Origin of the sequence: Snodgrassella gandavensis (genome assembly GCF_914768025.1) — a bacterium.
In the GTDB taxonomy this organism is placed as follows: Bacteria; Pseudomonadota; Gammaproteobacteria; order Burkholderiales; family Neisseriaceae; genus Snodgrassella; species Snodgrassella gandavensis.
The window spans coordinates 229,930-287,600 of sequence record NZ_CAJZCE010000002.1; the positions used below are offsets into that span (position 1 = coordinate 229,930).

The following is a 57,671-nucleotide window of genomic DNA, read 5'->3' on the forward strand; positions in this document are numbered from 1 at the left end:
CCAAGTTCTCATGCATTAGTAGGCAGTAAATTAGATATATTTATTTTGGTCATGACCACTTTAGTGATTATTAGCTGGAATGCGGGTATTAAAGTGCTTGGCACAATCAATGGTGTTTTATTTGTTAATCTGGTGCCAGTTATTTCGTATATTATCGGCCTTTTACAAGGGCATAATGTTTCGTATATTGAAGTTTTTGGTATGGTTATTACGCTGATGGCATTAATAATGAATAATCTCTATATGCGTAAAAATGAAGCAGAAACATAATTGTTGAAATGAAAAATCATTTACAGAGTATGCATTTAGCTAGTCTAGAATTATTTCTGGTAGCAGCTGAGAATGAAAATTTTTCGGCTGCTGCTGAGTATTTGAATATCACGCCTGCTGCTGTTAGCCGCTCAATCAAAAGACTTGAAGAAAGGATTGGTATTGAATTATTCAGCCGAAATACACGTAAAATCAAATTAACGCCTGAGGGGAAAATTTATTATAAAAAATGTTCGGAAATATTAGAATCATTAATAAGTACAGAACGTGAAATCAAACTGCACAAAGAGTCTGTTGCAGGCAGACTGAAAATCAGTGTCCCAGAAAGTTTTTTTAATTATAAAATTGCGCCATGTTTAAATAATTTTTGCAAACAATATCCCCAACTTAAACTAGATTTTCATGTAACCAATCGCAATATTGATTTTGTGGCTGAAACTTATGACCTATCGGTGAGGTTGATTCAGCCTGAGACCAAACTTGAGTCTTTTTTAATTAAAAAGACATTATATAATGCTGTATCTGGTCTGTTTGCTAGTCCAGAATATTTGGCCAGCAACAGCAGAATACAATGTCCATCAGATATTAAGAATCATCAGTGTATTAATTTCAGCATCAGCGAAAATAATAAAAAATTCTCATGGTACTGTGTAGATAATCATTCAGAAAGAAATTTTCATTATTCGAACCAGATACAGGTGTTTGACAATATTCTTGCGACTAAGTTTCTAGCATTGAATAATTGTGGAATTGTACATTTGTTTAAATTTGCAGTGCATGATGAGCTACAGAATAATAAATTGGTTGAAATTTTACCTGAATATTCTATTAATCATTTATGGCAATTTTGCTTTCTTTACCCTGAATCACATAGAAAGTCAGCAAAACTAAGGGTTTTTACCGATTACTTCATTCAAAATATCAAATGATTGAGCAAAATTCGAGGTATATTTATGCCGATATATTTGGTATTAGAGTAATCAGGCAGCTTAAATTTTTAATAAATGCTTTATGTAACGGAATTACCAAGCCGTAGCCCAAAATATAAATATATATTATTAGTTATTCAGGCTAATTCTGATTTAAAAGATGAAATATGCAAAATTGCAGATAAACTTCTTTTTGAAATCATATCAATGTAAAGATTTTTGTCTTTAGTAATGTTCAGAACTTATCGTTAGCACCATAAATCGGTATCATAGTCGCTTACCTGCTGTAATGACAGACTGAGTGGCTTATGACAAAATTAAAATTTACCAAAATGCATGGTTTAGGTAATGATTTCATGGTTATTGATAGTATCAACCAGAAATTTGACCCGACTACAGCACCCATTGCCGCATGGGCACAACGGCATACAGGTGTAGGATTTGACCAGCTTCTCTTGATTGAAGCCCCGCAGACAGCAAAAGCTGATTTTCGTTATCGCATCTTTAATGCCGATGGTTCAGAAGTGGAACAGTGTGGTAACGGTGCACGCTGTTTTGCCCGCTTTGTCTATGATAAAGGCTTAACCAACAAGCAACAGATTGTGGTAGAAACGGCAGGTGGGGTGATTGTGCCGCATTTAAATGATAATGGTACAGTAACAGTAGATATGGGCGTGCCATTATTTGCACCCGAACAGATTCCGTTTGCTGCCATTGATGAAGATGATGCCCAGCGTATCAGCCATCGGCTGGTTGTCGGAACTGATGCGGTTGATGTGACCTGTATCAATATGGGTAATCCGCACGCCGTTATGGTGGTGGAAGATATCGACCAGACACCAGTACATCGGCTAGGTGCTGCAATTGAAAACCACAGACAGTTTCCACAGCGGGTTAATGTGGGATTTATGCAAATACTGTCACCACAACAGATTCGCTTGCGTGTCTTTGAGCGCGGTGTCGGCGAAACGCAGGCTTGCGGTACCGGTGCATGTGCAGCCGTAGTAGCCGGAATCAGTCTGGGTTTGCTGGGCGATGATGAACCGGTACAGGTGAATTTACCCGGTGGGCTGCTATCGATTAGCTGGCAGCAACGGCCAGACGCTCATGTCTGGATGACTGGTGCGGTGCAGACTGTATTTGAAGGGGAGATTAATTATTTATGAGTATTGATGAGGCAAAAGTGCGTGCTTTTTTACATGCGCACCCACAGTGGCTGTACGAACATGCTGCCGAGTTTAATTTGCGCCCGATTGAAAGCAAAATATTGTCATTTCAGCAGGGCAAGATGCAAGTGATGCAGCGTAAAACCGAGAAAATGGCTTCGCAACTGATTCAGATGCTGGGTGATGCGGATGCAAATCATACACTGATGGCTAAATTTATGGCATTTGATCAGCGTCTGCTTACCGTAAATACAGTGGCACAGTGGCAGCGTGCAATCAGGGATGGGTTGAAGAATGAATTTGCTTTATCTCACTATGCACTGAAAATCGTTACCCATATACCAAAAAATGTGCGTGTGCCTGTAACTTTACTGGCAGACGACAAGATTAAAGTCATTAGTGAAAAATTAACTGCTCCTGTTTGTGGTGCTTTACCGGTAGCTGCTTTATTAGAGTTATTACCTACGCAGCCACGTCTGGAAAGTTTTTTACAGTTACCACTGCTCTGGAAAGATCAAGTGCTTGCAATATTGGTTATTGGCCATGAAAATGAAGCACATTTTGCTCCCGATATGGCCACCGAATGGGTAACAGCCATGGCTGATAATATGGCTATTGTTCTCGCACGTTTGCTGAAACTGGTACGCTAATGGGTACACTAATAAGTAATGCTGTTGTACTGATATATACAGTGCTGTTTGTCTGGCAATGCTGTAAGTATCAGCTTCATGGCTGGTTGGCGGCATCCGTAACTATCTGGTTGGTTTTGGCTAACATAAGTAGTGAGATTTTGCCGGGTATTGCTGGTCCTTTTAAGCCGATAAATTCGTTTTTGGTGCCAGTATACGTATTGCTAGGGTCATGTTTTGTTATGCATCAAGGCTGCAAGCTCAGGAATAGCCCTTATTTAACTATGCTGTTCTACAGTAGCTGGTTACAGCTTGGATCGTTGGCTATCTGTCTGACTTTAGTTTTGTGCCTGATAAAAAAAGCTGCTCTGATTATCCCTTTTCTAGTTAGTTTGCTTCAGATGTTCGCCTGGCAACCGATTTTCTGGATTGGTAGTCAATGGATATTGATGATGATGCTATTTTTGCGTGGCGCCGACAAAGAAAAACCAATATGGCGATGGCAGACTTTATTGCTTTTCAGTTTGTTTACGCAGCTGGTATATATGACGTTAAGTTTTAGAGGAAAATTGTAATTGAGGTTGCTAACTGGCAACTAAGATAATTTATTCTGTATTGAATAATGGGATAACGAAAAAGCCAGACTAAACAGTCTGGCTTTTTTGATTTTTGTGTGCTTATTTAGAAGCAGCAGCTGCAGAAGCTTCGGCTTCAGCTTCAGAAGCAACAACAGGAGCAGCAACTTCAGAAGCGGCTGCAGCTGGCTCAGAAGCAGGAGCAGCAACTTCAGAAGCAGGAGCAGCAATTTCTGAAGCAGCAGAAGCAGCAGGAGCTGCTTCGTCTTTAGTACAAGCAGCCAAGAACAAAGACATCAGGGCAGCAGCAGCTAACAAAGATTTTTTCATGATTATGTACCTTAATCTGTATCAAAAAGTATTACTTTAATGATGGAAGTCCAGTTTTTGCACACCATATCGTTTCATCAACAAATAGCTATAGTGCGCATAACTTGTGCAAATCGAATTATGCCCCGCCTTGCAAACTAATGCAATCAGCCATGCGTGTATTTTTGTTAAATAAGCCGGTAGGTAAAGTCTGTTGCCTAATTGAAAATGCTGTTTGATGATATATAAGCTTCTATGCACAATTACAGGCCATTAGTATAATTAAAGATATAAGGTATTGATAAAATTTAGTAAAAGTAAATAATATTCAACAATAATTTTACAGTTAAGTGATTACATGTTCAAATTATTAAAATAAACAACAGTTGCTTTTTTACAACATATTTGCCTGTTTGTGGCTTTATTGCCTCATATAAATCTTTCAACTGTTGCTAATGGGGGCTTATTTCATGCATAGAGACGAAGACCCTGATTTTTGCTGACGGTAGCTGTAGAAAAAAGGATTTTTTATAAACGATTTTTTGAATATTCTGCATGTAGTCAGTGATTAACCTCAAATCTGCAATTCAATTATCTTATATATTCAGATTAGTATTATTAATGATATAGTTGTTCAATATATCTATAACCAGTGGCAGCTTTTTTGCTGTTTGTAACTCTACATTCTATATATTGAATTTAACATTTTGATCTGGTATCGAAAACAATTGAAAATTGTTAATCTGTTACTGAATGCATCTGCTGATTAAAACACAAATCTTAAGATAGCAAGCACTTTGCATGATTTAAAATCAAATTTGGTTAATGGTAGAGTATTGCCGGCTATAACCAATTTATCTGTCTCTGGCTAGTTTATCTGCGTCTATTCACATCTGAATTTGTTTACACCATTTATTAATCTGTCTATACAGCTTAGTCAAAGACCGTTTAATTGCTATAGTCACAGTTGAATGCCATTGTTCGTTATAATGACAAGTTTTAAATATCCGGCATGCTTATATCGGGCATGCTAGCTGTTTAGTTATCATTGTTTCAATCCAGAAAGCTTACCATGACAGAAACCGTTGAACGCGAAAGCATGCAGTATGATGTTGTGATTGTTGGTGCTGGCCCGTCAGGTTTATCTGCAGCCATCCGCCTGAAGCAACTGGCAGCCCGACAGCAACGTGACATCAGTGTGTGCATAGTCGATAAAGGTTCTGAAGTTGGCGCACATATTCTGTCTGGTGCAGTTATTGACCCTCGTTCTTTATCTGAGCTAATTGAAAACTGGCAGGAAAAGGGTGCACCATTATCCTGTCCTGTTAAGGAAGACCGGTTGCTGTTTCTAACCCAGAAGAAAGCCTATCGATTGCCTACTCCGCCAAGCTTTAACAATCACGGTAATTATATTATTAGTCTGGGAGTATTCTGTCGCTGGCTGGCGCAGCAGGCAGAAGAACTGGGTGTAGAAATCTATCCGGGTTTTGCTGCTGCGCAAGTGCTGTACCACCCTGATGGTTCCGTACGTGGCATAGCTACGGGAGATATGGGGCTAAACCGTGATAATAAGCCCGGGGATAATTATCAGCAGGGCATGGAGTTATTAGCGCAGCAAACCATCTTTGCGGAGGGCTGTCGCGGTTCGCTTACTAAAACCTTGATTCAGCAGTTTGGATTAAACAGGGATTGTCAGCATCAGACCTACGGAATCGGGATTAAAGAGTTATGGGAAATCGCGCCGGAAAAATCCAGACCAGGCACGGTAATACATTCAATTGGCTGGCCACTGGATCAGCAGACATATGGCGGTTCATTCCTGTATCACTTGAATGATAATAAAGTGGCTGTGGGATTTGTAATTGGTCTGGATTACCAGAATCCTTATTTGTCGCCCTTTGCTGAAATGCAACGCTATAAAACCCATCCAGCCATTCGGGAAGTGCTTGAAGGTGGTAAGTGTGTTGCTTATGGTGCACGCGCATTAAGCGAGGGGGGGCTGCAAAGTCTGCCTAAGCTGACTTTTCCAGGTGGTGTACTGGTTGGCGATACTGCTGGCTTTCTGAATGTACCGCGTATCAAAGGTATCCACGCAGCTATGAAATCAGGAATGTTGGCAGCAGAAGCCGTGATTGACGTATTGAATGCAGAAGGCATCGATGATAGTAGTAATAGTGAAGCGGTAAGGTATACTGAATTATTCCGAAACAGTTGGTTATATACTGAATTGCATAAAGTTCGCAATATGCGGCCAGCGTTCAAATGGGGGTTGTTTGGCGGTCTGGCTTATAGTGCGCTTGAAGAATATCTGTTCAGGGGCAAAACTCCATGGACACTTCGCCATCACTGTGCCGATTATGCATCTTTACGTAAAGCACAGGACTGCCAGCCTATTGATTATCCTAAAGCAGATGGTAAATTAACCTTTGATCGCATGAGCAGCGTTTTTCTGGCTGGAATCAGCCACAATGAAAGCCAGCCGGTACATTTACAACTTCACAACCCGGAGCTGGCCATCAGTGTCAATTATCGTGATTATGCCAGCCCGGAAATCCGTTACTGTCCTGCTGGTGTGTATGAAATTGTTGAAAAAGCGGGAAATCCACATTTGCAAATTAATGCACAGAATTGTGTACACTGCAAAACCTGTGATATTAAAGATCCAGCCCAGAATATTAACTGGGTTTGCCCAGAAGGTGGCAGTGGGCCCAATTATGCGGAAATGTAAATGTTAAAATGAGCTTAAATTAGCAAGCCCCAATAAAACAGGCTGGTAATATTATTATTACCAGCCTGTTTCACATCAGTGTTCACGTTCATGAAAGAATGCGTATGTTGCGTCATGAAATAGTTCTACTTGCGGATTTTCTTCATACTGCAACTGTGCAACTTCGTTATCAAAAGCTGTACGAATGGATTCTGTGGCCGGTTCTGCTATATCTGCTGGCAGTGCTCGTAATAAGCCTTTCAGTGCCGTAGCCAGAACCCGGTTTTGCATAATTAGGGCTTCGTTACTTTCTTCAAGAAACTCAATACGCTGTTCGATTGTACTCATCATTTAATCCTAATTTAATTGGGAAAAATATACATTATTTTAGCATTTTAACCTATAAAAGTTGTTATAATTACTCAGATATGGCGCACTAAAAAATCATGTGTAGCCTGGTTAAAATATATCGGGATGACGAGAGAGGGGGCATGGTGAAAAAACGGTATGAACAACAAAATCAATTTGTTTTTACTCTGAGTGAAGATAATCCACCTAAACAGCAATTTGTGGCCAGTACGGCTACCAGTACAACAACAATGACGACAGACGCGATGCCCGAGTGGGAACGCCGTCTTGAACAACTGCGACAACACAAAAAAAAGCAGGATGGCGAATCTGTTCACCATGAGGGTGAAAAAATCATTAAACCGTCAGTGGCCGCACGCAAAACCAGAAGGCCGGAACACGGCTTCAATTTGCCACCTGCGGTAACGAGTACTGTAGCAGGCCGTAGCGCATATACAGCCCCAAATACCAGAAACAATAACCTGCCTCAGTCTAATAATGAAGTTTTACTTGATCCAGTACAGCGGGAGCGGGTTTATCGTGCCTACCTGAAGCAATGGCAGCAGCAAAGTACTCTGGAAGCCCAACAGCAGGAATCTGCTTTAAATGATACAGCCTTACTTATTCAGGAAGACTGGCTGGCTGCACAGAACTGTTTACAAAGCGCACCCATCGATGAAAATTTACCTTCAAACTGTACTATTCAATTAAAGGGTAATCAGTCTACTGTTTTACAAACAGAAACCAGCCAGAATAATGCTGATAGTGAACTGACTGCCACAACAGAAAACGGCCAGCCGATTATTCATGTACACATGCATGTGATCGAACCACGCGGAACGGCCAACAGGGCAGTAGCCTGTATTTCCGAACAAGCATTATTGCAGCAGTTAAGCGAGAAATTACGCCCCCATCTGGCCGATGTATTGTCAGGTATGGTGCGTGTTGCCGTACAAAAACATACTGCCGGATTGGTAAGTACCTTGCAGCGTGAATTACTGGCAGAAGTCCCTGCGGCGGTAGAAGATGTATTACAGCATAATCTGGCGCAAGTAATGAATAATTTTAAGAAAAAACAACGCTAAAAGCTGATTTTATTTTGCCGGTTATGCACAGTGGACTAAAAATTTTTATCTCCAGTTCTGTTGTGATACAAAGATAATTGCAGTTTCATCAGTTTTGTCACATAACCAAAAGATTAAAAATTAAGGTAGCCAAATATCAGTTTGGATAATATTCATTTTGCTGTACAGGATAGCGGTTTTGAGTAATCGATAATATTGTTGTCGCCCGTCTTATCGCAAACTGGCAAAACTATTTATTTTTAGAACTAAACCTAAATTTGTGTCGTTTTACTATCGCGGCAAAAGTTTAAATGCATTCAGTGAATAATGGAGAACAACTGGCAATTATGCTATACTGCGCGCCATTCTGATTAAAATCAATGCAATGCCAGTATAGCTCAGTTGGTAGAGCAGCGCACTCGTAACGCGAAGGTCGTAGGTTCGATTCCTATTACTGGCACCAGTTTAATGCATTGATTATCCAAATATTTTCTAAATATAAATTTATCTGTTTTCGATAGCAAAATGCCACCGTGTCCAACTGGCCGGATGGTTTTGTCAAGTTCTTGGATATATTTAATAAATTATTGATTGTTATACAGGCCGAAGCAGAACATTTTGCCAGCCTGTTATCATTACTACTTCTATAAATTCAGGAAAAAGAGCTGATTCCAATGCTGACAAAAATTTTGCCAACCCCGTATCAGCTACTCCATTCTGTTACTATGCAGTTTCGTTTAAACGTGCGTAACGTTGTGCCAGTACTGCACATATCATCAATTGCAACTGATGAAAAATCATCAGTGGTAACAGCATAATCCCAACTATACTGGCAGGGAACAGGACATTGGCCATAGGAACACCATTGGCCAGACTTTTCTTAGAACCGCAAAAAACAATAGTAATTTCATCAGCGCGATTGAAGCCTAGCGAGCGTGCAATTAGTGTATTGACACAGATGACCAAAAAAAGTATTAGCAGGCTCAGCATAACAATCATACCGATTGAACCCAAATTAACCTTATGCCATAAACCTTCAACTACTGCATCACTGAAAGCAACATACACCACCAGCAGAATTGAACCACGGTCAGTACGGTTTATCCATACTTTATGTTTATGAATCCAGTTGGCAATTAGTGGCCGTGCCAAATGGCCTACAACAAAAGGCAACATCAGTTGCAACAGAATCGATTCAATTGCGGCTGTCGTATCAACATTGTTGCCGCTGGTAGGCATCATCAGACCAACCAGAACTGGTGACAGAAAAACGCCGAGAATGCTTGAGGCTGAAGCACTGCACACTGCTGCGGCCACATTCCCTCCGGCAACAGAAGTGAAAGCAATTGCAGATTGTACCGTAGCCGGCAGTGCACACAAATATAAAAAACCCAGATAAAGCTCGGGAGAAAGCCAGTGCGGTACCAAAATCCGCAAGCCTAACCCAATTAGTGGAAACAATATAAACGTACTGCAAAACACCACCAGATGCAGCCGCCAGTGCCTGATGCCTTCCGTGATAGCCTGACGGGACAGTTTGGCACCATGCATAAAAAACAGTAGAGCAATGGCAATGGTGGTCAAGTAGCTGAAAAATGTTTTTGCGCTGCCCTGACAGGGTAGAACAGTAGCAGTGCCTACAACAGTTAGCATTGCCAGTAAAAACGGATCAATATAAAATTTTTTGAGCAGATTATGCATGGCAGTAACCGTTATGCATGCTTATTGTCACCAAAGTCATTATTTTAGCGTAAAAGACTTGATGAAAAATAGCAGGTGCGTGAGTTAAAAAGGATTAATCTGGCTAAACGATTCCCATTCAATCAAAACGAATGAGTAGGTAATATCACCAATACGAAATTTTTCAGGTGTATGTACTGTACGGCTATAACTGTAATCAGGCCACTTGCGTGAAGTGCAGGAGATTTATTATTAGGAAATTGGCACTTAATGACCACTGAAAGGTTTAAAAAACCGGACAGGAGTTATCTGTCCGGTGTGTGATTTCAGATGTGATTTCAGAAAAACGAATTGAGCCCAAGAAAAATCAGCACAGAAAGTAGGGCAGCAGATGGCAGGGTAATTATCCAGGCCAGTGCTATCGGTTTCATCAGTTTCCAGTTGGCATTGTGATTAACCAGACCAATACCCAATACAGCACCAACCAGAATGTGTGTACTGGATACCGGTAATCCCATTAGTGTAGCCAGCATCACAATTGCGGCTGAAGACAGCTCTGCGGTGAAACCAGATGCTGGGTGCATTTTGGCCAGATTGGTGCCTACTGTCTGAATCACTTCTTTGCCGATAAACCACAAGCCAACAATCAAGGCAACACCAAAAGTTATCATCACTGGTGCCGGAATCGGGGCGTTAGTATCCATGCCTGTATCACCGGTACGGATAATATCCATAATGGCTGCGAAAGGACCTACTGCGTTGGAAATATCATTAGCACCATGACTGAATGCGAAACCGGCAGCCGTAAATACCTGCATCCAACTGAACATCAGAAAGGTCGACTTGCTCAAATCCTTACGTTTTAATGTCTTGGCGTAAATGAATGTGGCCATCCAGATAAGTGCGCCTATCATGATGATTAAAAGAAAATTGGTAACCACAGACAAGCCAAGATGCAGATTGGTTAATCCTTTGAATAACAGCATGGCGGTGATCATCATGCCACCACAGGCTGAAATTAAAGGTACCCAGCTATGTAGTGCTTTGAAAGCATCAATACTATTTTTACGGCTTTCGATGTCGGCCAGCCCCTTATAATAATCTGACTCCAGTTCTTCTGTGCTGTAATCTGGGTCGCTATAATTTTCGGCATCACGGGCAATTGCTGAAGAAATTTTGATTTTTTCTGTTTCGCTTAAGTGTTCAAACCAGATTTTGTGTTTTTCTTTATAAGCTTTTTTTTCCTGTTTGATTTGTTTCAGAGCAATATTCATGCGGTCGTTATAATCGAGTACATGTTTTTTTATCTGGCTAAAAAGCATAAATGACAGAGCTCCGCCTAAAACCGGAGAAATCACCCATGACAGGCCAATTTCGCCCATCCTATTCCATTGGATTAAGTCTAACGCGCTGCTGTTACCGGTTACCAGATAGCCCAGACACAGCCCGCCTCCAACCAGACCGCCAATCAGGGAATGGGTGGTTGAGACTGGCAGGCCTTTTTTTGTGGCTATTAGCAGCCAGATGGCCGCAGCCAATAATGCAGCCAGCATAACATTAATACATTGTGATGGTGTTAAATGCATGGCACCAAGGTCTATAATACCGTGACGAATGGTTTTGGTAACTTCACCGCCAGCAATTACTGCACCGGATACTTCAAAAACTGCAGCTATACCCAGTGCCTGTGGTATCGTAAGGGTTCCTGCGCCAACGCTGGTACCAAAGGAGTTGGCAACATCATTGCCGCCGATATTGAATGCCATGAAGGCGCCAAACAGGGTAGCAACGATGAATATCAGCGGAGAATGATGATTGGTGTAACCCAGCCCCCAATAGATAAAGTAGGCAATTGTGCCCAGTAACAGCGCTGCAAAAGTGTAATTAACCCGCATAATCAGGGGTGAGCGTACAGAGGATGTGTCTGAGGCCATAATGTATTTATAAAGTGAAAAATTCAGAATAAATATATGCTACCGTTACAGAACGGAGGCAGTGCTGTGTGAAAAACTGTCATTATAAAGATTTTTATTTCAAAAGGAGTAAATTATGTTTTCAAATTCGTTTTTACCTATAGCTTCCCCCCTGAAGTTTTATGCTGTTGTTCCCTCTGCGGATTGGGTAGCTCGAATGGTGGATGCAGGTGCCAATACTGTACAGCTACGCAATAAAACCGCGATTGGTTCTACATTGTACCGTGAAATTGAGCGTAGTGTGGCTTATGCAAAAGATTCGCCTACGCAATTATTTATTAATGATTTCTGGTGGGAGGCTGTAGATTGCGGTGCGTATGGGGTACATCTGGGGCAGGAAGACTTGGAAAGTGCTGATCTGGTTATGATTCAAAGTGCAGGGTTACGATTGGGTGTGAGCACCCATTCTCCTGATGAGTTGACAAAAGCACTGGCTGTAAAGCCAAGTTATGTTGCTTGTGGCGCAATTTTTCCTACTAAAACCAAAACTATGCCCAGCCAACCGCAAGGATTGGACAAGCTCAGACAATACGTTGTTCAGGCTGGTAGTACGCCAACGGTTGCTATTGGTGGGATTGATTTGAGCAATGCTCGCGAAGTATTGGCTACTGGCGTAAGTTCGCTAGCAGTGGTACGAGCGGTTACAGAAGCGGCTGAACCAGAAAAAATAGTTAAAGCATTTCAGGCGTTTTGGCAGAAATAAAGGCAAGTCAGTTTGCCAGTTTCAGCCCTTAAATTAGCACTGTTTACCGCAGCGCAAGCAGCTTTTGGGATATGGATATTTACAAATACATCATTTTGAGCAAAATGGATATAAAACCGCAATAATCGCTATGAAGCAAAATATATCAGCTATACTGGTAGCAGGATTTTCCTGATTTCCTGATAATTTGTTGCTGCCAATTATTATGTCAAAATTATTTCTTTCCGAACCAGATACATCGAAAACTGCTATAGGTGTTTTACTACTCAACCTGGGTACGCCCTCAGCACCCACACCTCAGGCAGTGCGTTCCTATTTACGTGAATTTTTATCTGACCAGCGCGTTGTTGAGTTGCCGCGTTGTTTATGGCAGCTAATTTTGCGCGGGATTGTTCTGCCTATTCGTGGACGTAAAAGTGCCCATGCTTACGGCACTATCTGGCAGGATAGCGGCTCGCCGCTGTTGACCGGTACTCAGTCCCTTACCACAGCGTTAGCCAAAATCATGCCCAAGGGCGTTGTTACCCGTTTTGCCATGACCTATGGGCAGCCTAGTGTGGCTAATGTTTTGCAGGAAATGAAACAGCAGGGGGTGCAACGTTTGCTAATATTACCGTTATATCCGCAATATGCAGGCTCCAGTAGTGGTGCTGCACTTGATCAGGTATGGCGGGTGATGCTTAAGCAGCGTGTGCAAATGGCGGTGCGCAGCATCACCAGCTTTTATGCTAACAGCAATTATATAAAAATACTGGCCAGACATATTCAGGCATACTGGCAGCAATATGGACGGGGGCAGTGTTTATTACTGAGTTACCACGGGATTCCACAGGCGCAGCATCAGGCCGGAGATGAGTATGTTGAGCATTGCACCACTACAACCCGTTTGCTGGTGGCTGAGCTTGGTCTGCAAGAAAGTGAATATCGACTGGCATTTCAGAGCCGTTTTGGTTATGCGCCATGGGTAGGCCCAAGTACACAGGATTTACTTATCCAGTTACCTCAGAGTGGAATAAACAGCCTTGATATAGTTTGCCCGGGCTTTGTTACCGATTGTCTGGAAACACTAGAAGAAATTGATATTCGGGGCAAAGCAGATTTTCTGGCGCATGGCGGAAAGCAATTTCAGTATATTCCATGCATGAATAGTGAACAGGAATGGGTAGAGGTATTGGCACCGCTAATCAGGCAGCATTTACAGGGTTGGCTGTAATTTCATACCGATATCTGTATCAGACAATAAACACGCCATAGTATTGTATCTATGGCGTGTTTAAGTTAGCGGTTTAAGCTGCCTCAGTCTGACTAATAATGCGAGCAATCAAGGCATTGTCTTTACCATGCATCTGTGGAATCTGTACTTCTATACCGTTACCGGCAGCCACTTCCACTGGATAGCCCTTACGTGTCATTGCTTCAAGCTGAATAATCTGATTACCGCTGGGGTGAATAATTTCCAGTTGGTCACCAACACTGAATTTATTTTTTACCTCAATTGTTGCCCAGCCATCAGCATTTATAGCGGTAACCTTGCCAACATACTGGCTTTGTTTTGATAAAGAATGGCCAGACAGGTAATTCTGGTATTCCTGAGTTTGATGACGTTCCAGAAAACCAGTGGTGTAACCACGATTAGCCAAACCTTCAAGTTCAGCCAGTAGCGTATAATCAAAAGGTTTACCAGAAACCGCATCATCAATAGCGCGCCGGTATACCTGTGCAGCACGGGCAACGTAGTATACCGATTTGGTTCGACCTTCCACCTTCAGTGAATCTACACCGATTTCCGCCAGTTTCGCTACTTGTTCCACCGCACGTAAATCTTTGGAATTCATGATATAGGTACCATGCTCATCTTCCATAATGGGCATCATATCACCCGGGCGGTTTGCTTCCTCAATTAAATACACTTTGTTTGCCAGCGGATGCCGTTGCTGCTCATTCAGGCCGAGCAAGGTATTCTCAGCCAGACTTTGTGCCTGTTTAAAATCAAAATCGCGCAATAGCTGCGCATCACCACTGTCACTATCCATCGTATTATGTACCTTATAATCCCAGCGACAGGCATTGGTACATGTACCTTGATTAGGATCGCGGTGGTTAAAATAACCAGAAAGCAGGCAGCGGCCGGAATAGGCAATGCATAAAGCACCGTGAACAAATACTTCCAACTCAATGTCTGGGCATTGCTGACGAATTTCAGCAATTTCGTTGATACTCAGCTCACGTGACAGAATAATCCGCTCAATCCCGATACTTTGCCAGAATTGCACTCCCCAGGCATTGGTAGTATTGGCCTGAACAGACAAATGTATCGGTATTTCCGGCCATTTTTCGCGCACTTTCATAATCAGCCCGGGGTCGGCCATAATCAGCGCATCTGGCTGCATGGCAATAATTGGTTCCATATCCGCCAGATAAGTTTTCAGCTTTGCATTATGTGGCAGAATATTACTGGCCAGAAAGAATTTTTTGCCACGCGCATGTGCTTCAGTAATTCCCTGTTCCAATATTGGCAGATGTGCAAATTCATTATTGCGTGCCCGCAGTGAATAACGTGGGGTACCTGCATAAACAGCGTCTGCGCCGTAGTCAAATGCGGCACGCATCCGCTCAAGTCCGCCAGCGGGCAATAATAGTTCCGGTGCTTTCATGAGTGTGCAAACTTTCCTGATGGTTTTGAATACTTTTAGGCAGCCGGCTATATTAAAGCCGGCTGCCTAAAAATAAAGTATCTGTTATTAAGAGAATTATCCGCTTTTTCCCAAACAGGGTCAATTGTCATGCCGTATCAGGCTATAATTGATGGTACGTATAGTCGATGTGAAAACTGGTCATGTCCAATAACCGCATTAATCATCAACCCGCTTTTTTGCTCGCCTCACGCCCATGGAGTGAAAGCAGCCTGCAAATAGAAATATTTTCCCGAGATTATGGCAGGGTGGTGATGCTGGCACGCAGTGCTCGGCGCAGACAAAGTGAATTACGTGGTGTGCTTGTTCCATTCATGCCCTTGCAGCTATCCTGGTATGGTAATAATGAACTAAAAACTTTACACCGTGCCGAATGGGTAGGAGGATGGCCACAGCCGCAGAATCAGTCCTTATTCAGCGCTTTGTATGTGAATGAGCTGGTGCTGAAACTTACAGCCCGCGAAGACCCTTTCCCACAGATTCATGCAGCAATGCATACCGTATTGCAAAGCATCGCCAGTGGTGAACATCTATCAGCGCTGCGGTATTTTGAATGGTCATTACTGCGCACTTTAGGCGTAGCACCCGATATCAGTCAGGATAATCAGGGACAGGCAATCATTGATTATGAGCGTTACTGGTTACGAGCCGAACATGCGCCGGTGTTATTAATGCAGGCACAGTTATCTGCACAAGAAAACGGGATTGTTGTCCATGGCCACACACTTAATGCCTTAACCTCCCAGACTCTAGCTGCCCAGCCTCAATGGCACCCGGAAGCGATTCGTCTCACTCGCATGCTTCTCGATTTTCGCCTGCCTGAAGGCATAACCAGTCGACGGGTACTGAAACAGTTGCAGCAATATACTGGATAATAATATTTGAGAAAAAAGATAAATACTGTACTAAAAATTGAATGATAATACTTAATTGCAGTATTTTTTATAGTTATAGATAAGGTTAAAATTTTGATATTTATAAAATAAAATTTTCAAAATTAAAATAATGAAAATAAATAATATGACTTCATTATTAGAATAGTCATTTGAATCCCATTTCAATTAAATTTGAATAAATTTTATTTTTTGTCACCTAATAATTTATAGAATAAGTCATTCCTAATAAATTTAGCTTTTAAATACATTACATAATTATTAATAATAAACAAATACATAGTTAAGAGATAATGTTAAAAACTTTTAGTGGCTATAAATATCAAAATGTGAACATAAAAATTTTGGTTAATAAGCCACAGTTATAATAATTATCCTCATAACAATATGAATAAAATTATTTACTTTTAACACGGATAAGTGAAAACAAGTTAAAATGAATGGGTGGCTAAGATACAAGTGTCACTACCTTAATCTGAATTAATTTTTTGCATTAAAAATTGAATTTTCATGAAATTTATTAAACAAAATCTGTTGAAAATTTTCATATTATTGTTTTAAATAGTTAAAATTTTTTAAGGTAATGGTTTTGTCTATTACCAATATTTAAATATTAAAAAGGAGTCATCATGTCAGAAAGCTTCCAAAATGAAGTGCCACCGGCACGTGTCAATATTAAACTGGATTTGCATACTGGGGGTGCGAAAAAACAGGTTGAATTACCCTTGCGCTTATTGGTAGCAGGTGATTTCAGCTTCTCTGAGAGTGACACCCCCTTGGCTGAACGAGAAAAAGTTTCAATCAACAAAAATAATTTTGATGCTGTTCTTGCAGAGATGAATCCAACGGTAAAACTCTCTGTACCTAATGCTCTGGCTGACGATGATTCCGAAATTCCAGTCAATCTGGATTTTAAATCAATGAAAGATTTCCATCCTGAACAGATAGTTCAGCAAGTGCCTGAGCTTAAATCATTACTGGCTATGCGTAACCTGTTAAGAGATTTGAAATCCAATATTCTTGATAATGCAGTTTTACGCAAAGAACTGGAAAAAATTCTGCAAGACAAAAACCTTTCTGATGAGTTGCGTAAAGAGCTGGAAGCAATCTCACCAATCATCTCTAAAGAATAAATACCGTAGAGGAATTTAAGAATGCAAAAAAATATGCAAGATAGTGGTTCCGCTCAGGCAGCAAATGCTGTTCAACATTCTGTTTATGAATCATTGTTTGATAAAATAAATCTGAATACCGTTTCTACAGCACCAACCTTTGATCATTACACCAACAATACGGCTTTATCTGAGTCTGCTACCAATGAACGCATTTCAGTAGCGATAAACGTATTTTTGAAAATGATTCAGGACAGCTCTCAAACCGTAGACAGACTGGACAAATCATTACTGGATTTTCATATCGCTAAACTGGACAAATTAATCAGTAACCAGCTAGACAACATTCTGCATCACCCAGAATTTCAGGCCATTGAAAGTACGTGGCGTGGTTTGAAATTCTTGGTAGATCGCACAGATTTTCGCCAGAATGTAAAGATTGATGTACTGGATGTTTCCAAAGAAGCCTTAATTCGCGATTTTGAAGATTCTCCAGAAGTCATTCAAAGTGGTCTGTACAGCCATACTTATATCAATGAATATGATACTCCGGGCGGACAGCCATTTGCTTCAATCATTTCGGCTTACGAGTTTAACCGTTCAGCTCAGGACATTGAGTTACTCAGAAATATTTCAAAAGTTTCTGCTGCTGCACACATGCCATTCATTGGTTCCGTTGGGCCTGAATTTTTTGGTAAAGAAACAATGGAAGAAGTTGCCTCAATTAAAGATATAGGCAACTACTTTGACCGTGCAGAATACATAAAATGGAACAGCTTCCGTAATACTGATGATGCCCGCTATATAGGTCTTACTTTGCCACGTTTTCTGGCACGCTTGCCTTATGGTAGTGATACCGTACCAGTACGCAGTTTCAATTATAGCGAAGAAGTTAAAGGCCCAGATCACAATCGTTATCTATGGTCTAATGCCACATTTGCATTTGCAGCCAACATGGTAAGAAGCTTCATTAAAAATGGCTGGTGTGTACAAATTCGTGGCCCGCAGGCTGGTGGTTTGATTGAAAATCTGCCCATCCACCTATATGACCTGGGTTCTGGCGCGCAAATGAAAATTCCGACAGAGGTGTTAATTCCTGAAACACGTGAGTTTGAATTTGCCAATCTGGGTTTTGTACCGCTTTCTTTCTATAAAAATCATGATTTTGCTTGCTTCTTCTCAGCAAATTCTACCCAAAAACCAGCGTTGTACGACACCAAGGAAGCTACAGCTAATAGCCGTATCAATTCACGTCTTCCCTATATTTTCTTGCTGTCTCGTTTAGCCCATTATTTGAAATTGATCCAGCGCGAAAACATTGGTATGACCAAAGATAGGCGTGTTCTGGAAGTGGAAATGAATAACTGGATTCAGAATCTGGTTACAGAAATGACAGACCCAAGTGATGAGTTGCAGGCATCACACCCATTACGACAGGCAAAAGTTGCTGTGGAAGACATAGAAGATAACCCAGGTTTCTTCAAAATTAAACTGTTTGTTATTCCGCATTTCCAGATTGAAGGTATGGATATTAACCTTTCTTTAGTATCACAAATGCCAAAAGCTAAAAAATAAACATTAGCTACAAAAGAAAATCTACCGATAGTTTTCTATCGGTAGATAACCAATAGAGGATAACTAAATGTCACGTGCAATTATTTGTAAGGGCGACACCACCACACACGGTGGAATTGTGCTTGAAGGTGATCCAGTTGTCAGTATAGAAGGGCGACCTGTAGCCCGCAAAGGCGATAAAGTTAGCTGCCCGAAATGTACAGGGGTTTATTTAATCGTAGAAGGCGACCAACAATTAACAGTACAGGGGCGCCCGATGGCTTTGGAAAATATGAAAACCAGCTGTGGTGCCCGATTGTTATCCAGACAATCAATAGCTAAATGTGAATAATCCATAGAATTAGAATAGGTTGTAAGTTGAAAATTATCAATCCGATTTGGTACGAAGGTACCTTACTGTTACCACAAATTTTCCAGCAACAGGAATTATTACAACAGGCTAATGCAACTAGTATAATGCAGTGCACACGAATTATGCCTTGGGGCGTAATGCGTATGGATGTAGACAGCAATAGCCTAGCTTTAAAAAAACTAAAATTATCGGATTGCGCTGTTTCGTTTCAGGATGGTACGTGGTTTGATTCCCGGCAAATGCAATTTTTGCCACCAGCTCGTGATTTGGCGCAGATACCAGAAGATATACTTGAAACTACAGTATATCTGTCTTTGCCAGAACTCAATACTGTAGGCAGTAATCTGCTTGAAAACAGCAGTAATGCACCACTACGGTTTTCAAAACAGTTTACCGCTGTTACAGATTTATATGGTAGTCAACAAACGGAAATTGCAGAGAAACGATTAAATTTCAGCCTCAAGTTCTCACATGAAAATCGTCAGAATTTTTTAGCAATACCTATCCTGCGTCTGATTAAAAACCAAAATAATATCTGGCAGCTTGATACACAATACGTGCCACCAGTATTCTTTATCGGTAGCAACACATTTCTGATGGAAATGCTGTCCACACAGATTCAGATTCTGCTTAACAAAAGCCAGCGCCTTGGTTCATTGCGCAAAGAACGCAACCAGCAGTCGGCTGATTTTCTGGTATCTGATATTTCTTTATTCTGGCTGTTGAACATACTTAATCAATCCATACCGGAAATGGTGCTGTTGCAAACGCATAACAACATGGCACCTGAACATTATTATATGTTGCTGGCACGTCTAGTAGGCAGCCTGCTGTCATTTTCAATCGAATCAAGTATTAAAGACATACCCCAGTACGATCCGCTTAACCTGAGTACAACATTCATTCGGCTGAATGAAATGCTGTTGGAGCTTCTGGATACTGTTATCCCTACAGTTCTTGTACTGGTTGATCTGGAAAAAGTAGGCAATACCCGTTGGATTGGGCATTTGCTAGATGCACGACTAAATGAAGAAACCGACTACTACATATCTGTGCGTGCCAATGTTCCATTATATGAGCTACAGGAACGCTTTCCGAAGTTATGTAAAATTGGCGCACCTGATGATGTTGAGCGTATTTTACCGTCAGCCTCCAATGGTATCCCATTGCGAATGATGCAGCGTCTCCCCAGTGCATTACCCATGCGTTCCGAAGCAACCTATTTTGCGCTGGATAAATCACATCCGGGCTTTAAAGCCATGATAGCAGCCAGATCGTGCTGTATTTATTCTCCTAATTCATTTGATGGATTAAATATCGAATTATATGCGGTGCCTAATGAAGAATAACCAGATTCCAGATTACGTACGGGAAAATCTGCGTAATTATATTTTATTTGTAACACGGTTAAACATGGGACATGCCATACAGAATATGGATGAAATGCAGTTGATTGCCGTTCATCTGGTCACAGAGTTTGATCAGAAACTGGGTGAGAATCATTTACCGGATCATGAACGTAAACAAATAAGTTATGCGCTGTACGCTCTGGTTGATGAACTGGCATTGCGGTTTTTAGATAGCAAAAATAAATTAATCTGGGAAAGCAGCCCATTGCAGGTGTCACAATTTGGTGAATACGATGCGGGCATACAATTATTTGAAGATATACAAACTGAATTGCATAAACCAGATCCATCCTATTGGCTGTTAACTATATGGCAACTGATATTTGCACTTGGTTTCAATGGTAAATACTTATTTGAAGACACACATATACGTAATGAACTAATCACCAAAATTGACTCACATCTACCAGAAATAACCATGCCCTCCATGCCTGCCAGCCGCAAATTGCGTCCTGTTACCTTTCGATCTTTTTCCGCAGTCAGCTGGAGCGTGGTGCTATTGGTATTCACCATAGTAGTGTATCTGGTGCTTAACAAATATCTCAGCAATCTGGTTGCCAGTATTGGATAAGGTACCCAATGAGTAAACGCATATATTACACATTACTGCTAGCTTGGATTGCTTGCCTTTCACTTTATTTTATCTGGCAGATCTGGGATATATACTGGGTAGTCAAAACCTGCCTGAGCATTCTGATAATACTGGCCTGCGGGTTTTTGTGGTATCAGAACCAATTTTGGTTTAAAAAGAAAAATATAACGAATCTACATAATATTCCAAAATCACAGCGGGTAGTACTCGTAGCAGGAGATGATTTATCAGACTGGATTGAATCTTCTGAGCGTTGGCGATTACTGCGGGATTCCATGTGGATCAGAGTAGAGGATTGCGCCCAGCTAATAAGTATTTATCAGGCCTTGGATGAACAAAATACAATAGCAAACGGTATCTTACTAATACTTAATCCAGACAAATATCCTCATGTGGCTGCACTGGAGCAGCGAATATCACAATGGCGGCAGGAAATCGAAACCATACAGGCTCTATATAAGCGCCGGATACCATTAACTTTGGGTATCCATACAGACCTGCTCAATAAAAATCTGGATTTCTGGCCGCAAAATATCACTAACCACCTATGCCGGCAGCGTAGTGAAGTACAAGAGTACTTTGAGTGTCTGCAAAAACAACTGGATAATTGTGCAGTTTTAAATCCGCAGCAGCCTGAGTACTTAAACTATACAGTTGTATCCACACTTTATCTGAATCAGCAATGGCTTATTCAATATGTAATTAAGAACTTGTTGCCGGAAAAACCATACCATCATTCGCTGTATCTGGTTGCATGTGTCTGGTTAAACAGCTTTAACAGTAATCAGAATGCAGACTGGCGCAAGTTTGAAATTGAAACAACCGGGCTAGTTACCCCTACCCATACCTATACCGTAACCGGGCTAAAAAATTTTCCGGTTATCGAAAACAATTTTGTACGCCAACGTTATTTAAGCAAAGGAGCAAAATACCTGTGTTATGGAATTAACTGGTTTTTATTTTTCTGCCTGATTAGTACAGGCTACTCATTTATAGAAAATAAAAAATGGTTGCAAGAAGTTATTGTGGCGCACCAGCAATACATAGCAATACCCAAACATCTGGAAAATGAACGGCAGGATAGCATTAAAAGCTTAAAACTCATCCAGCAAACATTACAGGATTACATGACATTTGGCGAACCCCAAAAAATGGGATTTGGTTTATATCACGCTACCCATTTATTACCTGTTATCAGTAAAGATATAAATACCTTCCAACTGGAAAAACAGAAAAAACAGATTATTCGTCTTGATACCACAGCTTTGTTTGATGTAGGCCAGAGCAAACTTAAAGCGGATGCCAAGCTGGTTTTACAGGGCGTGCTAACTTGGGTACAGGCAAACCCGAATAAAAGAGTACTGATAGATGGCCATACTGATAACACCGGAAATACCACTAGCAATAAAACTCTGTCATTTCGCAGAGCCGAAGCAGTACGGGACTGGCTGGTTAATGCATCAACTTTTCCAGAAGACCATTTTACCGTACAGGGATATGGGGATAGTAAACCCATAGCAACCAACGACGACCCGCAAGGGCGCAGTAAAAATCGTCGTGTCGAAATTACCTTGGTCGATATGAATCATACCGACTGAAGTAATGTTTATTAACTCATACAAGGATATTCCTATGGCAATTCCAGCATATTTATGGATCAAAGATGACGGTGGTTCAGATGTCAAAGGTTCAGTAACCGTACAAGATCGTGAAGGCTCAGTAGAAGTATTGGCATTTGACCATGAAGTTTACATTCCTACTGATGGCAATACCGGTAAACTCACTGGTACCCGAGTTCACAAGCCCATTTCTTTTGTAAAAGAATATGATGCTTCTTCACCATATCTGTACAAAGCAGTAACCAATGGCCAGAATCTCAAAACTCTAGAGTTTAAATGGTATCGCATTGACGATGCAGGTCAGGAGAAAGAATATTTCAACACCCTGCTTGAGAATGTGAAAGTAGTAGCTGTGCGTCCGAAAATGTACAACATTAAAGATATTAGCAAAGAGCGCTATAACCATCTTGAAGAAGTGGAGTTGCGTTATGAAAAAATCACCTGGTCCTACAAGGATGGCAACATAGTCCATTCCGACAGTTGGGTAGAAAACCGTTAATTTCAATTAACTCGAGGCGCACCAATATGTGCGCCTTTTTAAGTATCTGCTGGAGCCGCAATGAAAGATTCAATGCAATTACTAAGAAAACTCAATGAAAATTGTGCCAGAGCACTAAACGAAGCCGCCAACTTCTGTCTGAGCCGCGGTCATCAGGAAATATTGCCTGAACATTTTCTTGTCAAACTGCTTGAAACCGATAATAACGACCTGAATCTCTTATTGCGTCAGAATGAAATCAACATTAACCGCCTGTGGGATGACCTGCTCACCGGACTAGACAAATTACCATGGCAGCGTATACCACAAAAACCAGAATTATCGCGTGCATTACTAAAATGGATTGAACAGGCATGGATGCTGGCCTCAATTGAACACGGGCAGGAAGAAGTTCGTTCATTACATCTGCTTGAAGCCATCCAGAAAATTCCCAGCATCTTTACCCTTACCGACCTGTGGCAATTACTGATTTTCAGAGCCGGACAACTGGCTGAAGCCGGACGCTGGCTCGATAAATATTCAGTTGAAGCAAACACCCAAAACGATAGCATCTTTACCCCAGATACAGATATAGCCCGTACAACAGCAGAATCGGCCGAAGCTGATATTGCGCATACAGCACTCAATAGCAGCAAACTACAGGACAAACAATCCCCGGCTGAACTGGAAGCACTGTCGCGTTTCACCATCAATCTAACCCAGAGAGCCAGAGAAGGACATATAGATGCTATTTTCGGGCGCGATGAAGAAATTAGCCAGATAGAAGATATCCTTAGCCGCCGGCGTAAAAATAACCCAATACTAGTAGGCGAGCCCGGAGTTGGCAAAACCGCACTGGTTGAGGGACTGGCACTTAAAATTGCCCATGATGAAGTCGGCAGCCATCTGAAAAACACCCATATACTGGCTCTGGACATGGGGCTATTACAGGCTGGTTCCGGCCTGAAAGGCGAATTTGAACAGCGCCTGAAAACCGTAATCGAAGCCATTCAGCATGCACCAGAACCTACCATCCTGTTTATTGACGAAGCACACACCATTATCGGTGCCGGTAATCAGGCTGGTGGTTCTGATGCAGCCAATCTGCTTAAACCGGCACTTGCCCGTGGCCAGTTGCGTACCATAGCCGCAACCACCTGGTCAGAATACAAACAGTATTTTGAAACCGATGCCGCCCTTGAGCGCCGTTTCCAGCCAGTTAAAGTAGACGAGCCCGACGATGAAAAAGCCTGCCAGATGCTGCGCGGCATTGCCAGATTATATGCCGAACATCATCAGGTGCACATCAAGGATGAGGCCATCAAGGCCGCCGTTACCTTGTCTCGCCGTTACCTGCCAGATCGCCAGCTTCCAGACAAAGCCATTGATTTACTTGATACAGCGGCTGCCAAAGTCAGACTTGGCCTACAAACCTTGCCATTAAACCTGATTAAACAAATCTCCCTGCACAGCGCCCTTAAAGAAGAAATCGAACGCCTGCAACAGGATAGCCAGCTCGGACACAGCATCGATAGCGAACGTATGCAGCAATGCCAGCAACAGCTACAACAACTGGATCAGCAAATAGAAGAGGAAAAACAAAAATTTGTTCAGGAACAGAAAGCCGCGCAGGCTGTGCTGGATGCACGCACCCAAAGTGCAGACAAGAGCAGTTTACATGCACATAACCAGTCTTTTCAGCAAGTGCAGCAAAACATCAGCCTAGACGTAGATCAGCAAGTAATTGCCAGCGTTATCAGCGAATGGACAGGCATTCCTGCCGGCCGCATGCTGGATGATGAAATCGCCCGCCTCATGACCTTGTCTGAACAACTTAACAGCGAAATCATTGGTCAGGAAGACAGCGTTAACAGCATTGTTAACCATATCCGTACCCAGAAAGCTGGCTTGGGCGAAGCCAACAAGCCGCTTGGCGTATTTCTGCTAACCGGTACTTCCGGCGTAGGCAAAACCAGAACAGCCAAAGCCTTAGCCAGATCACTGTTTGGCAGCGAAGACACCATGATTACCATCAACATGTCTGAATATCAGGAAGCACACACTGTCGCTCAGCTTAAAGGCGCCCCTCCGGGCTATGTAGGCTATGGCAAAGGCGGCGTTCTCACCGAAGCCGTACGAAAACGCCCGTACTCAGTAGTATTGCTGGATGAAATTGAAAAAGCGCATCCAGATGTGCTCAATATTTTTTATCAAGTATTTGACCAGGGCATCATGCGTGATGGCGAAGGGCGCATCATCAACTTCAAAAACACTATCCTGCTCATGACTTCCAATCTCGGCAGCGAAGCCCTGCAAAATGCACCTGATGCAGATTTGCCAGCCCGGCTGGAGCTGGTAGACCAGCCCATCCGAGAAGTGCTTGCACCGGCTTTGCTCGGACGCATGAATGTATTGGCTTTCCGCCCATTATCGGCAGCCGACATGCAAATTATTATTCGCCAGCAGCTTAACCGCATTGCCGCCAAAATTGCCGTACAGTTTGCTGTTACCTGCCAGTATAGCAATGCGCTGGTTGCAGCACTGGCACAAACAACAGCTGGTCATGATTTGGGCGTACGCTATTTTGAGCAGATGCTGCAACAGCAAATTGTGCCCGAACTGGCCAAACAACTGCTAATGGAAAAACAACAGGGACAGAATAGTGCCTATATACATCTTGATTTAAACGAACAGGGTGTAGTTATCACCCTAAGTGAAGAACCAATGGCCACAGCAACAGAAGCAACCATAGAAGCAGATAGCGAAAATCAACCAGAATAAACAATTATTCCCAGCAAAAACTATGGGCAGACAGCAATAACTAGTTGTCTGCCCATAATTATACGGCTATTAATACCAAATGCATAAAAATATCCGAAAAACAGGATGATTAGTTCAAAATATCCAAGTATTGATATCTGGTATACCATATAAATCATAAACCAAAAAATTATTATCTCATTTTGAAATACACGAAAAGATTGCCCAGAAATACATAAACAGAAAAATGAGCAAATAACCACCCATAGACAAAAAGATAATAAAAATGTGTTACCAGATATGCAACAGTGTTGATAATATAAATTTACATATAAATCATATATTTAAAACAATGCCTGCGTTAATCTATTTCCAATTAACTTAAAGTAAATTACTGTTATATTAAGCAATTAATCTGTATGTTTATTTCCCTAATATACAGCTTTATGACCGCAATAATAATAAAATTTATCCTTTGACATACGTCAAATTTTAGCCAGTGCACTTTCTCCCTGTGTCGCACTGGCTGTTTTTATGCCTGCATATAGCCTGATAAGACAGCATTACCACCATATAGTTTACATTAATGCTAATCTTAGAATTTCTTACCGATTGAATTATGTAACAAGCAGAAGATTAAAAACATTGTTGCTAATAAATATAATTATCTTTCCCATCACATATTATCATTACTAATATATATAAAATAATAAAATAGTTTCCCTAAAGTAAACATCTATCAGAAAATTCTGCTTAATTCAGCGTAATTTTTCACATTGACTTTAACTATTTCATAGCAGGGGCAGTTAATGTATCAACACCAACTGATTTTATGTCGTTTGCTGGCTGCAATAATAGCCATCTTTTTCAAGATTAACTCCCTTACGCGACTTACAAGGCTTGATACTCCCTCAGATTAATTTAATCAATCGAAAATGCAGGATATAAGCTTTCTACTCTTTATTCGCTGCATAATTGACGTATGGAATGATCACCAGAATATATTGCAAATTGAAATAATATGACCAAACACCACAATAAACTGTACTTAAACAATCAAAATAATAATGGCTTCAGCCATTATCGGTAACAGTGATTCAGGCTTACTGAATAAATAATGAGTTAATGTTATATATTATTGAAATCAAATAATTACCTAATATTCAAATGAAAGGCAGAAGAGATGGATAAAAAATGGATAGGGCTGGTGCTGCTGGCGGCTTGGCAACTGACTGGCTGTGCCAGCCGTTTTGAGCCGTTTGCAGGCATCAGCTCAGGTAAAAACCGTATGTATGCCGCGCCGGTAGAGGCGTATGAATACAATTATGAAAACTTAAGTGGTGGCAGTATTGGCGGCGGCTGTATTCCGAGAACACCGGGAATAGATGACTATGAAGTCGGTAAAAAAAGCTATGGGGGGGGGGAGGGAGCTGTGGAGTGGCAGCTTTGCGGGCAAAATGGACGCCGGGTATGACCATGCATATTTCCTGGAAACTTTTACCCTATCCAGGCTGGCGACCTAGGGTGCTAAATTTGCCAGGATTAAATGTAGATCAAGCAGAAGAGCGAATTATTGATAGTTATAATGAATATTACTCCACCGATATCCCCTTACCTCCGCCGCCGCCATCAGCCGGTGATGATTTTGGCAAGGTGGCCAATATCACCGTGCATTTCTTAGCATGCAACCAGATATTTATCACCTATGGCACCATAGAAGAAGGGCAACAGCGCGAGTACTGGAAACAGTTTGCCGAAAGCCAGAAACTGTGCACGCCACGGCCAAGCATTAAATCAATGGCGGATTACCGTAAAAACAAGGCTAAGCTGGATGCCATTAAGGCGGAGCGGGAAAAAATTCCGCAGATAATCTTGCCACGCTATATCAAGCAGTTAGAAGCCGAAGGTAAGCTGCCAGTAAGCAGCCAAAAATAATAATTAACAGTTATCTAAATATTGACGCATAACAATGTAAATAATTTAATATATTAAGTAAAATGACAGTAGAGAAAGTATTGAAAATATTACTAATCATGAAAAATGATAAGAAAGGCAGAAGAGATGGATAAAAAATGGATAGGGCTGGTGCTGCTGGCGGCTTGGCAACTGACTGGCTGTGCCAGCCGTTTTGAGCCGTTTGCGGGCATCAGCACGGGTAAAAACCGTATGTATGCCGCGCCGGTAGAGGCATATGAGTACAATTATGAAAATATGGATGGCGGTAGTATTGGCGGCGGCTGTATCCCAGGTACCAATGGCGTTGATGACTATGATGTTGGTAAAAAGCGCTATGGGGGGGGGCTACTTGTGGTGCAGCGGCGTTACGGGCGAAATGGACACCGGGTATGACCATGCATATTTCTTGGACAGTATTTCCTTATCCGGGTTGGCGTGCAAAAATTTTAAATTTACCAGGACTAGTTATTGATCGTAAAGAAGCAAATATTATTGATCAATATGATGAATACTACTCTACCGATATTCCCTTACCGCCACCGCCGCCATCGGCCGGTGATGATTTTGGCGAAGTGGCCAATATCACGGTACATTTCCTAGCGTGCAACCAGATATTTATCACCTATGGCACCATAGAAGAAGGGCAACAGCGCGAGTACTGGAAACAGTTTGCCGAGAGCCAGAAACTGTGCACGCCACGGCCAAGCATTAAATCGATGGCGGATTATCGGAAAAACAAGGCTAAGCTGGATGCCATTAAGGCGGAGCGGGAAAAAATTCCGCAGATAATCTTGCCACGCTATATCAAGCAGTTAGAAGCCGAAGGTAAGCTGCCAGTAAGCAGCCAAAAATAATAATTAACACTTATCTAAATATTGACGCATAACAATGTAAATAATTTAATCTATTAAGTAAAATGACAGCAGAGAAAGCATTGAAAATATTACTAATCATGAAAAATGATAAGAAAGGCAGAAGAGATGGATAAAAAATGGATAGGGCTGGTGCTGCTGGCGGCTTGGCAACTGACTGGCTGTGCCAGCCGTTTTGAGCCGTTTGCAGGCATCAGCACGGGTAAAAACCGTATGTATGCCGCGCCGGTAAAGGCGTATGAATACAATTATGAAAACTTAAGTGGTGGCAGTATTGGCGGCGGCTGTATTCCGAAAACGCCGGGAATAGATGACTATGATGTTGGTAAAAAGAGCTATGGGGGGGGGGCTACCTGTGGCGCAGCAGCTTTGCGGGCAAAATGGACGCCGGGTATGACCATGCATATTTCCTGGAAACTTTTACCCTATCCGGGCTGGCGACCTAGAGTATTAAATTTACCAGGATTAAATGTAGATCAAGCAGAAGAGCGAATTATTGATAGTTATAATGAATACTATTCTACAGATATTCCCTTACCCCCGCCGCCGCCATCAGCCGGTGATGATTTTGGCGAAGTGGCCAATATCACGGTACATTTCCTAGCGTGCAACCAGATATTTATCACCTATGGCACCATAGAAGAAGGGCAACAGCGCGAGTACTGGAAACAATTTGCCGAAAGCCAGAAACTGTGCACGCCACGGCCAAGCATTAAATCAATGGCGGATTACCGTAAAAACAAGGCTAAGCTGGATGCCATCAAGGCAGAGCGGGAAAAAATTCCGCAGATAATCTTGCCACGCTATATCAAGCAGTTAGAAGCCGAAGGTAAGCTGCCAGTGAGCAACCAGAAATAAGTCTTTAAGGAGCGTAAAATGGCTGGTAATCAATCATCTGGTAGCAAAAAACACAACGCAGTGGGCAAGGTAGTAAATAAAGCAGGTAAACAAATCAAAAAAATCGTGGTGATTGCTTTTACATGGCGCGTAATGCGCCCAAGCCATGCCAGAAAATCCTTAAAATCAGCTTTTTCTTTGACGGCATCAATAATCACTAAACAGCCGATAAAGTGTTCATCATTAAGCAGCCAGAAATCATCATTAACAATTATCTAAATATTGACGCATAATAATGTAAATAATTTAATATATTAAGTAAAATGATAGCAGAGAAAGTATTGAAAATATTATTAATCATGAACAATGATAAGAAAGGCAGAAGAGATGGATAAAAAATGGATAGGGCTGGCGCTGCTGGTGGCTTGGCAACTGGCTGGCTGTGCCAGCCGTTTTGAACCGTTTGCAGGCATCAGCTCAGGTAAAAACCGTATGTATGCCGCACCGGTAAAGGCGTATGAATACAATTATGAAAACTTAAGTGGTGGCAGTATTGGCGGCGGCTGTATCCCAGGTACCAATGGCGTTGATGACTATGATGTTGGTAAAAAGAGCTATGGGGGGGGGGCTACCTGTGGCGCAGCAGCTTTGCGGGCGAAATGGACACCGGGTATGACCATGCATATTTCCTGGAAACTTTTACCCTATCCGGGCTGGCGACCAAGAGTATTAAATTTGCCGGGTTTTAATCTTGATCATAAAGAATTAGATATTATTGAGCAGTATAATGAATACTACTCCACCGATATCCCCTTACCGCCACCGCCGCCATCGGCCGGTGATGATTTTGGCAAGGTGGCCAATATCACCGTGCATTTCCTAGCGTGCAACCAGATATTTATCACCTATGGCACCATCGAAGAAGGACAACAGCGCGAGTACTGGAAACAGTTTGCCGAAAGCCAGAAGCTGTGCACGCCACGGCCAAGCATTAAATCAATGGCGGATTACCGTAAAAACAAGGCTAAGCTGGATGCCATCAAGGCAGAGCGGGAAAAAATTCCGCAGATAATCTTGCCACGCTATATTAAGCAGTTAGAAGCCGAAGGTAAGCTGCCAGTGAGCAGCCAGAAATAAGTCTTTAAGGAGCGTAAAATGGCTGGTAATCAATCATCTGGTAGCAAAAAACACAACGCAGTGGGCAAGGTAGTAAATAAAGCAGGTAAACAAATCAAAAAAATCGGCGACAGTATTAAGGAGATGGGCAAAGAGCTGGAACATACCGGTAAGGAGATTAAAGAAACCATCGGGGATACGCTGGGGGAAATATTGCCCGGTAAAAGTATTGAATTCAAATGGCCGGTAACGCATAAGCCGAAGATATTCCCCACGGAGCCCGGCGGCCGCTTGCCAGCCTCAATTGAAGAAATTCAGAAAAATCGTGGCGATTGCTTTTACATGGCGCGTAATGCGCCCAAGCCATGCCAGAAAATCCTCAAAATCAGCTTTTTCTTTGACGGCACCAATAATCACGAAAAAGCCGATAAAGTGGTAACCGGCGCCCAGCCGCCGAGTGAAGAGGAGCTAAAAGCCTTCACTCAGGCAGCACCACAGGCCAAGCTGATTGACGCCTATACCTATCCGCGCACCAGCAATGTGGCGCGCCTGTATCATGCCTGTATGGGTGCAGAGAGTAAGCCCGGAGAAAATAATCTTGACCCGGATATGATCGAAAATGGCTGGTTTAAACATTATATTCAGGGGGTAGGCACCCGTTTTGAAGAAATTGGCGACCTGAATCCGGGCTTTGCCGGCGAAGCGTTTGCCCGCTATGGCCAAGCGCGAATCAACTGGGCGCTGACACGCCTGTGTGACACACTGGGACAATGTAAACTCTACAACGATAAGCCGCTGGCGCTGACCGAGGCGCAGAAAATGATTAAAAGCATGGATTCGCGCATTGGGCGGAAAAGCCAGTTGGATCAGTTTATTGAGGCGCTGGTACCGGCGCCGGGGAATACACCGCTGCCACAAGCCATCAAGCTGTATGTGATTGGCTTTTCCCGCGGTGCTGCCGAAGGGCGTACTTTTATCAACTGGCTGCTGGATTATCTGCTCGACCGGCCAGAAAATGCCGAGGCCAGGGAGCAACTGGAAAAACTGCTTAAACAGCGGCAGGAGCAGCGTGTCAAACTGCGCCAGTACTACCGCAAATATCCGGACAAAGAAACAGAAGCCATTAATGCAGCTAAAAAGCAGGAAGAAGTAGCTAATGGCGGCCCGACCAAACCACCACAGAACAAAACTAACCCGACGCAGGGTGGCAATCAGCAATCAGGACAAGCACCGCAAGGTGGGCAGCAGCCGAGCAACGCCGGCACTGCTCAGCAGAATAATGCGGGTAAGCCGGCATTTATTTATCTGAAGCTGCGCGGCATCCCCATCAGTATTGAAATGGCTGGGCTGTTTGATACCGTGGCCAATGTGGGCATGTCGCCACTGGTGTCGATGATCAGCGGCCATTTTAGCTGGGCACATGGCACCATGTCGCTGGAGCGTGCTGCGGCAGCACGTTTTGTTAAAAACTGCTATCACTTTGTGGCCGGGCATGAGCAGCGCAAAAGCTTTTCGGTGGAAAGCATCTGTATTGATGGCGGCTACCCGCATGGTGGCGGTGGAGAATTCCGCGAATACACCTATCCCGGGGTACATGCCGATATTGGCGGCGGCTATCCGCCGGGTGAACAATTTAAAAGTAATTTTGGCATGGGGCATGTGGTGGCGCAGATTGCTTTGCATGATATGTATGCGCGCTGCTGGAGGCATGGTATGCCGATGTTAGTTTCCATTGACCATCCGCAATTGGCAGCGCAGATGAAGAAAACGCCGCGATTCAAATTAAAAAATTATGAAATTATGAATAATGATGTATCAAAAGAATTTGAAACGCAGCCGGAAATGGTAGAACGTTTCAATGCCTGGCGCGATGTGTCGATTACCGATAATCTGGATCAGAATTTGCGCCAGCAGGTGCATCATATTACTGCCTGGCGTATTCTGCGCTGGGTCAAGGATGGGGTAAACGGCTATGCTGATTTTCTGGGGCTGCAAATCAACCCGAGTAAAGGCACAGCGGGGGAGAAAGAAAATCCGGCACAGGTGAGTGCGCGCGAGCAAATCATTCGCCAGGGGCGCAATCGAGCCAATGAGATGGTCAAAGCCGGCACTGGTGGCCGCGGGGGGATGCCGGCACCGGCGCAGCCAGACAGAAGTAAGGAGGATGAGCTGTGGCAGCAGGCCGGGCTGGGTAATATTCCGGCAAATAAACGCGGTGATTTTATGAATGGCATGATTAATAAAAATTACGACCCGCGCAATGATGGCTGGGATATGCTGGAAAGTGCCAGGGATTTCAAGGCCGATTATTTGCATCAGTTTCGTTTTGAATCTTTTCTGTCGCTGGGTTTTTTAATGAAAACTTTTGCTGGCAGTATTTACATGCTGAATAATGAGGATGAGGCAGAAGAGTTTAAGGATATTCACGACAATGGCGATATCCTTTATTTTGGTGAGGCGGATAAAAAGCCACCACCGATACCGCTACCACCAAATCAGGATGATGGCTTTAAGGATGACCCGGTGAATACGGGTACTCAGCCGGCGAATATACCGAAAGTAGGGGCTACGCCACCGATAGCACCCGGTAAAAAGGATAATGAGTCCATTTTCAGCGATTTAATCAGCAAGATGAATTTAGGTGCGGTGGTTAGTGGTGTTGCCCTTGATGTGCTGAAACACAAATTGCAACACGCCAAGGCATTGCAGGATGCTGCTGAAGCGGTGGGCGGTAAAAAAGCCAAAGGGGCACAATGGAAGGATATGTTTGCGCTGGGTGCGGATATCTGGAAGCGGCTTAAAGCCAAAGATAGCAGTGATATGAAAGTGCTGCTGGACAGAATTAAAAATAATCCGGAAGGCTATACGCCGAAATATCCTGAAGTGACCAAGCTGTTTGATGAGCAGATACACGATTCGCGCGCGAAATACATGCATACGCTGCTGGAAGACCGCGAGCCGTTTACCAGCTATTTTGCCCACCGGCTGATATTTAGTGGTTCATACTCCAATAAGCCACTGACGCCGCTGATGTTGCGGAATAATCTGGTTGGCCTGAGCGGTATTGCCCGCAGTGCCTATATGTCGATTCGCTATGGCAATCCAGCCTATATTCTGCTGGGGCTGAATAATCCGGAGCTATTTGTGACGGATGCCGACCACAAGGCGCTGGAAGAGCTGAAGAATGGTTTTGATGCTATTGTGATTGATCCTGATACTGGTAAAGTGTTGATGGATGGCAAAAATCTCAAAAAACTTACCGACATGTTGAAAAAATCGCAGCAAGCCATGCAGCAGCTACAGGATTCGCTGAGTCAGGCGCAGCCGTGGGATATGAATGAGTTTACTGACAAGATAATGAAGGAAATTGCCAAAAACGGTAATGAAACGCTGAAGAATCTGGAACAAATCAGGGAATTGCTGCTGCAACAGAAACAGCAATTGGCCAAATTGGCAGAAGCGGCTACGGCAGGTGCAAGCACGCCTACTCAAGTAGCCAGTATGGCTGCTGCGGATGAAGCCAGTGCCTCGATGGCTGAAGCTGGCGGTGCCGAAACGGCAATGGTGATGCAGCAGCAGTTGGATGGTATGCTGAAAACTGTAGAAGCAAAAATACAGCAGTTACAGGCTACGCTGGATCCGGCCAATCAGGTGGGCGATGGTAGTGCGGCGGCACGGGCGCAAAATCTGCTGGCTGAGCTAGATATGCTGCCAGCGGGTAGTCAAAATCTGAATCTGGTTGATGGTGGTGTACTGCCACAGAGTCTGGCTTCGGCTATGGGCATAGCAAACGCGCCGGTTCGTTTCCTGCCCACCCAGCAGGTGTTGGCGGATATCAATCCGCAAGCGATGGCTGATTATCTGCGTGCGCAAATCAATGAATACCGGCAGAATCTGCAACGGCAGACGGCCACTGCGATGACGATGATGCAAAATGGGGAGGATAATCCGCAGACGCTGGCACAGGTATTTTATCGCAATGCTCAGGGCGATATTGCTGATCAGGCAGTCAGCAATATCAGCAGAACCACGCTCGACAGGCTGGGTATGCAGGAATTGGAGCTGAATGAATTTCTGCCGGAAAATATTGCCAACCGCAGCCGGCCTGAAATTACCCAGTTGCTACAGCAGTTGCGCAGTGGTCAGATACCGGCAGAATTACAGTCATTGCCGCCACACCGTCTGCAATTAATGGCTCGGGTGCTGGAAAGCTGGCTGGCTTAAAATTCAGATGGCTGGCAGAAGATGCTTTTGCCGGCCGGATGATGTAATTCTGTTAGCAGTACGCTATATGCTGATTTGATGCCTAAAAACGTGAAACAGAGGCGTTAACGTGTGTTGCAAATTTGGTTTGATAAATTTATTAAAATACACAATAAATGGTTATATGTTAAAATTATTTAGGATTTAATTAAATTAATTAATCAAATGTGTATTAGATTTTGATATTGTTTACATGGTGAAATACTTGGAAACATGTTTCAGAATTTAACTGCGATTTGGAACTATTATGCTGTACGCTGGCATGGGAATGCTGCTGGGATTGTTGTATGGCCAAATAGCAAATTTCACTACAATACAATTGGTTTGATGTCAAAAAGGCTGGTTGTGATACGGAAAATTGGTCTGTGCGCAGTGTAGGCATGAGGTTGGAATGGTTGTGATATGTTCAGGATATGCTTTCAGTATCCTTTGTGCTGAAATATTTTTCTTATGTCGCTAGGAAATATTTCTGCTTACTGTGTATGTGTAACAGTACCGAGTATGAAAATGGTTTGGTAAAAAGGGTGATTACATGCAGCAGCGCTATTATCTGAAACTGAATGCAAATCTGGCGGTTTTTGACCAGTTTTCAGTACGCAGATTCAATCTGGAAGAAAAGCTGGATGACTATTATGTATTGCAGCTTGAGGCAACGCATATTGCTCCCGATTTACCCTTGGGTGATTTTATTCATCAGCGTGTTACCTTTGAAATGGCACCGGATATCGACTGGACTGAATCGATACCGGTATCGCGACCGGAGCTGGATGATTCTGAAAACCGGCGCTGGTATGGTGTGATTCAAAGTGTGGAGCAGGTAGCTTCCAGTGCAGACGAAACCTGCTACCGCTTTACCATTGTGCCACGGCTGGCTCTGCTTAACCGCATTACCACAACACGGTTATTCCAGAATGAAACGGCACTAAGTATAGTTGAAAAAATTCTGCGTCATCATGGCTTTGCCAGTGAAGATTTCTGTTTGAAATCTACCCGCAGCCTGCCGCGTTATGAACACCGCATGCAGTATCGTGAGACAGATTATGCATTTATCAAACGGGTACTGGCACGTGAGGGATTATGGTTTACTTTTACCCAAACAGCGACTAATGAAGTTTTTACTGTCGCTGATGATGTTAGCCAATATATTCAGCTTCGGCAGCAGGCTTTGCCTTTCAAACCTGATGCCGGGCTCGAAAGTGGTCAGGAGGGGATTGAAAGTAAACTGGAAGCGCAGCTTTCTTTTGATATTGCCGCAACTGCACAGGGTATTAAAGATAGTCTGAAGCAGCAGTTAACGCAGGGGCTAACGGCTAAATATTCTGTATCCGAATTTCATGTACGCTATAAGGCTCAGTATGAAAGCGTGCAAATTAAGGATTACAACTATCGGGATGCCAATAATAGCTTGGTGGCTAAGGCTGGTTTTAGCGAACAGCAGCCGGCTGCATTCGGCCAGCCCTATATATATGGTTTTTTTCATCATAAAGATGCAGAACAGGCGCAGCAATATGCACGGATTTTGCATGAGCATTCAATATCACGCCATATTCTTGCCTCTGGCAAAAGTAATGTGCATGGTTTTGCACCGGGCTTTACCATGGGCTTTGCTACCAATGCCAGAATTGGTGCTATTCGTCAGTGGTTATTGGTGAGTGTGTGTCATTCAGGCGCACGTGACGGAGATTATTTTAATTCATTTACTGCTATACCCGCAGACAGCCAGTGGCGTTCGGAGCCGATTAAGCATCCGATTATAGACGGTACCATACCGGGAACGATTTGTGATGCCGGTCAAGGGCCCTATGCCTGGGTGGATGAGATGGGGCGCTACATTGTTAAGCTCAATCTGGATATGGATAGTTGGCAGCCTGGTGGCGAGAGCCGGCCAATCCGTTTGGCCAAGCCTTATGCCGGTGGCCAGTATGGGCAGCATTTTCCGTTGCATGTAGGTACGGAAGTACAGCTTGCTTTTCAGAATGGTGATCCTGATCGGCCGTATATTGTTGGTGTGTTGCATACCAGTACTGCGCCAGACCATATTCCGAATACATGGCGTACGCGCAATGTAATCCGCACATGGGCAAATAATAAAATCCGCATGGAAGACCTGAGTGGCCATGAACACATCAAAATGGCTACTGAATACCATAAAACGCAGCTTAATCTGGGACATTTGGTTGACAGCGGGCGCGAAAAGCGTGGTGAGGGCTTTGAGCTGCGTACTGATGGCTGGGGCGCATTGCGTTCTGCACGGGCGTTATATCTAACCACAGAAGACCAGACCGCAGCCAATGGTATGCAACTGGATCGCATGGTAGCAGTAGATGAAATTAAAGGTGCCCTGAATCAGGCTAACCATCTTGCCGATGTTACCGCCAAGCATACCCGTCTCAAGCCGAATCTGGATACGCTGTCTGAGCTAGGAGAGTATTGTTCTTATCTGGAAAAACCGGTTATTTTAACCAGTGCTGTGGCTGGTTTGGCTCAGGTATCACCTAAATCTATTCTTAATAGTGTTGGTGAGGATATTCATCAGCAAGCCGGCAAGGATGTATTTACTGGCGCTGGTGAAAATATAACTCAAACGGCCGTAAAGTCTGTACAGGTTATTGCACAAACTGAAGATTTAAATCTGATTGCCGGTAAAAAAACCGCACGTCTGGCTTCACATGGCGATGCGGTAGAAATTATCGCAGCGAAAAAGATATCTGTGCAGTCTGTGGGTGATGAAATACTGGTTAATGCAAAAAGCGGCATCAAGCTGGCCAGTGGGGGGGCTTATATCGAAATTAAAGGCGGGAAAATCAGTCTGTATAGCCCCGGGCCGATTGAGTACAAAGGTAATCACCAGTTTCAGGGACCACAGGGTGGTAATTTCCCATTACCGGAGCTGCCTACTTCTGTTTGTCGGGAATGTTTGCGTAAAGCACGCGCGCAGGGTGTTGGTATCGTAGAAAGATAAATAATGATTACTTATCATGATGCGCTGGCACAATTTATCAAAATTACTAATGAAACAGATGAGAAAATACTCTATTTGATTATTGATTTATGTGATTGTGATTATCCGCTGCTTGCCGCTATTGAAAACTGGCAGCCGGCATTACAGTATTGTCTGCTATTTGAGCAAACTCCGGAGGAGTCTATTAAGGAAGAAGGGCCACTGTTGCTGGCACTTGATATCGATAATGAAAATCATCTGGAAATACTGGAGAAAATATGTGAAATCATTCATATGAATAACCGTCTGCTGGCTTTTAACAGTAGGTATCCGTTTGGCACTCTGGAGGAGCATTTACGCCGTGCAATGCAGGTTAAATGGGGTAAAAAGGAAGGTTTACTGCGTTTTTATGTGCCGGATATGTTTGATCCGGTGAATATGGTATTGAGTGATGCGCAGAAAAACTGGCTGCATCAATATATGCAACGCTGGTGTTATGTGGATAATAACGGTGAGTGGGTAATTTATCATGCTGATTACCCGCCATGTGAGCAAAATGAATTTGATGTAAAAGGTTTTGTCTTTACTGAGAAACAGTACAATACTTTATTGTTATGGGCTGATGTCTATAACTATCGGCGTAATTATGGCATTGCTCTGGATGCTGACGAGTATGGTGGTGAACGGATGCTGATCAATCAGTTATACGTTCTGGCTACAGAAGCTGATGCCAAGCTGATTTTAAGTCAGAAACAGCGCGTTCAGTTTTTTAGCAATAATTTGCAGAAAATTATATAGGAAAGGCTGAAAGATGTTACGACGTATATTAATTGCATTCTGTTTGTGTTTAGGGCTGGTGCAACTGGCTTGGGCTGGAACATATGACGATGCTGCGGCGGCGGCGCAAAGCAAGCAGTATGATAAGGCCATGGTTCTGTTTCAGAAAGCCATCGATGAAAATGATGATGCACGTGCCTATAACAGTCTGGGCACGCTGTATGAGATGGGATTGGGCGTTAAACAGGATTATGCCACTGCGGCTAAATATTATGCGCAGGCTGCCAAAAAGGGTAATGTAAAAGCAAATGGCAATCTGGCTGTTTTGTATGAGCGTGGTTTAGGTGTAAAACAGGACTGGGGCAAGGCTCTGGGCTATTATTTCACTGGCCTGAACAAAGGTGATGGTAAGTCGATGAATAATCTGGGGGTGATGGCACTTAATGGTGAAATCCTGCCCAAAAATATATCAGTGGCATGGGCATTGTTTGCCAGTGCGGTAAACCGTCAGGATAGAGAAGCTCCACATAATCTGGCGGTAGTAGAAACCAGAATGTCTAAAGCGGAAATTGAGCAGGGTAAAGTAGTTTATAAAGCTTTGCATCAGGTTAATGCCAAGAAACCACCTATGGATATTATGTTGGATTATTTAGGCTGGCATGATAACGAATAGCATTCAACGCCAAACTACTTGGCTGCCACCACAGCCAGTTCGCTGGCTTTTCTGGCTGGCGTTATATATTTTGGCCATTACTATTAATAAAAAATATGCTGATTCTATTATTGCTCAGCTAGGGCTGGAAATTACTGTACATTGGCAAAAGTGGTGTATTTCGGTATTGCCTGCTGTTGCAGTGGTAACTTTGCTGTTACTGGTACGTTGCATTTGGTATCAGATATGGCTTATTTATCAGCGCCATAATCAGTTTATCTATAATGAAAAGGTAGTGAATAATCAGAAATATTGGTCAGAATTTATGCTGCTGGAAGAGGTATTGCTGCGTTGTGGGCAGTTAAATCATGCCGCTGATTTTTACGATTATCTAAGCTTGAGTTCTGAAGAGCGGAAGGAATCGGTTTTCGAATCCATGAGTATGGAAATGCCTACGCAAAACAGTTCTGTTGTTCATTCTGATCGTTTACATACCGTTTTATCTCAGTTGGTTCAAACTTTATCTTCAAAAGAGGTTTTTACTGAGCAGTATGTCCAGCATCTATGGCTATGGGCTGCTGATAGGGAAAGCTGGCTGATATTCAGGGAGCTGGTTATCGCTGAAGGTGGTTATTGTCCTGTAGTACCAGATTATTATGTGAAATTTGAAGATTTAAATTGGGTTATTGATCGGTTTCAGGAAGCGTTGTATCAGAAAATTCTCTTACTTGGATTTGAATGTCAGCCTGAATTTGAATTGTATCTGGCTATGATTTTTGCCCGTAAAGGCAAGTTGGCCACAATACGGCGAGCTTTTGATACGCATACATGGGACGCTGATCAGGAATATTTTTTTACGGCTATGACTGAAAAAATTTCTGGTTTTCAGCTTGAAAGCAGCCCTCAGGAAAGTATTCAACCAGAAGACACGGAATTGACTGAGGCTTTAATAGAAAAGGATTATGAAATTAAACCATATAAACTGGATCACCCAGAATTCTTTCAGAAATTACAGTACACAAGTGACTGGATGCAATTATTGCTTGCTGTTTATCAGGCACATAAACATTCCTATGTAGTACTATTTCAGCATAATGAAAAAATAATACCTGTTGCTCAGGTCAAGTAAATTCAATTACAGGCGGGTTTATGTTAAGGTGGAACCAGTTACGACAATTCAGTTCTCGTGTGAACGGTCAATTGTCTAGGCTAGCGCAGGCGAATCAGAAAATCACCCAGCGACCCAAAATTCTGAAATTGTGGTTATTATGCAGTTGTCTTTGGCTGATACTGGTATGCTGTTTTACTGCTTTTTTGTACTGGTATTATGATAAAAGCTGGCTGTTAAATCATAAATTTTATTTGCTGTTACTGGCATTGGCCGGTTTGTTTCTGTGTATTATATTGCCATTATTCTGGCGTATTTTTGTGGTTATTGACGGGCAGGAACGAACTATCCGTTTTATTGAGCGTACAATATATACACGTGAAAGCCCTGCCCAGCAAAATTTAATTGCATTTCAGAATTACCTGAAGCAGAAATATCATTTACCGGTTTTGAATCGTTGTTATATTCTTGCGGTACATGGTGTGCCCGATGCTTTTAGTGATGTGGGTGAACAGTTACAGCGTACCGGTTGGGTGCAGGTAGACAATGTTTATCTGGTTTTGATTAATACTATTGATGATATTGAGTCTATACCTCCATTTCGCGGTAAATATCATTGCCCATTTGATGGCTTGATAATACTACGCGACATGAAAAGTAATAAAACTTCGGTTACTCATGATAATACTCAAATCTGGCTGGAAAAATTTTATCAAGTATTAAACTGGAAAATTCCATTTGTTCATGTATTTCAAAGTGATATTGAGTTAAAAAAATTTCCATTCAATCAGATTTTTGACTGGTCATCTTCATCAGAAGATATGGTTTCCGGTTTGAAAAATAAATCAGATGATTTATTTATTCAGGCTTTTCTGAAAAGCCGGGACAGACAGTTTTTGTCCCTGATTGATGCTATTGCACTGGCTAAATTAAATCTCGCAAAGGCTTATTCTGAACAGCAGCTCCCTTGGTCTATGGGCGTTGCTGTTCAGGCAAGGCAAAGTAACTGGTGGGAAACATGGTCGATGGTGGCTGAGCATTTATATCAGCGTCCTGCCAAATTATCGGTACAGTCTGGCGGTTTGAAGCTGGCGAAAGCTGGTTTGGTCATCAGTGCTATTGCATTTGTTATGATTGTGTATGCTTTTGCCAGTAATTATCGTGAAGCGCAAACTTTCCGGAGCCAGATTACTAATCTGAATAAATCTTCCGCTACTGGCAGCCCGATTAACTCAATTCTGGCTTTGCAGAATCATATTGCACTGGTGAGTAATGTTCCTAAACCATTTTATCGCCGTTTGGGTTTCAATCATGATGATTTACTGCTGAATAAGGCATTTGCAGCATATGGCAAGGCGGCAAAAAAATGGCTAATAGTGCCCACTGATCAGCAGATTATTCTGGTATTGGAGTCTTTGCACCAGTTGCAGACTTTATCTAATGCAACAAATGCAAATGAAGTTATAGAGGAGGTTGCCAAGCAGTCCAGTAATGCTGTTGCTCTGGATGAGGGTTTTAATGCGCTTAAGGCGTATTTAATGCTCCGGCGTCCGAAACGGATAGATAATATTTTTCTAAGTGATTATTTATCCCGTTTGTATCGCACGCAAGGTTTTCAGAATGCAGATACTGCGCAAAATATATTCAGGTTTTATACCAGTAATATGAGTAAACATCGTAACTGGTTTCTGAACGAAGATTCTGTACTGGTGGGGCAAAGTCGGGTGGTGTTGAATCATATAGTTAGCCAGCAGCAGGAAGATGTAGTTATTTATCAGCATTTACTTGATACGGCATTAGAAAAGTATGCTGATATTGATTTGGTACGACTTGCTGGCAAGGAGAGCACTCAATTCTGGACAAATAAGGAAAAATTACGTGGTGCTTTCACTGCTCGTGCCTGGAAGGAATGGTTTAAACCGGAAATTGACAAGCTGAATCCTGAACATTTTAAAAATGGTTCATGGGTGCTTAATGAATCAGAGGAAAGCAATGAAAATAATGATATCCGTAAACAGATAATGATTTTGTACAAGCAGGATTATTTTAATGCCTGGAAAGATTTTTTATCTGGGATTCAGTGGGTTCCAGTTACGGGTTTGAATAAGCAGATGGATCGTCTAAAGAAATATTCAGACAAAAAAAATTCTGTACTGGTGAAATTATTAACTGTAATTCAGATGAATGCCAGTATTGGCTATCCTGAAGACCGAACTGATAATGGTAAGGGTGTGTTACAGGATTTTGAGCCAATCGTTGATTTAATTAAGACGGTAGAGGAAAAAAATAAGCGAACCAGCCGTAAACTGGATGAGTATCAGGAAAATTTACTGGTTATGTATCTGGAGGTGCAAAAAGTTCAGGGTGCAAGCAATCAGGCTTCTGCATCACAGCTTTCATTTAATACTATATTGAATGGCGATAATGGTTCCGGTTTGGCCAAAGCAGAAGAGTCAATCAATTTACAAGTAGCCAATCTGGGAGAGGAGTGGCAGGATATCGGGCATACTTTGCTTAGCTATCCTTTTGTTGATACTAAAAAAGCTATTCTGGTTCCTGCTTTGGACAATATTAATGCGTTATGGCAGCAGATGGTGGTATCGCAATGGAATTATCGTTTTGCTAATCGCTATCCTTTGAATCCATCTGGCGATCTGGATGTGTCTTTGTCTGAATTACAAAAGTTTATTGATCCACAAAAAGGTGTAGTTGCACAATTTAATCAGCAATATTTAAATAAAATTCTTAATCTTGTGGGTAATCAGTGGATTGTTAATCCGGCAGTAATGGATCAGGTTCAGATTGATGATCAGTTTGTAAGTGGCTTAAATGAATTAAATCAGTTGTTAGAGTTTGTAGCTGATGGTACGAATACAGCTTCTTTTGAAGTGATGTTATTGCCAACTCCTGAGGTTAAACAGATTATTTTGACTTTCAATAAGCAAAATATTGAGTTTTATAATGAGAAGTCATTCTGGCGCAAAGTAAATTGGTCTGTTAGTGATAATGCCGACAAGAAAGCATCAATCCAGTGGATTGATACTGCAAACAAAACAGGGCGGCTAGAAGTGGTGGGTGATTTGAGTATTCTGCGTTTACTTGAAAAAGCTCAGGCGCGTAAAAATGATGATGGTACTTATCAGCTTAAATGGATAATAAAAGACAGGGCAGTAGAAATGAATCTGAAAAATTTGCAGACTAATGATCTGATTACATTGCTTAAATTAAAGGGCACTCATTTGCCACAACAGGTATTCAAGGTAGATCAAGATGCAAATTAGTGCGGCATTGAAAATTCTTCAAAAGCGGAAAATCTATGAAGATGTAAAGCCTTTATGGGAGGATATTGAATATCTATTGGTTCCTGTGGATGGTGAACCTGAAGATGTAACCCATCATGATTCTTTTCTGGATATTCGTCAGGAGCTGGAAAAAGTTAGTGATATTCAGTTGGGTAAGATTGAGGATGCCGCTAATTATCTGTGCCAGAATGTGGGTAAAGATATTCGTGTAGTGGTGTATTTAACCTATGTATTGTTTCGTCGTGAGGCATTTAAAGGTTTAATTAAGGGCTTATTGTTATTGTACGGTGTGCAGGCAATATATCCATCTACGTTCCAGCCACAACGTATTTCGGTGATTAAAACCATGCTTCGCTGGCTGGGTGGCACAAAAATGGAAGATGCCTTTTTATTGTGCCAAGATACGTTGTTACCGAATGAATATCAAGCCATTACCATATTGTGTGAATTAATTCAGGAAAATTTAGGGGCACAATTTAAGGTAACAATTGATGAACTGGCTGGTTTGCTGGGGTGGCTGCCGGTTCCTGCAGGAGAGAATCAAACTCCTCTCGCAAGTGAAACTACCTCCACTTTTGCAGACAATAGTTCTAGGCAGAGTAGCAGTATTGATAATGACGAAGTAATTTTACGCTCCTCTCAGGACCTGATGCAAACAATGAAGTCGGTAGGACAGTTCATTGCTGATAAAGAACAGAAAGAATATGCTTCATATCGGTTATTGCGTCAGTTTCGCTGGGATTTGCTTGAGCGCTTACCTTTACATCAGGATGGTCTAACTAAAATTGCTTCACCACGACAGGAGTTAGTTAACCATTTGCAGGCATTATATCAGCGTAAAGACTGGGCCGGTTTATTGGCACAATGTCATGCCGGTTTTATGGAAGCATCTAATCATTTTTATCTTGATTTACAATTTTTGAGTTGGACAGCAATGCAACATTTGGCTCCGGAAGCAAATGTCTGGGCGGATATGCTGTGTAGCGATCTGGCTTTTTTGCTTACTCGGTTATCCGGGCTGGAAGCCTTAACATTTAATGATAGTCGCCCCTTTGCTTCAGGTGAAGTATTAGACTGGATAGCTATTCATGCACGCTTTCAGCAACAGAATATCGAGGAAATACAGCTATCTTCCAATAGTGAGCTTACTTCAACGAATGAGATTGATGCTCAGGCTTTTGTTATTTTGGCAGAACAGGGTTTTGATAAAGCTATGGAGTGGCTGGCTACGGTACAGTTTGAGGATGGTCTTGAACAATTATATTACAAGCAGTTTTTACTTGCCCGATTGGCTATTAAGGGTGGTAAAACTGATTTTGCTTTATCTTTACTGGAAAAACTTAATCTGCCATTTTCACAACAGCCATTATTTGAATGGAATAAGAAATTGACTTTTCAGATTAAACAGGAGTTGTTAAAGCTTTTACAGCAAAAACATATAACCATTAAAGGTAGTAGTAAAGAATTTGTAGCAGGGCAAATCGAAGAATTGAAAAAAGAGCTGGTGTTGCTCAATCCGTTTCTGGCGCATCAATTATTGTACAGGTAGGTAGTAGATATGGATAAAAAAGACAATATTCTGCGTTATTATGAAGCGGAAATGCGCTATCTGAAGGAAGCGGGGCAGGATTTTGCCGAGGCTCATCCTGAAGCTGCACAGTATTTGAAAATGCAGGATTCTCTTGAGCGGGATCCGATGGTAGAGCGTTTGTTTGAAGGGTTTGCTTTTTTAACGGCAAAGCTGTATCAAAAAATTGATGATGATATGCCGGAGTTAACAGAAAGTGCACTGGCGCTGTTATGGCCACACCATCTTCAGCCGGTTGCTTCTATGTCGATAGCACAATTGATGTTAAATAAGCAGATTTATACCAATGATCAGCATATTCCGGCAGGGCTGATATTACAGACAGCAGTTGATTCAAACACCCGAATTTCCTGTGAATATCGGACGACACAAGCAGTTGATATTTATCCTATTGATATAGGTGATTTTCGTCTGGTGCATAATGATTTGGGTCAATCTATTATTCAATTGCGTTTGCAATTACGTCAAACTGATGCTGGTCAGAATATCCGTCTGCCAGACCAATTTTCGCTTAAGTTCCATCTTGTTGGTGAAATAGAAACCAGATTAAGTATTTATCATTATTTGATAAATCATTTGGCACAGATAACTACGGATGAGGATTTTATTGCTGTAAATGATAAGCTATCACTACAACGAGCCCATTTTAACTATGATTCAGTAACTTGGTTACAACAGAGACAGGCTAATGAGCATGATTTATTGATGGAATATTTTCTGTTTAAAGAAAAATTTCTGTTTTTTGAATTAAAAGGGCTGAGTGGGAAAGATTTTGATAATGATAAACATGAGTTATTGGTAAATTGTCATTTAAAACGTGATTTTCCATTAGAATTGGTTTTTAACAGAGAATATTTAAAATTATTTTGTGTGCCTGTAATCAATCTGTTTGATCTGGGTGCTGAACCAATAGTACGTTCTCATTTACATACTGAATATAAATTATCACCCATGTTTTCGGCTCCAGAGCAGGTTACTGTGTGTGCGGTTACTGAGGTGGACTCATTTAGCCAGATTAGTGGCAACAGAAAGCGTTATTTGCCTTTTAATGAATTCAAGCATGGCAAACGTGAGTTAAATATTCTTGAACGGGACAAACCTTATTATTATATTCGTACCCGGCGAGGTATTGGCAATAAATACGATAATTTTATTAGTTTCAGTGGTGAAATGCAGGCTGATGAAGAGGAAATTTTTTCTATCAGTATTCTTGGTGCTAATGGTAATTTACCTCGACAAATCACTAAATATAATAGAATGTTAAGTTTGCATTCTCCTGTTTTAGGCGTAAAAGATGCTCAAATGGTAATGGTGCCAACAGCTTTACACTATCCGCCTGATTATAAGAATCAGCAATGGCAGTTATTATTCGAAATGAGTAATAATTATCTGGCTACATTAGATACAGGGACATTAAAAAATAGTTTGCGTTTACTTAATTGGTCTACAGCCGCTGCAAATGAAAAAAATATAGCTGCAATCAATGCTGTGCAGACTGAAATTAAACACATTATGCATCAGGGGATGATGATTAGATGTTTGGTAATTGATATTGAACTGGATAGTGCTGGTTTTATTAATGAAGCAGATGCTGCCTTATTTGCCTATGTGTTAAATCGTTATTTAATAGCTTATGCTCAGCTAAATTTAGCCATTAAAGTGAATGTAATATTGCAGCCTGAGGCAATTACTTTAAGTTGGCCAATAAATGTGGATGAAAAAATTTAATGAATGCCGGTTTGTTCAATCGCCTATTGCTGGCACCAGAAGCATATAATTTTTTTCAGTTTTGTCATTTACTGGAGTTGCATCAGATTAATTTGCGTGTACCTGATTTGCAGAGCGAAAGTGAATTGACGTTGCAGTTTTGTGCCTGGCCATATCTTGGTTTTCCGGCCAGTGAACTTAAGCAGGCTTTGCCTGAATCAGTTTATGATTACAAACTACCAGTTGTGTTTACTACTTTTATGGGGTTAATTGGTACAGATGGGGTAATGCCAAACTGGCTCATTGCAGAAAGTGCTGAAAAAAAAGATGGTATGGACAATCTGACAGCCTTTCTGGATATATTCCATCACCGTCTGATGGCTATGTTTTATCAGATATGGAAACGTTTTCATTATGAATTCCAGTATCGTGAGAATGCTTCAGATCGTCTTTCACAAGTTTTACTGACATTAATTCATGGTCGAGATACTCTGGATATTGATCCGCGTTATTATTTGGGTGTTATTAAAGAGCTAAATAAAAAAAATAAAAATATTTTCGGTTTAAAAGAAATTGTACATTATGTTATTCCAGCCGCCAGTGAGGTAGTTATAGAAGAGTTTATTCCCGTTAAATATCCGGTTACCCAGTTATCACTGGGTACAGGTATTGCATTTGAAAATGCGGTTTTAGGCCGATTTCTGTATGATGCTAATAGTCGTATAAGAATATCTGTAAAATTAAATAATTATACGACATTGAATTTATTGTATGAGAATCAGCCAGTGCGAATGATTTTAAAAACTCTGGTCAAGAAATATGTTGGTTGTACTCTGGATGTTGAACTGATGGCTACACTCAGTGCAGATCTGTTACCGTTGGCAAAATTAAATGCTACTGCACCGCAGCAATTAAGTGCAGGTGTCACAGTAGGTCAGCCTGAATCTGGTATGCAATTTTCGATTTTTCTTGGGGAGTTGTAGATGAATGTTCGTTTTTTGTCTGTGTTAATTTTGCTTATGGGGTTATCTGGTTGTGGATTGTTACAACAAGGATATGAGGATGCGCGCAAAGCAGGAAAAGAAGCTGTTGAATTGAAACATTATCATTATAATTTTAGGGTGGTTTCGGCGCATCTGTTAAATCAAACCGATAAATCGCAGCAAAATACTTTTAGAATGGTTATTTATCAATTGCGTGATGATAATCTGTTTAATCAGGCCAGTTATTATGATTTACTGACCAATGCGGATAATGCTCTGGCTGAAGAATTGATTAAAAAGGATATACGTATGATTTATCCTTTTGATACTCAGGAAGTAAGAGGAGATATTGATAATAAAACGCAATATTTGGGTTTGGTATTTTTCTTTAATAAACCAGAAGCTGATGATAAATCATGGAAAATACTGATTCCAGTGAATCAGTTAAAATTATTTAGAGACAACTATATTTTGGCAGATGGCTCGCAGGCTCAATTAAAACCCAAAAAACAGGTTAAAGATTTACTCAAAAAGCAAAAACAGGCGGAAAAAGCACAGAAAAAAGCATTAAAAGAGCAGAAAAAACAGGCACAGCTTGCGAAAAAGCATCAGCAGGCTATGCAGGAGCAGTTAGATAAATTACAACAGCAAGGTAAACAGAATGCTCAGGATAAATTGGGAAAAAAGGTACAAAAGATATTACCTGATGCTAAAAAGTAGTGCTTTAACTGCCTTGTTATTGGCTATATAGTTTAGTATTTATTGAAATGCTCTGTGTATTGCTAAATAATTAAACTGAAATAATTGTTTTTATATTAGAAAGTATAAATAAGTTTATTATGATTGATGCGTCTATTTTGGAAAAAATTACTTTAAATTTTTCTGGAGATGTTCCGTTTGATAGTCTCGACTCCAAAGAGCGCTATATTTATAGTGTGATGAATAGTATTGAACGCATTCTAAATACACGTCGTGGTAGTGTTAAACATATACCTGATTATGGGCTACCAGATCTGAGTATTATTTATCGTCATTTACCCTCCAGTTTGTCTTTGTTACAGAAATATATTACTTTTACTTTATTAAAATATGAACCACGCGTACAGGCACTGCAAATTCAGATGGTTGAGAATAAATCAACAGATTTTATTATTGCTTATGAGTTGTTATGTAAGTTGAAAGAAGTTGGCTATATTCGCTTTTCAACAACTTTTGATGGTAATGAGGCAGTAAGAGTATTTAGATAGTTTTTAGCAGATAAAAGCATTATGTAAGTTGCCGATAAAAAAATACAGCCATAAACGGCTGTATTTTTTATTTTGGTCGGAGTGAAAGGATTCGAACCTTCGACCCCTTGCACCCCATGCAAGTGCGCTACCAGACTGCGCCACACTCCGACTTCGTAAGGAAAGCGATTATAAGTGTAATCGTTTTACTTGGCAAGTACGCTATTCAGGTTATCTACTACTTTTTCGATTTGCTGACGGGTTTCCATGGCATCTATGGCTGGATTACCATCAGCATCTACCTGATTACGTGTAAATGGGTCGATATATGGTGTAAAGCTATCGCGCAATTGTCGAATTTTAATTACATCAGCACGGGTGTAGTGCTGGCCGCCATAGCCAACAACAACTCCGTGTGTCTGCTGCCAGGCAGAAAACTGTTCAGCACTGATGTCAGCAAGACGGCATAGTTCTTCAAGGGTGAAGTACCGTTGTGCAGGAATAGGTAACAATTGCTTAAGCTTGTTTTCCATTATAGTGATCAACCATGCCTTTCAATTTTTGTGAAGCGTGGAATGTGACAACGCGTCTGGCTGAAATTGGTACTTCTTCGCCAGTTTTAGGGTTACGCCCCGGACGTTGTGGTTTGTCGCGCAACTGGAAGTTACCAAAACCGGAGATTTTGATTTGTTCCCCTTGTTCCAGAGTGCTGCGAATTTCTTCAAAAAACAGTTCTACGATTTCTTTGGCATCATGTTTACTCATGCCAGCAATTTTGTCTACGAGAATATCTGCAAGTTCAGCTTTTGTCAGCGTCATATCAAAATTTCTTTCATTAAAGAGGGCGTTATTATCCCCAAATTAGTTTGTGTTTTCAAGTGTATAAATTTTTAATCGAGTAGCTTGTATGGTTGTGGTTTTATGTGCGTAATTGTGCACCAATTGTACCCGCTACATCAATGAATTTTATCATAATTTCTTCAACTTCTTCATCGGTTAGTGTTTGTTCGGCGCTTTGCAGGATAACTTTTATAGCTATACTCTTGGTATTTTCAGCCATACCTTTACCGCGATAAACGTCGAATATTGATATTTCTTGAATTGCTGGGTGATTTACTGTGGCCAAAGTGCTAATTAATTGGTCGGCAGTAGTTTGCTCCGATACGATAAATGCCAGATCACGTCGTACCGGCTGAAACTTGGATACTGGCTGATAAGCAATTCTGGCCTGAGTTAAAACGACATTTAAATCCAGTTCGAATAAAATGGGTGACTGGGGTAAATCATATTTTTGTGTCCAGCGTGGGTGCAGCTCGCCGATAACACCCACTACTTCGTTATTAATTATGATTTCAGCCGTTCTGCCCGGGTGCAGTGCTGGGTGTTGTGTGGCACGATAATCCACTGTATGTGCGCTTAATAAGCCAGCAACATCGTTTTTGACATCATAGAAATCAACATTTCGTGTTGTCACCGCCCATTGCTCAGGCAGAACTGAACCATAGGCCAGACCGGCAATTTTTTTAGTCTGAGTATATTTTTCGTCGTGTTTGTGAAATACGCGTGCCACTTCGAATAATCTTACCCGGTTTTGTTTACGGTTAAGATTGTTGTGTAGTATTTCAATGAGCCCGCCAAACAGGGTGGAGCGCATGACGCTAAGCTGGCTGGCTATTGGATTTTGCAAGCGAATTGGGTTGGTATTGCCTGCCAGATCATGTTCCCATGCTTCTTCTACAAATGCATAGCTAACAACTTCTTGATAACCGCTGTTTGCTAGTTGATGATAGATGCTGAATAGGGGTTTTTGTGTTTCTGGTAAGGCCACCATGTTTAATTTACCATTGGTATAGTCGTCTGGAATATTTTCATAACCATAGACGCGGCCAATTTCTTCAATCAGGTCGGCTTCGATTTCAATATCAAAACGGAAGCTGGGTGACGTAACTATAAAACCATCATCACAGGATTGTGGATTAAGCCCTAGATGTTGCAGGATAATGCCAATGTCTGTGGCCGCAATGGTTACGCCCAGTACTTTTGCTACTCTTGCTGTGCGTACTTTTACTTGTTTTGTGGCAGGTAAGATACCTGTTGCTTCGGTGATTGTGCCAATATCACCACCGCAGATTTCTTTTATCAGGGTGGTTGCGCGTTCGATAGCCTGTTGCTGTAAATTGAAATCTACGCCCCGTTCAAAGCGAAATGATGAATCAGAACCAAATCCGTATTGACGGGCTTTGCCGGCAATAATGTCTGGTGTAAACCAGGCACTTTCGATAACGACATTCTGTGTAATGTCTGTAACCGAGCTGGAGGCACCACCCATTAATCCGGCGATGCTCAATACCTGCTCTTCATCGGCAACCACCAGTGTATTACTGTTTAGTGTAACTGTTTTGTCATTCAGACAGGCCAGAGTTTCGCCTTCATGGGCACGACGAACAATTAGTTTACCGGTGATTTTGTCTGCGTCAAACATATGCATTGGCTGCCCCAGCTCAAGCATAACGTAGTTACCGATATCAACCAGTGGGTTGATACTACGCAGGCCACTGCGCTCCAGCCGCTGTTTTAACCATGCTGGTGTGGTAGCTTGTGCATTGACACCGCGAACTACACGGCTGAGAAAGCGGCCGCAGTCTTCCGGAGCATCGATGCTAACAGGCTGGCTGGCATCTGTTGTTGGCTGGTTAGGGCTAATTTCTACCGGGTTTAGTGCTGTCTGGGTTAGGGCACCAACCTCGCGCGCTATGCCTTTTATGCTCAGGCAATCTGCTCGGTTAGGAGTAATTTTCAGGGTAAGCAGGTTATCATCTAAATCCAGATAATCGCGAATGTTATTACCAATGGGGGCATTGGTAGGCAAAATCAGTAGACCGTTTACTTCATCGTGTAAACCCAACTCTTTGGCGGAACAAAGCATGCCGTTGGATACCTGACCGCGCATTTTGGTGGGTTTGATTTTGAAGTTACCCGGTAGGATGGCGCCAGGCAAGGCGCACGGTACTTTGATACCAGGCTGTACATTGGGCGCGCCGCAAACGATTTGTATCAATTCGCCTGTGCCTGCATCAACCTGAGTGATGTTGAGCCGGTCTGCGTCGGGGTGTTTGATTACAGATTTAACTTCAGCAATGACTACGCCGCTAAAAGCAGGTGCTGCCAGAGTGGTTTCTTCTACTTCCAGTCCGGCCATAGTCAATAAGTGTGCCAGTTGTTCGGCTGACAATTCAGGATTAACCCATGAATATAACCAATTTTGAGAAAATTGCATGATGCTTCCAGTATGTATTCTGTTGCGGTTTAATCCAAAAGTGTGGTGGTTAGCCAGTATTGACGGTTTACACGATTATTTAATCAGTTTGGATGCTGTCTCTTCACTTTTGGGATTAATGTTATTTGCTGATGAATCTGTTCCGGTTGTTATTCAGTCCTATGCACGATTCAACCTGAAAAATTCATCAGTAGTAGGTATCAGGTTATTTATGGCTTCGATATTAAAGCTAAAATCAGAAACAAAATATGATGGGCTTGATGCTATGGTCTTGTTCCTGCTTTTTAATTGTCTTTGGTTAGGTGACAATTAATTTTAATCCTGAAACTGTTTCAGGAAGTTTAGGTCGTTATCGAAAAACAGGCGTAAATCGTTGATACCGTAGCGGAGCATGGCAAAGCGATCCAAACCGATACCAAAAGCAAAACCTGTGTATTTTTCAGCATCTATGTTGACATTTTTCAGTACGTTTGGATGTACCATGCCACAGCCACCCACTTCGAGCCAGCCTCGTTCACCCATTATGTCGATTTCTGCTGAGGGTTCGGTAAATGGGAAGAAAGAGGGGCGGAAGCGTACCTGTAAGTCGTCGCGTTCAAAGAAACGACGGATAAAGTCAGTAAACACTGCTTTCAGATCAGCCATGGTAACGCCTTCTTCGATCCACAAGCCTTCTGCTTGATGAAACATGGGAGAGTGCGTTGCATCTGAATCTACCCGATATACACGTCCCGGCGCAATAATGCGAATTGGTGGCTCTTTTTTGTCCAGCATGTAACGAATCTGGATAGGCGAAGTATGGGTACGCAATACGTTACCATTTTCTACGTAGAAAGTATCCTGCATGGCGCGAGCTGGATGATTGGGCGGGATGTTTAAAGCCTGAAAGTTATGAAAATCATCTTCGATTTCCGGCCCGTCTGCTACGGTAAAACCCATGCTGTGAAACAGTTCTACAATGCGTTGCAAGGTTAGTGTAACTGGATGCAGGCCACCCAGATTCTGTCCGCGTCCGGGCAGGGTAACATCCAGTGCTTCAGCGGCAAGCTGTTGTTGAAGTTTTGCTTCATTTAGGACATCGCGTTGCTGGTTATATGCAGCCTGAAACTGGTTTTTGCACTCATTGATGTGCGCACCTGTCGTTTTGCGTTCTTCCGGTGTCATTTTTCCCAGAGTTTTTAATAAGGCATTGAGTTCACCAGTTTTACCCAGATAACGAGCTTTGACTAATTCTAATGCAGGTAAATCAATGGCTGAGTTAACGGCAGCGATGCCTTCGGCAACGATGCGGTTGGCGTTTTCCATAACGAGATTCTTTACTTAAAAATAAAACGAAGGAGTGTTTTTATGCTCTTTGTCTTGCTGCTGAATACGCTGGAATTTTTATCAATACCGAGCCTGCAATGGGCAAAACGGGCAATGTAACACGCTATAATAAGATATGTGCTAAAAGGTTATTTTAACGCGAAATTCGTGTAGCCAACAATGCTAAACGATGGTTTTGACCATGATTGGTGCTATTTGATAAGGCAGGAATACAAAAAAAGGAAACCGAAGTTTCCTTTTTTTCAAAAATCTGTCTATCAGGCCAATGCAGCTTTTGCCTGTGCTGCCAGTTGGGCAAATGCAGCCTGATCGAAAACAGCCAGATCAGCCAATACTTTGCGGTCGATAACGATGGCAGCTTTTTTCAAGCCGTTCATGAATTTGCTATAAGACAAGCCATTCTGGCGTGCTGCTGCATTAATACGCACAATCCACAATTGACGGAATTGACGTTTGCGTTGACGACGGTCACGGTAAGCATACTGACCGGCTTTCATTACTGCCTGTTTGGCAATACGATAGACGTTTTTACGACGGCCACGATAGCCTTTGGCTAACGCTAAAACTTTTTTGTGACGGGCACGAGCGGTAACACCACGTTTTACGCGAGGCATAGTTCAAACTCCTTAAGCGTAGGGTAACATTTTGTGAATAGAAGCCATATCGCGTTCATTCACCAGAGAGGTGCCACGCAATTGACGTTTATTTTTGGTGGTTTTTTTCGTCAGAATGTGACGTTTGAACGCATGAGCGCGTTTTACACCACCGTTACCCAATACTTTGAAGCGTTTTTTCGCGCTTGATTTGGTTTTCATTTTTGGCATGGGAAAACTCCATTGTTGTTGGATCAGGCGAGGGGTGGCTGTAAACAGCTCTTTAACCCGCACACCACGGTTTTTGCCGCCTGAATATTGATTTGCGCACAGCGGCGATGCACAAAGAAGCGAATTATAATATACCTGTGCTGATAAGACAATATGATAGTCATCATCCACTGTTAAGGCATGATGAGCTGGTTAAGGTATTATAGGCCGATATATGAAAAGCCTCATTTTATCTATGTAAAATGAGGCTTTTATAAGACAGACTGAAATTCAGCTAATGATTATTTCTTTTTCGGTGCAATAATCATTACCATCTGGCGACCTTCCATTTTAGGAAATTGCTCAACGGTACCGATTTCTATTAAATCAGCCTGAATACGCTTGAGTAGTTCTGCGCCCAGGTGTTGGTGCGCCATTTCGCGTCCGCGAAACCGTAAGGTGACTTTTACTTTATCACCGTCAGTCAAAAAGCGGCTGATGTTACGCATTTTGATCTGGTAGTCACCTTCATCAGTACCAGGGCGGAATTTGATTTCCTTCACTTGCACCTGTTTCTGCTTTTTGCGCTGCTCGTCGCGTTTTTTGGATTGCTCGTATTTGAATTTACCGAAATCCATTAATTTGCAGACGGGCGGTTTGGCGGTAGGGGCAATTTCCACCAGGTCCACATCGTGCTCTTCAGCCAGTTTCATGGCTTGCTGAGTAGATACTACACCCAACTGTTCACCAGTTGGACCAATCAAACGCACTTCTTTAATGGTGATTTCACCGTTGATGCGTGCTTCGCGTTCTTGAGCGATGGTCGTACTCCTTATTCACGTTTAATGAAGAGACAAGGTTTCCTGTTTCAGCTGGGTAATGAATGTCTCAATATCCATCTGACCCAAGTCTTCGCCGCCGCGTTTGCGTACGGCAACCTTGTTGTCCTGTTTTTCTTTCTCGCCTATAACCAGTTGGTAGGGTAGGCGTTGCGTACTGTTATCTCGAATTTTGTATCCAATTTTCTCATTACGCAAGTCTAAATGCACACGGAAGCCTTCTGCGCTTAAACGCGTGGCAAGTTGCCGACAGTATTCGGCTTGTGCTTCGGTAATATTCATAATTACCATTTGTACCGGCGCCAGCCATAATGGGAATGCGCCGGCATGATGTTCAATCAGGATACCGATAAAGCGTTCAAGTGAACCCAGAATGGCACGGTGAAGCATTACCGGGCGGGCACGGCCATTTTCTTCGGTCACGTATTCGGCACCGAGACGTTCTGGCAGCACGAAATCCAGTTGGATGGTGCCGCATTGCCATGAACGGCCTAATGCATCTTTAATATGGTATTCCACTTTGGGGCCATAGAAAGCACCTTCACCGGGCAATTCTTCCCAGGTGACACCACAGGCATTCAGGGCATCACGCAATCCCTGTTCGGCTTTGTCCCAGATAGCATCAGAACCAGCACGTTTTTCCGGACGCAGGGATAATTTGACGGCTACGTCGTTAAATTCAAACTGGCGATAAATACGCATCACCAGTTCGTTGAATGCTTTGGCTTCGCTGACAATCTGGTCTTCTGTGCAGAAAATATGTGCATCATCCTGAGTAAAGCCACGTACGCGCATCAGGCCATGCAGGGCGCCGGAAGGTTCGTTGCGGTGGCAGGAACCAAATTCGGCCAGACGCAATGGTAAATCGCGATATGAGCGCAGACCCTGATTGAAAATCTGGATATGGCCGGGGCAGTTCATGGGCTTAACGGCATAAACACGTTTTTCCGATTCGGTAATAAACATGTTTTCCTTGTAGTTATCCCAGTGACCGGATTTTTCCCATAGGCTGCGATCCATAATCATGGGTGTTTTGATTTCCTGATAGCCGGCGGCAGTAAGTTCGCGGCGCAGATGCTGCTCAATAATCTGCCATAGTGACCAGCCTTTTGGATGCCAGAATACCATGCCCGGCGCTTCGTCCTGCAAGTGGAATAAATCCATTTGTTTGGCTAGTTTGCGGTGGTCGCGTTTCTCTGCTTCTTCTATGCGCTGGATATAAGCGTTTAGGTCTTCCTTACTGCCCCAGGCTGTACCATAGATGCGTTGCAGTTGTTCGTTTTTGGCATCTCCGCGCCAGTAGGCACCGGAAAGTTTGGTTAGTTTGAAATTTTTCAGGAAGCGGGTGTTGGGAACATGTGGACCGCGACACATGTCTACGTATTCCTGATGGTAATAAAGACCCATTGCTTTTTCATCTGGCATGTCTTCAATCAGGCGCAATTTGTAGTCTTCATGGCGCTGTTTGAATACATTAATGACTTCGTCTCGTGGCGTAATTTTTTTGATTACATCATAATTCTGTGCAATCAGTTCTTTCATGCGAGCTTCGATAGCTGCGATGTCTTCGGGGGTGAATGGGCGTTCGTGCCAGATGTCGTAATAAAAGCCATCCTCAATTACTGGCCCGATAACCATTTTGGCTTCAGGATATAGCTGCTTAACGGCATGACCAATCAGATGGGCGCAGGAGTGGCGAATGATTTCGACACCTTCTTTATCTTTTGCGGTAATGATGCTGACCTGTGCATCTTCTGTTACCTGATCACATGTATCTACCAGCTTGCCATTAATTTTCCCGGCAATGGCGGCTTTGGCCAAGCCTGCACCTATGGAAGCGGCGATTTCGGCAATGCTTAAAGGCGCTTCAAACTGACGGACAGAACCGTCTGGCAGGGTAATGTTTAACATGCATACTCCACAAACAACAGACCAGATTCGCTTGATACAAGTGAGAAAATCAAATGGCTGCTTTTGATTATATTTATAAATTAAAGGGATAGGTATAAAGCGGTAGTCGCTGGTACTCTTTCGCTTCGGGTAAGGAATTTATTTTAACGATTTGGATTTTGCTTGGCAATGCTTGTCCGGCGAAATGTGGAGGTTTCGGCTATAATGGGGTATTCTGTCATAATTATTGTCATTAAATTAGTTATATGCTGAAATTTACTTTACAGCGCACAGATGGTTTTGCGCGTCGTGGTACTCTGGAATTGAATCATGGCACGGTGGAAACACCAGTATTTATGCCAGTTGGGACAT

General features: G+C 42.3%; 51 protein-coding genes and 2 tRNA genes (2 of these 53 only partly in view). 39 read left to right on the top strand and 14 right to left on the bottom strand.

The features are described 5' to 3' along the window. The 5 genes from MJ764_RS02865 to MJ764_RS11410 form a co-directional block, all read left to right on the top strand. On the top strand, positions 1-270 hold the 3' end of the coding sequence (locus tag MJ764_RS02865; RefSeq protein WP_239324449.1) for a DMT family transporter. It extends 798 nt beyond the left edge of the window; only the last 270 of its 1,068 coding nucleotides appear in the window; the start codon falls outside the window, past its left edge; it ends in the stop codon at positions 268-270. Positions 271-278: 8 nt separating this feature from the next. Beyond that, complete coding sequence (locus MJ764_RS02870; RefSeq protein ID WP_239324451.1) at positions 279-1,199, top strand: LysR family transcriptional regulator; 921 nt, start codon at positions 279-281, stop codon at positions 1,197-1,199. 308 nt (positions 1,200-1,507) lie between these two features. After that, a complete protein-coding gene (dapF, locus tag MJ764_RS02875; RefSeq protein ID WP_239324453.1) occupies positions 1,508-2,365 on the top strand; it encodes a diaminopimelate epimerase in 858 nt (285 codons plus the stop codon). Further along, entirely contained in the window at positions 2,362-3,015 is a 654-nt protein-coding gene (locus tag MJ764_RS02880) for a DUF484 family protein (protein ID WP_239324455.1), read from the top strand. The genes dapF and MJ764_RS02880 overlap by 4 nt, the downstream gene beginning before the upstream one ends. Before the next feature lie 418 nt (positions 3,016-3,433). Continuing rightward, positions 3,434-3,556, top strand: coding sequence for a hypothetical protein (locus MJ764_RS11410; protein ID WP_275415229.1), 123 nt, complete (start codon positions 3,434-3,436; stop codon positions 3,554-3,556). 115 nt (positions 3,557-3,671) lie between these two features. On the opposite strand, the gene MJ764_RS02885 is transcribed toward MJ764_RS11410, so the two are convergent. After that, entirely contained in the window at positions 3,672-3,899 is a 228-nt protein-coding gene (locus MJ764_RS02885) for a hypothetical protein (protein WP_239324456.1), read from the bottom strand. Between the two features lie 1,051 nt (positions 3,900-4,950). Between MJ764_RS02885 and MJ764_RS02890 the strand changes: the two genes are divergently transcribed. Then, entirely contained in the window at positions 4,951-6,606 is a 1,656-nt protein-coding gene (locus MJ764_RS02890; RefSeq protein ID WP_239324458.1) for an electron transfer flavoprotein-ubiquinone oxidoreductase, read from the top strand. A 75-nt stretch (positions 6,607-6,681) separates the two neighbouring features. On the opposite strand, the gene MJ764_RS02895 is transcribed toward MJ764_RS02890, so the two are convergent. After that, positions 6,682-6,933: an NGO1151 family protein gene (locus tag MJ764_RS02895; protein ID WP_239324459.1), complete on the bottom strand. Its 252-nt coding sequence runs from the start codon at positions 6,931-6,933 to the stop codon at positions 6,682-6,684. 143 nt (positions 6,934-7,076) lie between these two features. Between MJ764_RS02895 and MJ764_RS02900 the strand changes: the two genes are divergently transcribed. After that, on the top strand, positions 7,077-8,018 hold the full coding sequence (locus MJ764_RS02900) for a hypothetical protein (RefSeq protein WP_239324460.1): 942 nt from the start codon (positions 7,077-7,079) through the stop codon (positions 8,016-8,018). Between the two features lie 366 nt (positions 8,019-8,384). Beyond that, positions 8,385-8,460: transfer RNA gene (locus MJ764_RS02905), tRNA-Thr, on the top strand. 260 nt (positions 8,461-8,720) lie between these two features. Here MJ764_RS02905 and MJ764_RS02910 read toward each other — a convergent pair. Continuing rightward, positions 8,721-9,698: a bile acid:sodium symporter family protein gene (locus tag MJ764_RS02910; RefSeq protein ID WP_239324461.1), complete on the bottom strand. Its 978-nt coding sequence runs from the start codon at positions 9,696-9,698 to the stop codon at positions 8,721-8,723. A 317-nt stretch (positions 9,699-10,015) separates the two neighbouring features. Then, positions 10,016-11,611: an inorganic phosphate transporter gene (locus MJ764_RS02915; protein WP_239324462.1), complete on the bottom strand. Its 1,596-nt coding sequence runs from the start codon at positions 11,609-11,611 to the stop codon at positions 10,016-10,018. Between the two features lie 115 nt (positions 11,612-11,726). Here MJ764_RS02915 and thiE point away from each other — a divergent pair, with 115 nt between their 5' ends. Together thiE and hemH are read left to right on the top strand one after the other, a co-directional pair. Further along, positions 11,727-12,353, top strand: coding sequence for a thiamine phosphate synthase (gene thiE / locus MJ764_RS02920; RefSeq protein WP_239324463.1), 627 nt, complete (start codon positions 11,727-11,729; stop codon positions 12,351-12,353). A gap of 205 nt (positions 12,354-12,558) precedes the next feature. Then, a complete protein-coding gene (gene hemH / locus MJ764_RS02925) occupies positions 12,559-13,566 on the top strand; it encodes a ferrochelatase (protein ID WP_239324464.1) in 1,008 nt (335 codons plus the stop codon). Between the two features lie 73 nt (positions 13,567-13,639). Here hemH and trhP read toward each other — a convergent pair whose 3' ends face one another. Next, positions 13,640-15,007, bottom strand: a complete 1,368-nt coding sequence (trhP, locus tag MJ764_RS02930) for a prephenate-dependent tRNA uridine(34) hydroxylase TrhP (protein WP_239324465.1) — start codon at positions 15,005-15,007, stop codon at positions 13,640-13,642. A gap of 182 nt (positions 15,008-15,189) precedes the next feature. Here trhP and recO point away from each other — a divergent pair, with 182 nt between their 5' ends. The 27 genes from recO (at position 15,190) to tssE (ending at position 49,185) form a co-directional block, all read left to right on the top strand. Further along, positions 15,190-15,921, top strand: coding sequence for a DNA repair protein RecO (gene recO / locus MJ764_RS02935; protein ID WP_239324466.1), 732 nt, complete (start codon positions 15,190-15,192; stop codon positions 15,919-15,921). Between the two features lie 647 nt (positions 15,922-16,568). Next, positions 16,569-17,072, top strand: a complete 504-nt coding sequence (tssB, locus tag MJ764_RS02940) for a type VI secretion system contractile sheath small subunit (protein ID WP_100137657.1) — start codon at positions 16,569-16,571, stop codon at positions 17,070-17,072. A 21-nt stretch (positions 17,073-17,093) separates the two neighbouring features. Beyond that, on the top strand, positions 17,094-18,626 hold the full coding sequence (gene tssC / locus MJ764_RS02945; RefSeq protein ID WP_174828787.1) for a type VI secretion system contractile sheath large subunit: 1,533 nt from the start codon (positions 17,094-17,096) through the stop codon (positions 18,624-18,626). A gap of 67 nt (positions 18,627-18,693) precedes the next feature. Continuing rightward, positions 18,694-18,957, top strand: coding sequence for a PAAR domain-containing protein (locus MJ764_RS02950; RefSeq protein ID WP_239324468.1), 264 nt, complete (start codon positions 18,694-18,696; stop codon positions 18,955-18,957). 26 nt (positions 18,958-18,983) lie between these two features. Continuing rightward, complete coding sequence (gene tssK / locus MJ764_RS02955; RefSeq protein WP_239324470.1) at positions 18,984-20,327, top strand: type VI secretion system baseplate subunit TssK; 1,344 nt, start codon at positions 18,984-18,986, stop codon at positions 20,325-20,327. Further along, positions 20,317-20,958 carry a DotU family type IV/VI secretion system protein gene (locus MJ764_RS02960; protein WP_239324472.1) on the top strand — a complete coding sequence of 214 codons (642 nt, stop codon included), beginning with the start codon at positions 20,317-20,319 and terminating at the stop codon, positions 20,956-20,958. Before tssK ends, MJ764_RS02960 begins: the two co-directional genes overlap by 11 nt. Before the next feature lie 8 nt (positions 20,959-20,966). Then, positions 20,967-22,577 (top strand): OmpA family protein, encoded by a 1,611-nt coding sequence (locus MJ764_RS02965; protein WP_239324474.1) that lies wholly within the window; start codon positions 20,967-20,969, stop codon positions 22,575-22,577. A 34-nt stretch (positions 22,578-22,611) separates the two neighbouring features. Next, positions 22,612-23,097 carry an Hcp family type VI secretion system effector gene (locus tag MJ764_RS02970; RefSeq protein WP_174828792.1) on the top strand — a complete coding sequence of 162 codons (486 nt, stop codon included), beginning with the start codon at positions 22,612-22,614 and terminating at the stop codon, positions 23,095-23,097. Positions 23,098-23,157: 60 nt separating this feature from the next. Beyond that, entirely contained in the window at positions 23,158-25,857 is a 2,700-nt protein-coding gene (gene tssH, locus MJ764_RS02975) for a type VI secretion system ATPase TssH (protein WP_239324475.1), read from the top strand. 1,162 nt (positions 25,858-27,019) lie between these two features. Next, on the top strand, positions 27,020-27,310 hold the full coding sequence (locus tag MJ764_RS02980; RefSeq protein WP_239324476.1) for a hypothetical protein: 291 nt from the start codon (positions 27,020-27,022) through the stop codon (positions 27,308-27,310). Further along, positions 27,274-27,771, top strand: coding sequence for a DUF3304 domain-containing protein (locus tag MJ764_RS02985; RefSeq protein ID WP_239324477.1), 498 nt, complete (start codon positions 27,274-27,276; stop codon positions 27,769-27,771). The genes MJ764_RS02980 and MJ764_RS02985 overlap by 37 nt, the downstream gene beginning before the upstream one ends. 126 nt (positions 27,772-27,897) lie before the next feature. After that, positions 27,898-28,185 carry a hypothetical protein gene (locus MJ764_RS02990; RefSeq protein ID WP_239324478.1) on the top strand — a complete coding sequence of 96 codons (288 nt, stop codon included), beginning with the start codon at positions 27,898-27,900 and terminating at the stop codon, positions 28,183-28,185. Positions 28,186-28,187: 2 nt separating this feature from the next. After that, positions 28,188-28,646 (top strand): hypothetical protein, encoded by a 459-nt coding sequence (locus tag MJ764_RS02995; RefSeq protein ID WP_239324479.1) that lies wholly within the window; start codon positions 28,188-28,190, stop codon positions 28,644-28,646. Positions 28,647-28,772: 126 nt separating this feature from the next. Further along, positions 28,773-29,522: a DUF3304 domain-containing protein gene (locus MJ764_RS03000; protein ID WP_239324480.1), complete on the top strand. Its 750-nt coding sequence runs from the start codon at positions 28,773-28,775 to the stop codon at positions 29,520-29,522. 18 nt (positions 29,523-29,540) lie between these two features. Further along, entirely contained in the window at positions 29,541-29,780 is a 240-nt protein-coding gene (locus MJ764_RS03005; RefSeq protein WP_239324481.1) for a hypothetical protein, read from the top strand. A 108-nt stretch (positions 29,781-29,888) separates the two neighbouring features. Continuing rightward, positions 29,889-30,638: a DUF3304 domain-containing protein gene (locus MJ764_RS03010; protein WP_239324482.1), complete on the top strand. Its 750-nt coding sequence runs from the start codon at positions 29,889-29,891 to the stop codon at positions 30,636-30,638. Positions 30,639-30,656: 18 nt separating this feature from the next. After that, on the top strand, positions 30,657-34,841 hold the full coding sequence (locus MJ764_RS03015; RefSeq protein WP_239324483.1) for a T6SS phospholipase effector Tle1-like catalytic domain-containing protein: 4,185 nt from the start codon (positions 30,657-30,659) through the stop codon (positions 34,839-34,841). A gap of 571 nt (positions 34,842-35,412) precedes the next feature. Then, positions 35,413-37,842 (top strand): type VI secretion system Vgr family protein, encoded by a 2,430-nt coding sequence (locus MJ764_RS03020; RefSeq protein ID WP_239324484.1) that lies wholly within the window; start codon positions 35,413-35,415, stop codon positions 37,840-37,842. Between the two features lie 3 nt (positions 37,843-37,845). Beyond that, positions 37,846-38,619 carry a DUF4123 domain-containing protein gene (locus MJ764_RS03025; RefSeq protein ID WP_239324493.1) on the top strand — a complete coding sequence of 258 codons (774 nt, stop codon included), beginning with the start codon at positions 37,846-37,848 and terminating at the stop codon, positions 38,617-38,619. Positions 38,620-38,632: 13 nt separating this feature from the next. Next, positions 38,633-39,271: a tetratricopeptide repeat protein gene (locus tag MJ764_RS03030; RefSeq protein ID WP_239324494.1), complete on the top strand. Its 639-nt coding sequence runs from the start codon at positions 38,633-38,635 to the stop codon at positions 39,269-39,271. Next, on the top strand, positions 39,258-40,379 hold the full coding sequence (locus MJ764_RS03035) for a hypothetical protein (protein WP_239324496.1): 1,122 nt from the start codon (positions 39,258-39,260) through the stop codon (positions 40,377-40,379). The genes MJ764_RS03030 and MJ764_RS03035 overlap by 14 nt, the downstream gene beginning before the upstream one ends. Positions 40,380-40,399: 20 nt before the next feature. After that, positions 40,400-43,639: an ImcF-related family protein gene (locus tag MJ764_RS03040; protein WP_239324497.1), complete on the top strand. Its 3,240-nt coding sequence runs from the start codon at positions 40,400-40,402 to the stop codon at positions 43,637-43,639. Then, positions 43,629-45,209: a TssA family type VI secretion system protein gene (locus tag MJ764_RS03045; RefSeq protein ID WP_239324498.1), complete on the top strand. Its 1,581-nt coding sequence runs from the start codon at positions 43,629-43,631 to the stop codon at positions 45,207-45,209. The genes MJ764_RS03040 and MJ764_RS03045 overlap by 11 nt, the downstream gene beginning before the upstream one ends. Before the next feature lie 9 nt (positions 45,210-45,218). Beyond that, on the top strand, positions 45,219-46,976 hold the full coding sequence (gene tssF / locus MJ764_RS03050; protein WP_239324500.1) for a type VI secretion system baseplate subunit TssF: 1,758 nt from the start codon (positions 45,219-45,221) through the stop codon (positions 46,974-46,976). Then, positions 46,976-47,938 (top strand): type VI secretion system baseplate subunit TssG, encoded by a 963-nt coding sequence (gene tssG / locus MJ764_RS03055; RefSeq protein WP_239324502.1) that lies wholly within the window; start codon positions 46,976-46,978, stop codon positions 47,936-47,938. Before tssF ends, tssG begins: the two co-directional genes overlap by 1 nt. After that, entirely contained in the window at positions 47,939-48,658 is a 720-nt protein-coding gene (gene tssJ / locus MJ764_RS03060) for a type VI secretion system lipoprotein TssJ (RefSeq protein ID WP_239324503.1), read from the top strand. A 119-nt stretch (positions 48,659-48,777) separates the two neighbouring features. Further along, the gene (gene tssE, locus MJ764_RS03065) at positions 48,778-49,185 is read left to right on the top strand and encodes a type VI secretion system baseplate subunit TssE (RefSeq protein WP_239324504.1); all 408 of its coding nucleotides are present in this window, start codon (positions 48,778-48,780) and stop codon (positions 49,183-49,185) included. A gap of 73 nt (positions 49,186-49,258) precedes the next feature. On the opposite strand, the gene MJ764_RS03070 is transcribed toward tssE, so the two are convergent. The 4 genes from MJ764_RS03070 to pheT all read right to left on the bottom strand — a co-directional run bounded on the left by MJ764_RS03070 (position 49,259) and on the right by pheT (position 52,441). Beyond that, positions 49,259-49,335, bottom strand: a tRNA-Pro gene (locus MJ764_RS03070). A gap of 35 nt (positions 49,336-49,370) precedes the next feature. Continuing rightward, the gene (locus MJ764_RS03075) at positions 49,371-49,697 is read right to left on the bottom strand and encodes a hypothetical protein (RefSeq protein WP_239324505.1); all 327 of its coding nucleotides are present in this window, start codon (positions 49,695-49,697) and stop codon (positions 49,371-49,373) included. Next, on the bottom strand, positions 49,681-49,983 hold the full coding sequence (locus MJ764_RS03080; protein ID WP_239324506.1) for an integration host factor subunit alpha: 303 nt from the start codon (positions 49,981-49,983) through the stop codon (positions 49,681-49,683). The genes MJ764_RS03075 and MJ764_RS03080 overlap by 17 nt, the downstream gene beginning before the upstream one ends. Positions 49,984-50,083: 100 nt before the next feature. Next, positions 50,084-52,441 carry a phenylalanine--tRNA ligase subunit beta gene (pheT, locus tag MJ764_RS03085; protein WP_239324507.1) on the bottom strand — a complete coding sequence of 786 codons (2,358 nt, stop codon included), beginning with the start codon at positions 52,439-52,441 and terminating at the stop codon, positions 50,084-50,086. On the opposite strand from pheT, the gene MJ764_RS03090 reads away from it, so the two are divergent. Next, positions 52,440-52,754, top strand: a complete 315-nt coding sequence (locus MJ764_RS03090) for a hypothetical protein (RefSeq protein WP_239324508.1) — start codon at positions 52,440-52,442, stop codon at positions 52,752-52,754. The genes pheT and MJ764_RS03090 overlap by 2 nt on opposite strands. Before the next feature lie 2 nt (positions 52,755-52,756). On the opposite strand, the gene pheS is transcribed toward MJ764_RS03090, so the two are convergent. The 5 genes from pheS to thrS form a co-directional block, all read right to left on the bottom strand. Further along, on the bottom strand, positions 52,757-53,746 hold the full coding sequence (gene pheS, locus MJ764_RS03095; RefSeq protein WP_239324509.1) for a phenylalanine--tRNA ligase subunit alpha: 990 nt from the start codon (positions 53,744-53,746) through the stop codon (positions 52,757-52,759). 278 nt (positions 53,747-54,024) lie between these two features. Beyond that, positions 54,025-54,381, bottom strand: a complete 357-nt coding sequence (gene rplT / locus MJ764_RS03100; protein ID WP_025330521.1) for a 50S ribosomal protein L20 — start codon at positions 54,379-54,381, stop codon at positions 54,025-54,027. A gap of 12 nt (positions 54,382-54,393) precedes the next feature. Next, the gene (rpmI, locus tag MJ764_RS03105) at positions 54,394-54,591 is read right to left on the bottom strand and encodes a 50S ribosomal protein L35 (protein WP_100137933.1); all 198 of its coding nucleotides are present in this window, start codon (positions 54,589-54,591) and stop codon (positions 54,394-54,396) included. 281 nt (positions 54,592-54,872) lie between these two features. Beyond that, positions 54,873-55,406 carry a translation initiation factor IF-3 gene (gene infC, locus MJ764_RS03110; protein ID WP_174828828.1) on the bottom strand — a complete coding sequence of 178 codons (534 nt, stop codon included), beginning with the start codon at positions 55,404-55,406 and terminating at the stop codon, positions 54,873-54,875. Positions 55,407-55,412: 6 nt separating this feature from the next. Next, the gene (thrS, locus tag MJ764_RS03115) at positions 55,413-57,320 is read right to left on the bottom strand and encodes a threonine--tRNA ligase (protein WP_239324511.1); all 1,908 of its coding nucleotides are present in this window, start codon (positions 57,318-57,320) and stop codon (positions 55,413-55,415) included. Between the two features lie 245 nt (positions 57,321-57,565). Here thrS and tgt point away from each other — a divergent pair, with 245 nt between their 5' ends. Beyond that, positions 57,566-57,671: the beginning of a tRNA guanosine(34) transglycosylase Tgt gene (tgt, locus tag MJ764_RS03120; protein ID WP_239324518.1), read on the top strand. It continues 1,010 nt past the right edge of the window; only the first 106 of its 1,116 coding nucleotides appear in the window; its start codon is at positions 57,566-57,568; its stop codon lies beyond the right edge, outside the window.

Coding starts and splice junctions, on each gene's coding strand:
- tssG (WP_239324502.1), top strand. CDS start 46,976: ATGAATGCCGGTTTGTTCAATCGCCTATTGCTGGCACCAGAAGCATAT.
- trhP (WP_239324465.1), bottom strand. CDS start 15,007: ATGAAAGCACCGGAACTATTATTGCCCGCTGGCGGACTTGAGCGGATG.
- MJ764_RS02880 (WP_239324455.1), top strand. CDS start 2,362: ATGAGTATTGATGAGGCAAAAGTGCGTGCTTTTTTACATGCGCACCCA.
- dapF (WP_239324453.1), top strand. CDS start 1,508: ATGACAAAATTAAAATTTACCAAAATGCATGGTTTAGGTAATGATTTC.
- MJ764_RS02965 (WP_239324474.1), top strand. CDS start 20,967: ATGAGTAAACGCATATATTACACATTACTGCTAGCTTGGATTGCTTGC.
- MJ764_RS02885 (WP_239324456.1), bottom strand. CDS start 3,899: ATGAAAAAATCTTTGTTAGCTGCTGCTGCCCTGATGTCTTTGTTCTTG.
- tssB (WP_100137657.1), top strand. CDS start 16,569: ATGTCAGAAAGCTTCCAAAATGAAGTGCCACCGGCACGTGTCAATATT.
- MJ764_RS03040 (WP_239324497.1), top strand. CDS start 40,400: ATGTTAAGGTGGAACCAGTTACGACAATTCAGTTCTCGTGTGAACGGT.
- tssE (WP_239324504.1), top strand. CDS start 48,778: ATGATTGATGCGTCTATTTTGGAAAAAATTACTTTAAATTTTTCTGGA.
- MJ764_RS03035 (WP_239324496.1), top strand. CDS start 39,258: ATGATAACGAATAGCATTCAACGCCAAACTACTTGGCTGCCACCACAG.
- MJ764_RS02960 (WP_239324472.1), top strand. CDS start 20,317: ATGAAGAATAACCAGATTCCAGATTACGTACGGGAAAATCTGCGTAAT.
- MJ764_RS02895 (WP_239324459.1), bottom strand. CDS start 6,933: ATGAGTACAATCGAACAGCGTATTGAGTTTCTTGAAGAAAGTAACGAA.
- rpmI (WP_100137933.1), bottom strand. CDS start 54,591: ATGCCAAAAATGAAAACCAAATCAAGCGCGAAAAAACGCTTCAAAGTA.
- MJ764_RS03015 (WP_239324483.1), top strand. CDS start 30,657: ATGGCTGGTAATCAATCATCTGGTAGCAAAAAACACAACGCAGTGGGC.
- MJ764_RS02950 (WP_239324468.1), top strand. CDS start 18,694: ATGTCACGTGCAATTATTTGTAAGGGCGACACCACCACACACGGTGGA.
- pheT (WP_239324507.1), bottom strand. CDS start 52,441: ATGCAATTTTCTCAAAATTGGTTATATTCATGGGTTAATCCTGAATTG.
- pheS (WP_239324509.1), bottom strand. CDS start 53,746: ATGGAAAACGCCAACCGCATCGTTGCCGAAGGCATCGCTGCCGTTAAC.
- rplT (WP_025330521.1), bottom strand. CDS start 54,381: ATGCCTCGCGTAAAACGTGGTGTTACCGCTCGTGCCCGTCACAAAAAA.
- MJ764_RS02915 (WP_239324462.1), bottom strand. CDS start 11,611: ATGGCCTCAGACACATCCTCTGTACGCTCACCCCTGATTATGCGGGTT.
- MJ764_RS02990 (WP_239324478.1), top strand. CDS start 27,898: ATGGATAAAAAATGGATAGGGCTGGTGCTGCTGGCGGCTTGGCAACTG.
- MJ764_RS03090 (WP_239324508.1), top strand. CDS start 52,440: ATGATGCTTCCAGTATGTATTCTGTTGCGGTTTAATCCAAAAGTGTGG.
- MJ764_RS03045 (WP_239324498.1), top strand. CDS start 43,629: ATGCAAATTAGTGCGGCATTGAAAATTCTTCAAAAGCGGAAAATCTAT.
- MJ764_RS02980 (WP_239324476.1), top strand. CDS start 27,020: ATGGATAAAAAATGGATAGGGCTGGTGCTGCTGGCGGCTTGGCAACTG.
- tssH (WP_239324475.1), top strand. CDS start 23,158: ATGAAAGATTCAATGCAATTACTAAGAAAACTCAATGAAAATTGTGCC.
- MJ764_RS11410 (WP_275415229.1), top strand. CDS start 3,434: ATGGATATTGATGATGATGCTATTTTTGCGTGGCGCCGACAAAGAAAA.
- tssF (WP_239324500.1), top strand. CDS start 45,219: ATGGATAAAAAAGACAATATTCTGCGTTATTATGAAGCGGAAATGCGC.
- MJ764_RS03080 (WP_239324506.1), bottom strand. CDS start 49,983: ATGACGCTGACAAAAGCTGAACTTGCAGATATTCTCGTAGACAAAATT.
- MJ764_RS03000 (WP_239324480.1), top strand. CDS start 28,773: ATGGATAAAAAATGGATAGGGCTGGTGCTGCTGGCGGCTTGGCAACTG.
- MJ764_RS02890 (WP_239324458.1), top strand. CDS start 4,951: ATGACAGAAACCGTTGAACGCGAAAGCATGCAGTATGATGTTGTGATT.
- MJ764_RS03075 (WP_239324505.1), bottom strand. CDS start 49,697: ATGGAAAACAAGCTTAAGCAATTGTTACCTATTCCTGCACAACGGTAC.
- thrS (WP_239324511.1), bottom strand. CDS start 57,320: ATGTTAAACATTACCCTGCCAGACGGTTCTGTCCGTCAGTTTGAAGCG.
- MJ764_RS02900 (WP_239324460.1), top strand. CDS start 7,077: ATGGTGAAAAAACGGTATGAACAACAAAATCAATTTGTTTTTACTCTG.
- tssC (WP_174828787.1), top strand. CDS start 17,094: ATGCAAAAAAATATGCAAGATAGTGGTTCCGCTCAGGCAGCAAATGCT.
- MJ764_RS02970 (WP_174828792.1), top strand. CDS start 22,612: ATGGCAATTCCAGCATATTTATGGATCAAAGATGACGGTGGTTCAGAT.
- hemH (WP_239324464.1), top strand. CDS start 12,559: ATGTCAAAATTATTTCTTTCCGAACCAGATACATCGAAAACTGCTATA.
- MJ764_RS02995 (WP_239324479.1), top strand. CDS start 28,188: ATGCATATTTCTTGGACAGTATTTCCTTATCCGGGTTGGCGTGCAAAA.
- recO (WP_239324466.1), top strand. CDS start 15,190: ATGTCCAATAACCGCATTAATCATCAACCCGCTTTTTTGCTCGCCTCA.
- MJ764_RS02870 (WP_239324451.1), top strand. CDS start 279: ATGAAAAATCATTTACAGAGTATGCATTTAGCTAGTCTAGAATTATTT.
- thiE (WP_239324463.1), top strand. CDS start 11,727: ATGTTTTCAAATTCGTTTTTACCTATAGCTTCCCCCCTGAAGTTTTAT.
- MJ764_RS03005 (WP_239324481.1), top strand. CDS start 29,541: ATGGCTGGTAATCAATCATCTGGTAGCAAAAAACACAACGCAGTGGGC.
- MJ764_RS03010 (WP_239324482.1), top strand. CDS start 29,889: ATGGATAAAAAATGGATAGGGCTGGCGCTGCTGGTGGCTTGGCAACTG.
- MJ764_RS03030 (WP_239324494.1), top strand. CDS start 38,633: ATGTTACGACGTATATTAATTGCATTCTGTTTGTGTTTAGGGCTGGTG.
- MJ764_RS02910 (WP_239324461.1), bottom strand. CDS start 9,698: ATGCATAATCTGCTCAAAAAATTTTATATTGATCCGTTTTTACTGGCA.
- MJ764_RS03020 (WP_239324484.1), top strand. CDS start 35,413: ATGCAGCAGCGCTATTATCTGAAACTGAATGCAAATCTGGCGGTTTTT.
- tssJ (WP_239324503.1), top strand. CDS start 47,939: ATGAATGTTCGTTTTTTGTCTGTGTTAATTTTGCTTATGGGGTTATCT.
- MJ764_RS03025 (WP_239324493.1), top strand. CDS start 37,846: ATGATTACTTATCATGATGCGCTGGCACAATTTATCAAAATTACTAAT.